This is a genomic window from Enterococcus columbae DSM 7374 = ATCC 51263 (assembly GCF_000406925.1).
Taxonomy (GTDB): domain Bacteria; phylum Bacillota; class Bacilli; order Lactobacillales; family Enterococcaceae; genus Enterococcus_E; species Enterococcus_E columbae.
Window position 1 is genome coordinate 623,395 of the sequence record NZ_KE136347.1, and the last position, 57,671, is coordinate 681,065.

At 31.3% G+C, this 57,671-nt stretch carries 52 protein-coding genes and 2 pseudogenes (1 of these 54 running past the window's edge); 14 read left to right on the plus strand and 40 right to left on the minus strand.

The features are described from left to right. Positions 1-290: 290 nt before the first annotated feature. Positions 291-437, plus strand: a complete 147-nt coding sequence (locus RK02_RS12310; RefSeq protein WP_016182760.1) for a hypothetical protein — start codon at positions 291-293, stop codon at positions 435-437. Positions 438-907: 470 nt separating this feature from the next. On the opposite strand, the gene RK02_RS02970 is transcribed toward RK02_RS12310, so the two are convergent. Beyond that, positions 908-1,675, minus strand: coding sequence for an ABC transporter permease (locus RK02_RS02970; protein ID WP_016182761.1), 768 nt, complete (start codon positions 1,673-1,675; stop codon positions 908-910). Position 1,676: 1 nt separating this feature from the next. Next, complete coding sequence (locus RK02_RS02975; RefSeq protein ID WP_016182762.1) at positions 1,677-2,585, minus strand: ABC transporter ATP-binding protein; 909 nt, start codon at positions 2,583-2,585, stop codon at positions 1,677-1,679. Between the two features lie 117 nt (positions 2,586-2,702). On the opposite strand from RK02_RS02975, the gene RK02_RS12555 reads away from it, so the two are divergent. After that, positions 2,703-2,906 (plus strand): LytTR family transcriptional regulator DNA-binding domain-containing protein, encoded by a 204-nt coding sequence (locus RK02_RS12555; RefSeq protein ID WP_425387163.1) that lies wholly within the window; start codon positions 2,703-2,705, stop codon positions 2,904-2,906. 770 nt (positions 2,907-3,676) lie between these two features. Here RK02_RS12555 and RK02_RS02980 read toward each other — a convergent pair. The 5 genes from RK02_RS02980 to RK02_RS03000 all read right to left on the minus strand — a co-directional run bounded on the left by RK02_RS02980 (position 3,677) and on the right by RK02_RS03000 (position 7,083). After that, positions 3,677-4,879, minus strand: coding sequence for an MFS transporter (locus tag RK02_RS02980; protein ID WP_016182763.1), 1,203 nt, complete (start codon positions 4,877-4,879; stop codon positions 3,677-3,679). A gap of 97 nt (positions 4,880-4,976) precedes the next feature. Further along, positions 4,977-5,309 (minus strand): hypothetical protein, encoded by a 333-nt coding sequence (locus RK02_RS02985; protein WP_016182764.1) that lies wholly within the window; start codon positions 5,307-5,309, stop codon positions 4,977-4,979. A 129-nt stretch (positions 5,310-5,438) separates the two neighbouring features. Further along, a complete protein-coding gene (locus RK02_RS02990) occupies positions 5,439-5,861 on the minus strand; it encodes a hypothetical protein (protein WP_016182765.1) in 423 nt (140 codons plus the stop codon). 633 nt (positions 5,862-6,494) lie between these two features. Beyond that, positions 6,495-6,719 (minus strand): helix-turn-helix domain-containing protein, encoded by a 225-nt coding sequence (locus RK02_RS02995; protein WP_016182766.1) that lies wholly within the window; start codon positions 6,717-6,719, stop codon positions 6,495-6,497. A gap of 4 nt (positions 6,720-6,723) precedes the next feature. Continuing rightward, positions 6,724-7,083: a sigma factor-like helix-turn-helix DNA-binding protein gene (locus RK02_RS03000; protein ID WP_016182767.1), complete on the minus strand. Its 360-nt coding sequence runs from the start codon at positions 7,081-7,083 to the stop codon at positions 6,724-6,726. Between the two features lie 383 nt (positions 7,084-7,466). On the opposite strand from RK02_RS03000, the gene RK02_RS03005 reads away from it, so the two are divergent. The 5 genes from RK02_RS03005 (at position 7,467) to RK02_RS03020 (ending at position 10,781) form a co-directional block, all read left to right on the plus strand. Then, entirely contained in the window at positions 7,467-7,808 is a 342-nt protein-coding gene (locus tag RK02_RS03005; RefSeq protein ID WP_016182768.1) for a helix-turn-helix domain-containing protein, read from the plus strand. Positions 7,809-7,933: 125 nt separating this feature from the next. Beyond that, a complete protein-coding gene (locus RK02_RS03010) occupies positions 7,934-8,656 on the plus strand; it encodes a LytR/AlgR family response regulator transcription factor (protein WP_016182769.1) in 723 nt (240 codons plus the stop codon). A gap of 698 nt (positions 8,657-9,354) precedes the next feature. Continuing rightward, positions 9,355-10,026: a GHKL domain-containing protein gene (locus RK02_RS12455; RefSeq protein WP_245555684.1), complete on the plus strand. Its 672-nt coding sequence runs from the start codon at positions 9,355-9,357 to the stop codon at positions 10,024-10,026. A gap of 16 nt (positions 10,027-10,042) precedes the next feature. Beyond that, positions 10,043-10,189, plus strand: coding sequence for a cyclic lactone autoinducer peptide (locus tag RK02_RS12050; protein ID WP_016182771.1), 147 nt, complete (start codon positions 10,043-10,045; stop codon positions 10,187-10,189). 1 nt (position 10,190) lies between these two features. Further along, a complete protein-coding gene (locus RK02_RS03020; RefSeq protein WP_016182772.1) occupies positions 10,191-10,781 on the plus strand; it encodes an accessory gene regulator B family protein in 591 nt (196 codons plus the stop codon). A 736-nt stretch (positions 10,782-11,517) separates the two neighbouring features. On the opposite strand, the gene RK02_RS03025 is transcribed toward RK02_RS03020, so the two are convergent. From RK02_RS03025 to RK02_RS03040, 4 genes are all read right to left on the minus strand, one after another. After that, positions 11,518-11,847, minus strand: a complete 330-nt coding sequence (locus tag RK02_RS03025) for a hypothetical protein (RefSeq protein ID WP_016182773.1) — start codon at positions 11,845-11,847, stop codon at positions 11,518-11,520. Positions 11,848-12,032: 185 nt separating this feature from the next. After that, positions 12,033-12,905 (minus strand): radical SAM protein, encoded by an 873-nt coding sequence (locus tag RK02_RS03030; protein WP_016182774.1) that lies wholly within the window; start codon positions 12,903-12,905, stop codon positions 12,033-12,035. Beyond that, complete coding sequence (locus RK02_RS03035) at positions 12,905-13,198, minus strand: hypothetical protein (RefSeq protein WP_016182775.1); 294 nt, start codon at positions 13,196-13,198, stop codon at positions 12,905-12,907. The genes RK02_RS03030 and RK02_RS03035 overlap by 1 nt, the downstream gene beginning before the upstream one ends. A gap of 33 nt (positions 13,199-13,231) precedes the next feature. Further along, on the minus strand, positions 13,232-13,456 hold the full coding sequence (locus RK02_RS03040; RefSeq protein ID WP_016182776.1) for a hypothetical protein: 225 nt from the start codon (positions 13,454-13,456) through the stop codon (positions 13,232-13,234). Between the two features lie 782 nt (positions 13,457-14,238). Between RK02_RS03040 and RK02_RS12560 the strand changes: the two are divergent. The 3 genes and pseudogenes from RK02_RS12560 to RK02_RS12055 all read left to right on the plus strand — a co-directional run. After that, positions 14,239-15,029 (plus strand): annotated as a pseudogene (locus RK02_RS12560) (ABC transporter transmembrane domain-containing protein); the annotation flags it as partial. Continuing rightward, positions 15,030-15,821 carry an ATP-binding cassette domain-containing protein gene (locus tag RK02_RS03050; RefSeq protein ID WP_016182778.1) on the plus strand — a complete coding sequence of 264 codons (792 nt, stop codon included), beginning with the start codon at positions 15,030-15,032 and terminating at the stop codon, positions 15,819-15,821. It abuts the pseudogene before it with no gap. A 976-nt stretch (positions 15,822-16,797) separates the two neighbouring features. After that, positions 16,798-16,901 (plus strand): annotated as a pseudogene (locus RK02_RS12055) (IS66 family transposase); the annotation flags it as partial. Positions 16,902-17,633: 732 nt separating this feature from the next. Here the strand turns inward: RK02_RS12055 and RK02_RS03055 are convergent. Beyond that, on the minus strand, positions 17,634-18,047 hold the full coding sequence (locus RK02_RS03055; protein ID WP_016182779.1) for a hypothetical protein: 414 nt from the start codon (positions 18,045-18,047) through the stop codon (positions 17,634-17,636). Positions 18,048-18,173: 126 nt separating this feature from the next. Between RK02_RS03055 and RK02_RS03060 the strand changes: the two genes are divergently transcribed. The 3 genes from RK02_RS03060 (at position 18,174) to RK02_RS03075 (ending at position 20,880) form a co-directional block, all read left to right on the plus strand. Then, positions 18,174-18,947, plus strand: a complete 774-nt coding sequence (locus RK02_RS03060) for a hypothetical protein (RefSeq protein WP_016182780.1) — start codon at positions 18,174-18,176, stop codon at positions 18,945-18,947. Continuing rightward, a complete protein-coding gene (locus tag RK02_RS03065) occupies positions 18,937-19,593 on the plus strand; it encodes a hypothetical protein (protein ID WP_016182781.1) in 657 nt (218 codons plus the stop codon). Before RK02_RS03060 ends, RK02_RS03065 begins: the two co-directional genes overlap by 11 nt. A 651-nt stretch (positions 19,594-20,244) precedes the next feature. Next, positions 20,245-20,880, plus strand: coding sequence for an ABC transporter ATP-binding protein (locus tag RK02_RS03075; protein ID WP_016182783.1), 636 nt, complete (start codon positions 20,245-20,247; stop codon positions 20,878-20,880). 60 nt (positions 20,881-20,940) lie between these two features. Here the strand turns inward: RK02_RS03075 and RK02_RS03080 are convergent, their stop codons facing one another. After that, positions 20,941-28,146, minus strand: coding sequence for an SNF2-related protein (locus RK02_RS03080; RefSeq protein WP_016182784.1), 7,206 nt, complete (start codon positions 28,144-28,146; stop codon positions 20,941-20,943). Between the two features lie 178 nt (positions 28,147-28,324). Between RK02_RS03080 and RK02_RS03085 the strand changes: the two genes are divergently transcribed. Then, positions 28,325-28,597, plus strand: coding sequence for a hypothetical protein (locus tag RK02_RS03085; RefSeq protein WP_016182785.1), 273 nt, complete (start codon positions 28,325-28,327; stop codon positions 28,595-28,597). A gap of 48 nt (positions 28,598-28,645) precedes the next feature. On the opposite strand, the gene RK02_RS03090 is transcribed toward RK02_RS03085, so the two are convergent. From RK02_RS03090 to RK02_RS03220, 27 genes are all read right to left on the minus strand, one after another. After that, positions 28,646-29,050, minus strand: a complete 405-nt coding sequence (locus RK02_RS03090) for a hypothetical protein (protein WP_016182786.1) — start codon at positions 29,048-29,050, stop codon at positions 28,646-28,648. Then, positions 29,043-30,713 carry an LPD1 domain-containing protein gene (locus RK02_RS03095; protein WP_016182787.1) on the minus strand — a complete coding sequence of 557 codons (1,671 nt, stop codon included), beginning with the start codon at positions 30,711-30,713 and terminating at the stop codon, positions 29,043-29,045. Before RK02_RS03095 ends, RK02_RS03090 begins: the two co-directional genes overlap by 8 nt. Before the next feature lie 43 nt (positions 30,714-30,756). Next, entirely contained in the window at positions 30,757-31,353 is a 597-nt protein-coding gene (locus tag RK02_RS03100; protein ID WP_016182788.1) for a hypothetical protein, read from the minus strand. Beyond that, a complete protein-coding gene (locus RK02_RS03105) occupies positions 31,350-32,393 on the minus strand; it encodes a peptidoglycan DD-metalloendopeptidase family protein (protein ID WP_016182789.1) in 1,044 nt (347 codons plus the stop codon). The genes RK02_RS03100 and RK02_RS03105 overlap by 4 nt, the downstream gene beginning before the upstream one ends. Beyond that, positions 32,390-33,484, minus strand: a complete 1,095-nt coding sequence (locus RK02_RS03110) for a DUF3991 domain-containing protein (protein WP_016182790.1) — start codon at positions 33,482-33,484, stop codon at positions 32,390-32,392. Before RK02_RS03110 ends, RK02_RS03105 begins: the two co-directional genes overlap by 4 nt. A gap of 72 nt (positions 33,485-33,556) precedes the next feature. Beyond that, complete coding sequence (gene mobP2, locus RK02_RS03115; RefSeq protein WP_016182791.1) at positions 33,557-35,239, minus strand: MobP2 family relaxase; 1,683 nt, start codon at positions 35,237-35,239, stop codon at positions 33,557-33,559. Beyond that, positions 35,236-35,607 carry a hypothetical protein gene (locus RK02_RS03120; protein WP_016182792.1) on the minus strand — a complete coding sequence of 124 codons (372 nt, stop codon included), beginning with the start codon at positions 35,605-35,607 and terminating at the stop codon, positions 35,236-35,238. Before RK02_RS03120 ends, mobP2 begins: the two co-directional genes overlap by 4 nt. After that, positions 35,579-35,866 carry a ribbon-helix-helix protein, CopG family gene (locus tag RK02_RS03125; protein WP_016182793.1) on the minus strand — a complete coding sequence of 96 codons (288 nt, stop codon included), beginning with the start codon at positions 35,864-35,866 and terminating at the stop codon, positions 35,579-35,581. Before RK02_RS03125 ends, RK02_RS03120 begins: the two co-directional genes overlap by 29 nt. Positions 35,867-36,106: 240 nt before the next feature. Then, a complete protein-coding gene (locus RK02_RS03130) occupies positions 36,107-37,000 on the minus strand; it encodes a hypothetical protein (protein WP_016182794.1) in 894 nt (297 codons plus the stop codon). 26 nt (positions 37,001-37,026) lie between these two features. Continuing rightward, positions 37,027-39,531 carry an ATP-binding protein gene (locus tag RK02_RS03135; protein WP_016182795.1) on the minus strand — a complete coding sequence of 835 codons (2,505 nt, stop codon included), beginning with the start codon at positions 39,529-39,531 and terminating at the stop codon, positions 37,027-37,029. Further along, complete coding sequence (locus tag RK02_RS03140) at positions 39,518-39,832, minus strand: DUF5592 family protein (RefSeq protein WP_016182796.1); 315 nt, start codon at positions 39,830-39,832, stop codon at positions 39,518-39,520. The genes RK02_RS03135 and RK02_RS03140 overlap by 14 nt, the downstream gene beginning before the upstream one ends. Continuing rightward, positions 39,832-41,721, minus strand: a complete 1,890-nt coding sequence (locus RK02_RS03145; RefSeq protein WP_016182797.1) for a pLS20_p028 family conjugation system transmembrane protein — start codon at positions 41,719-41,721, stop codon at positions 39,832-39,834. Before RK02_RS03145 ends, RK02_RS03140 begins: the two co-directional genes overlap by 1 nt. After that, positions 41,708-44,575 carry a type IV secretory system conjugative DNA transfer family protein gene (locus RK02_RS03150; RefSeq protein ID WP_016182798.1) on the minus strand — a complete coding sequence of 956 codons (2,868 nt, stop codon included), beginning with the start codon at positions 44,573-44,575 and terminating at the stop codon, positions 41,708-41,710. The genes RK02_RS03145 and RK02_RS03150 overlap by 14 nt, the downstream gene beginning before the upstream one ends. A 16-nt stretch (positions 44,576-44,591) precedes the next feature. Then, complete coding sequence (locus RK02_RS03155) at positions 44,592-44,996, minus strand: hypothetical protein (RefSeq protein WP_016182799.1); 405 nt, start codon at positions 44,994-44,996, stop codon at positions 44,592-44,594. After that, the gene (locus RK02_RS03160) at positions 44,993-45,412 is read right to left on the minus strand and encodes a hypothetical protein (protein WP_016182800.1); all 420 of its coding nucleotides are present in this window, start codon (positions 45,410-45,412) and stop codon (positions 44,993-44,995) included. Before RK02_RS03160 ends, RK02_RS03155 begins: the two co-directional genes overlap by 4 nt. Before the next feature lie 87 nt (positions 45,413-45,499). Next, positions 45,500-46,255 (minus strand): nucleotidyl transferase AbiEii/AbiGii toxin family protein, encoded by a 756-nt coding sequence (locus RK02_RS03165; protein WP_018451698.1) that lies wholly within the window; start codon positions 46,253-46,255, stop codon positions 45,500-45,502. 82 nt (positions 46,256-46,337) lie between these two features. Next, the gene (locus tag RK02_RS03170; protein WP_016182802.1) at positions 46,338-46,931 is read right to left on the minus strand and encodes a type IV toxin-antitoxin system AbiEi family antitoxin domain-containing protein; all 594 of its coding nucleotides are present in this window, start codon (positions 46,929-46,931) and stop codon (positions 46,338-46,340) included. 300 nt (positions 46,932-47,231) lie between these two features. After that, a complete protein-coding gene (locus tag RK02_RS03175; protein ID WP_016182803.1) occupies positions 47,232-48,386 on the minus strand; it encodes an immunoglobulin-like domain-containing protein in 1,155 nt (384 codons plus the stop codon). After that, positions 48,370-49,389, minus strand: coding sequence for a hypothetical protein (locus RK02_RS03180; RefSeq protein WP_016182804.1), 1,020 nt, complete (start codon positions 49,387-49,389; stop codon positions 48,370-48,372). The genes RK02_RS03175 and RK02_RS03180 overlap by 17 nt, the downstream gene beginning before the upstream one ends. Before the next feature lie 16 nt (positions 49,390-49,405). Continuing rightward, positions 49,406-49,690, minus strand: coding sequence for a hypothetical protein (locus tag RK02_RS03185; protein ID WP_018451699.1), 285 nt, complete (start codon positions 49,688-49,690; stop codon positions 49,406-49,408). After that, entirely contained in the window at positions 49,683-49,922 is a 240-nt protein-coding gene (locus RK02_RS03190; protein WP_016182806.1) for a hypothetical protein, read from the minus strand. The genes RK02_RS03185 and RK02_RS03190 overlap by 8 nt, the downstream gene beginning before the upstream one ends. Beyond that, entirely contained in the window at positions 49,912-50,601 is a 690-nt protein-coding gene (locus RK02_RS03195; protein WP_016182807.1) for a hypothetical protein, read from the minus strand. The genes RK02_RS03190 and RK02_RS03195 overlap by 11 nt, the downstream gene beginning before the upstream one ends. After that, complete coding sequence (locus RK02_RS03200; RefSeq protein WP_016182808.1) at positions 50,594-51,508, minus strand: class A sortase; 915 nt, start codon at positions 51,506-51,508, stop codon at positions 50,594-50,596. Before RK02_RS03200 ends, RK02_RS03195 begins: the two co-directional genes overlap by 8 nt. 67 nt (positions 51,509-51,575) lie before the next feature. After that, a complete protein-coding gene (locus tag RK02_RS03205; RefSeq protein WP_016182809.1) occupies positions 51,576-54,758 on the minus strand; it encodes a SpaA isopeptide-forming pilin-related protein in 3,183 nt (1,060 codons plus the stop codon). Between the two features lie 154 nt (positions 54,759-54,912). Then, positions 54,913-56,166 (minus strand): transcriptional adapter, encoded by a 1,254-nt coding sequence (locus RK02_RS03210; RefSeq protein WP_016182810.1) that lies wholly within the window; start codon positions 56,164-56,166, stop codon positions 54,913-54,915. Positions 56,167-56,182: 16 nt separating this feature from the next. Continuing rightward, positions 56,183-57,310, minus strand: coding sequence for a replication initiator protein A (locus tag RK02_RS03215; protein ID WP_016182811.1), 1,128 nt, complete (start codon positions 57,308-57,310; stop codon positions 56,183-56,185). A 211-nt stretch (positions 57,311-57,521) separates the two neighbouring features. Beyond that, positions 57,522-57,671, minus strand: the end of a protein-coding gene (locus tag RK02_RS03220) for a helix-turn-helix domain-containing protein (RefSeq protein ID WP_016182812.1). 762 nt of this gene lie beyond the right edge of the window; 150 of the gene's 912 nt are visible here — the last part of the coding sequence; its start codon lies beyond the right edge, outside the window — the gene reads right to left on this strand; it ends in the stop codon at positions 57,522-57,524.

Here is a 57,671-nt window from a genome sequence, read left to right on the forward strand (position 1 = left end):
TTAAATAGATAATATACTATGAAATTTAGAAAACTTTTTAACATCTAAATTCAATAATGATATGTTTGTTATTTTGGTATAACCAAAATGAAATTTTTAATATAAAAAGTGTGAAAATTAAACTATTAGGATATACATGCAACTAAATCTGCAATTAGGGAAACATCATTCTAATACTATTGATTTCTTTATATATTAAACATTATATAGTAAAACTACGGAGCAAATAATAAGATGCAACAAACAACTGTATATATGCCATATAATACAATTTGAAGGGAGCTATATAGATGTTAAAAATAGCAGCCTATGATGACAACCGTGAATTTACAAATTATTTTGAGGAGATCATTGAAGAGATTTATCCAAACAATCAATTCAGTACTGTTGTATTTAACAATTCGATTAGATTGGTAAGTATAAATGAAGGAAAATAATTATGATATCTTTTTTTAGATATTGAGATGCCCGAAACGAGCAGATTTTGCTATTTTTTCATTGATAGCTAAAAAGAGATTTATAAAAACAATACAAGAACGAGGGATATATTTTCTATCCTCTCTCCTGTTTGAATACAGTATAACTGGAGGACTAGAGAGATGCTATACACCTCTTTATTGTACACTTACTTACTAACTGATGGGGTTAGCGTAGTAATCAAAAAACCACCTGCATAGCGGGTGGAATAATAATAAAAAATACTTGCAAAAATCTATTCAATTTTATTCAAGAATTATCTTTCACCAAGCAATTCATTCCGTTATCTTTTGAATACAAAATATAATGTAGTATAATGATATTTCGTACAACAATTTTGTTTATGAGAGCAATCATAAAAACCTATAATAAATAACAAAATAAAAAACGTTTATTACCTAACATTTACTTTTTCAAAAATAATTTAAAACTAAACTTGTATTTCTTTTTTGTTAAATATAATTGAGCTAATGGCAAGCACAATTATACAATACAAACATAGAATTGCTATTTGAAGAAAATAAGAACTAAGACTATATGAAAAACCATAATAATTTTGTTTAAAAGGATTGGCTAACGTTGTTAAACCAAAGGGGCTAAAAGCCAAAATGTTTTCTACTTTAGTATTTGCATATAAACTACCATTCATTACTTGATTTAAGATAAATAAAATGACAACACTTGCAGTTGAAACATACATTGATTGAAAGATGACTGAAATTAGCAATATTAAACAAAGAATATAAATTGTTTGTAAAAAGTTATTTGTTAGATTAACAATAAATTCTGGAAGATAATGAATAAAATACGTGTATTCAAATTCGTTCAATGTGAAGGTTAGAATAAAACTGATAATACAAATTAAAATTTCTGCAATTATAGTATATAAAACAATTGTAAAAAATTTTGATAATAGAAATTGTATTTTGCTAATGGGTCTAACCAAAATAGCTCTAATTGTTTTTTGTTGATATTCTTTAAAATAATTAATAACAAAAATTATAGGAATTAAGGTACGGAATAACAATGAAAAATTAGTCACTATCTCATTAAGTTTAGGCATAAAACTATGTGGATAGGCATAGAGAGATAAAAATATTGTCAGAAAAATATCCAAAGCTAATAAAAATAATAAGGTTCCTAAAGGCAATCTAGATAATTTCATTTTTTTCCATTCATTTTTAAAAACAATCTTCATTTTATTTTCCCCCCTGTACCATTTTTAGAAATATTTCTTCTAATTCATCTACCTGACTATGAATAGCACTTATGCGAATGTTTTGTTGATAAAGTGACTCCGTAATGCGCTGTTCAACCTGTTCATCACCATAGATAATAAAGCTATCTCCGTTTTGTTTAAAAGATAACTGTAATCGGCTAAGTAACCTACTAGTAGCTTTTTCATCAGCTGTTCTCAAGTGAATACTGCGTTTACCTAATAACATAAATTGATTCATCGTATCATTAAATTTCACTTGACCTTGATGTAAAATCACGATATGAGTTGCTAATTTTTCTACTTCACTCAGGGTATGACTGGAAAGTAGGATTGTCACTCCTTTTTTAGCTAGTTGTTGAATGATTTGTCGAAATTCATGAATGGCTTGTGGATCTAATCCATTTAAAGGCTCGTCTAATAATAAAATTTTAGGTTCGTGAATCAAAGCTTGCGCTAATGCAAGACGTTGTTTCATTCCTAGAGAATAGTTTTTAACTTGTTTATTCACTGCATCTTTTAAGCCAACTTTTTCAAGCATATTTAATAATTTTTCTTTTGTTACTTCTATCGGATACATACTAGATAAGATTTCTAAATTTTGATAACCAGTAAGATATTCATAAAGAGCTGGATTTTCAATCATCATACCAATATCTTTCAAATAATCACGTTGTTTACAAGTAATAATTTTATCATTTACATAAAATTCTCCACTGCTAGGATATAGCAAATTTAAGATAATTTTCATACAAGTAGATTTTCCAGCACCGTTTAGACCAATTAACCCAACAATATCACCAGCATGCATTGCAAAACTAACATCTTTTAAAATTTCTATTTTTTTGTAGCGTTTACTTATTTTATCAAGCTTTAAAATTGGTTTATTCATTTATTTCATCCTTTCTTGACTCATTATAATATAAATTTTGTTCAACAAGTTCTAAATAGCCGTCACAAAATTTTAAATGTTCTCGATTGTGCAAAATACAAATTATAGTACATTGGCATTTTAAACGTACTTCAAAAACTAGATAATTCATTCATTCAAATTCACAAGTCATACATTATAAATGTTAAATATATAGAAATTGCACATCATGAATTTGTCCAATGTAAATTATCTTCTATATATGACTCAAACAATATAGATATTCCTTATGGCAGAAAATTTAAAGAGACTGCAAGGAATACCATATTTGAATTATTATAAAGGAACATATTTCTTCGACTTTTTATGTAGGTTAATATATTACTTTGTATGATATCTTTTCTTTCCAGTTTACTTAAAATTTTTTTGTTTCATTGAACATGAAATCTTTCAAATTTTATAGCTTGTTATTGGACGTTTACGGATTTACTGTCTTGGTTTTACTTTTACCTTCAGGACTTCAATTTGTTATGCAAGCACATCCACCATTTAGCCTTGTCCCCAGTTTATGTTCCTAGCCCCATTGACTTTGCTACACGATTTCTCCTCTAGGTATTGCTGATGTTGGCTTGTGGTTCACTACACTAGGCGGTAAATATCCGTGTTTAGACTTATACTAGGATGTAAATTGCCGTAGAGTGAAAATCTTTCTCTAAGAAATTTAGTCGAAAAACTATATAATAGAAATGAAATTTCAATTTTAAAGATTTTGTAAAACCAGTTGGAACGGTTGATTTAATAACAATTGTGCATGTTTTGTTGCTTATTAAATATCATAGACTACGTTTTCAATAATACTAGTATCCATTACATCATAATGTATATCAGTAAGCAAATCAAGTATGATTACTCCAGAATTTTTGCATACAGAAGCTCCGTCCGTATTTTTTAATTCTTTATGAATAGCTTTTTTCAAGTAGCTAATGGCTCTTATTTATCATCTATCCTTTTGATTCATCAAAATCTACTAATATCACATTATTATAACGTGAAAGTGCTATTGAGAGAGATAGTCCTATACATACCCAATACCAACAATAGTTACTCTCTTTTTAAACTCCGTTCACATTTTTGTTTGAAAGGTACATCGCTAAAACGCTTAAAATGATAAACGAGATAATCCCTGTACCTAAATAGATAATTGAATAACTTGTTTTATCGAACAAATATCCTAATAATGGATATAAAGCGAGCGAAAAGAAACCAACCAACGTATTAAAAATAGAAAAAACAGTTGCTCTCATACTATCTTCCAAAAGAATATTTAACTTCTCACTTATATATGGATACACTAGGTCAACTAAAATATTAATCATAAAGAATCCTACTACTGATAATATTTTTTCTGATGATGAAAGGAAGAAAATTCCCATCAAAAAACAAGCGACTGATAATGTAAAGAAAATTCTAAAATGAGCATTACCTAAAAATCTTGATATATACGCTCCCAAAACCCCAGCCAATGTTACACCAGCTATCAAAACAGAAATAATCTCTTCTTTAAATCCTATTTCTAAAAATGCTCCTTGTATAAAGGTAATCATAAAATTAGCATATAACATCAAAAATGTTAAAAATAATACCAAATAAATTACAACCTTGGAACAACTCAAAAAATCTATTATTTCGTGAAATTGTTCTCTGATGTTAAATTGTATTTTATTAGCCTTTTTTCCTTCTATATTTCTGTTATCTATTTTAATAATCATTAGACCTGCTAAAATATAAAAAATACATTGTAATAAAAATACAGCTGAAAAATAATTACTAAAAATAATGCCTCCAGACGCAGTTGCAATAGCAAGAACTATCAATCCAATAATTTCTGCATTCCCCAAAACTTCAATAAATTTCTTTTCTTTCTTTTCTATTTTTAAAGTTTCAAAGATAAGTGACTCATCCGTACCACTAATTAAAGCACTTCCCAAAGAATCTAAAGAGAAGAGAAGGAGAAGGGAAATATAATTATCCATACTCATTAGAGGTAATAAAAATAACAAAAAAGAAGAGATGCTACATAAAAAAGCTCCTACTGAAACAACCGTACTTTTTCTAAAGCGATCCGCAATTATACCCGACGGAATTTCAGATATTAGTTTAACTAGATTATACACTGTTTGTATTGTCCCAAACTCAAGCAAATTTAACCCTAGCTGCATGCAATATAAAAGTAAAACTCCTCGCGAAAATCGTCCATTCATAAAAAATCTGTATAGATAAAACCTCCAAGTCTTATCTTTAAATTTAATAAACATAATCAACATTCCTTTAATTTCAGTTAGTACAGTTAGCTACTGTCAAAGCCTCAATAATAATCTTGGAATCAGCCACAATAAATCTTTAAAAATATCTCTATGAATAATCTAGTAAAGCAGTATTTCTTCTATCTTTATTGCAGATTACTTCTAAATCTTCTGACGTATATAGAGACGATAACGGTATCCGAACTGCTTCTTTTGAGATACCAGAATCAATTATTGCCACCTTTACATCTTTTGTAAACTGAGCCTGAGGATTAATTTTGGGATAATATAAAGATGTTCCCCATCCAGCTTGTTGGTGATTGATTTGAAATCCTGTAAATTGCCCAATTGGATTAGAAGTTAGTCCTTCTCTATATACTAATGCAAATAGAAAAGTAGTTAGTATTAAAAAATTACCTAGTAAAAATAAGATTTTTTTCATAGTTATAGCTACCTCCTAATAACAAAAACCAAGAGGTTCTCGAAAGGATAGACAACCTCTTGCAATAAATTACTTACTTGTGTGTATGCCAATATGGACTATGTCCGATTTTCGGAAAACAATTTCTATTTAAATCTGCACGACATTAACGCCATTCAGTTTTTTTATAATTGATTCATATACACATTGTGCTACAACTGATATTGCCATGTTACAATCAGAGGTAATAAAATTTTTTGGTCCCCATCCACTATCATCTAATAAATTACTGTTTCCTTGTTCTAAAGCATTTTTTATCATCACTTTAATCAAAGCAACTTCACTTGGTTTAGCATTAGGAAATTCATTATCTGGTATTTTCAAAATTTCCTCATAACTATATAATTTCTCTTTTTGAGAAGCATCATCAATCATCTCTTCAACCTTTACTTGACTTTCCATCATTTCACTAATTACATTTGTATTCATATCACTATGATTTTCTTCTGCAAAAATCACATTTGTGCAGAACATTGACAAAACAAATATGCCCAAATAAAATATTTGTTTCATTTTTTATTCTCTTTCATATGTATTTTTTTTGAGTATTTTTAAGTAAGAAGTACACCGGACTCACCCGCGTTCTATTAAATATTACTAACTTTTATTTTCCCAAAAACATTGTCTTAAAAATCTACTTTGATTGTATTCTACTTAATATTCAGCAGCAAAAACAGCGATTACAATTTTATTTTAAATAAAGCCTTTCAAAAGAAACATTCTCTGGTTATTTATACTGATAACAACAAACGAAAAAAATTGAACCTATAGTATTCTTTCATTAAATACTATATTTGATAATCATTGAGCGCTTTATATTAACTCTTTTTTATTAAATTTAAAATACCATAATTTATTCTCAAAAATTGTTCTATGTCACAAACAACAATTTTCATGTAATAAAATCCTTATGTGTATAAAATTTTATGAATAGATACTTTGTTATACTGTATTTTTTATAATTAACTCATTAAAAACTATATTAATATACTTTTGATGAAAAATAAAAATTATTTAAACAAATTACGGTAAGAACCCATTATTTTCCTTATACGATAAAGTTATTCTTTTTTTCACATTTTGAATCACTTAATTAAATAATATTCCAGCTAAATACTATTATTCAGCCGGAAACATAATGGCATACTATCTTCTTATTTTAAATCTCAAAATAGCTTCAATTAATTCTACCTCTATAGATTCCTTCATGTATGAATCTAGCTGATATGAATTGGTTCCTGATACTTTACGTGTACTATAGGTATTTATTAACATACTATATTGTCTAATAATCATATCAATTGAATCCTTATCACCTGATATTGCTAATTCAATAGTAGATATTGGTAAATTCATCACATTATTTTTCATAGTTTTATCCCCTATTTTCCAACCGATATCTTAGCTTCTTTAATGCCTTGTTCTTTAAAATAGAAATATTTTGAGAAGTCATACCCATTTTCTTTGCAATATCTGCACACGTCATCCCATATATGTAATATGCAAATAATATTTCTATAGAACGTTTATCTAATTTCAACAATTCCTCTAACAGATATTCACCTTCAAAGTCAAAAACAGCAAAATTTTGAGTATAATTTTGTAATAAATCAATTGGTAATTCATGTTCAACTCTCTTTTTATGACCTACAATCATCTTACAGGCAGTTCGTTTAATTACTTTTTTGCAATACGAATCAAACTGATACTTAATTATTTTTTCATATTCTTCCATGTATTTTCTCCTCATTCAATACATTTTCATTGAAAGAGTTCGAACAATTCACCCCTCCTTTACAGGTCTTTCATCCTTTCAACAACTAAATGCAGTGACAAGAAGATTTTGAGAGCGTTTTTTTAATTTTCACGAAAAAAAAAGCACTTATCTCCTAAATCACGGAAAGATAACTGCTTTTAAAATAGATAATATATTATGAAATTTAGAAAACTTTTCAACATCTAAATTCAATAATGATATGTTCGTTATTAAGGTACAACCAAAATAATTTTTTTAAATAAAAAGTGATTAAATTAAACTATTACGATATAATATTTTTATACTTTATTAATATCTAGAAAGTAGTTAAACTCAATTTAATAGATTGAGGAGTTTTAAACATGGATATTAATTACAAATCGATAGGAAAGAGAATCAAAATCGCTAGAATATCAAAGGATGTCTCTCAAGAAAAATTAGCAGAATCAGCAGGCATTAGCACTGTGCATTTAAGCAATATAGAAAATGGTCATTCAAGACTAAGTATTAAAACCCTGATTAATATAATTAATACTTTAGAGATAACTGCTGATGATGTCTTAGCCGAAAATATCTCTGCTACAAGAAGACAGGACCTGTATGAAATGTCTCTTCTCTTTGAAGACTGTACTGATAAAGAAATACATTTATTATCAAGTATCCTGCATGCAACTAAATCTGCAATTAGAGAAACAACATTCTAACATTATTGATTTCCGATTCCTTATACGTTGAACATTATATAGGAAATCTACTATGTAAATAATAAAATGCAATAAACAACCGTGTATGTGTCATGTAATGCATTTTATATGAAGGAGCAATATAGATGTTAAAAATAGCAGTATGTGATGACAACCAAGAATTTACAAATTATTTTGAGGAGATCATTGAAGAGATTTATCCAAACAATCAATTCAGTATTGATGTATTTAACAGTCCGATTAGATTGGTAAATGTAATGAAGAATAATAATTATGATATCTTTTTTCTAGATGTCGAAATGCCTGAAATGAATGGTGTTGACTTAGCCAAACAAATTAGAGATTTCGATGTCAAATCCTTTATAATCTATTTAACTAGCTATTCTCAATATATGAAGGAGGTATTCAAAGTTAATACATTTGATTACTTACTAAAGCCGATTAACAAACAGGAATTGGTAAGCACTCTAGAACGAATTATTAAAATAGTTAATGCTAGCTTTACCTATTTTAAATACCGTAAAGGAGGTAATCTTTACCAAGTTCCCTTCAGTAATATCATTTACTTAGAAAAAAATGGTAGATATACTATTTTGCATGGCAGCTCTATTGAAGAAAAATTTATTATGACAACCGATGAATTAATTAGTCAGTTGGATGAGTCTTTTATCCAAGTTCATAAATCTTTTATAATAAATTCCAGATATATTGAGATATTAAGAAAAAATATTGTTGAATGCCGATTAACTGATATATACTCTCAGAGTTACATCCAACTTCCATTAGGTAGAAAATACAAAGAACAAGCTCGTGACAAAGTATTTAAACTTTTAGAAAACCAAACGTGATTTAACTGTACTCATGACTTTCTATGAACGAAACTATGTACTCAATTTATTGAAAGGATTAATGTATTGTGACAGTTTTATTTTCATTTATATCCAGTGCAGTAGATATAGTTCTCTTTTCTATAATTTCTAACAAAAGTTTAATAAAAAAAATTAAGAAACATAATTTTATATTTTCTTGTCTAATATTAATTATAGGAAATATAAATGTACTAACCAATCTTTTATCAAATGCTTATCTTATACCATTTGTAAACTTCATTTGTATGACTATTTTTTTACTGACATTGAGTGTATATCTTAATAACTCATTCCGAGATACAGTTGTACTTACAATACTATTTATGTTCTGCAGCTTGTTTAGCGAACTTATATCAGGCGGCATTCTATCTTTTGTACTGTCTGTTGATTTATTAAATCTAAATTTTTATTCACATCTATTACTGATATTAATTAATTTTCTAATTAAATTTATCGTTATATTAATCATTATAACTATTATTAACAATATCCAGATGTGGAACATCACTGAAATATTAATATTATTGAGTAGTACTACATTTTCTATAGTAATATTAATTGTGTATTCATATTTACTATTTATAAAAAATTCTAGTTTTTCTTCTACTTATCATTTTGTATTTTTTTCTGTAATAGTTATTCTCTTAAATTTAAGTACAATTAGTCAGTTTTATATTTTGAAACTATTACAGAACCAAAGAACAGAAAAAGAAAATATTGAGCATGAAATCAATACCTATAAAACGGTCATAAATGATAGTATAGAATCACAAACAGTATTTGAATCTATTCTTCATGATTTCAAAAATAGTATTATCTTAATCGATAAATATGTAAGAAACTCAGAAAAAACTAAAGCTCTGGAGTATATACAACAGTTTCAGTCAGAAATTACCTATATTCATGAAAAACAACTTCATATTTATACGACAAACGAAGATTTAAATTACCTTCTCATAGCAAAAAAATTTTATGCTAACAGCCAAAACATCTCAATGAATATAGACTGCTTTCTAACGGATAATTCTTTAATCTCAACAGATATAATCGTTGTAATTATCGGAAATCTAATCGATAATGCAATTAATGCATGTATCAATGATGATTTTACCTCTGAAAAATATATTAGGTTAAAAATTAAACAAGTAGATGATAATCTTCATATTATTGTTCAGAACTCTATTCCATCAGAAGTTACTGAAGAGAATTTAATAGACGGGATAGGTATAAAAAATATTAAAAAAATTGTAAATAAAAATAACGGTTTTTACAAAAGAATCCTCAGAGATTGCGATTATACAGTCAAAATCATTCTTTGGGGAAAAAACAATAAACTTTCTAATATTTAAGATAGGAGAACATATAATGAATAGCTTTATCAAGAAAAACATTCTAAAACAACTAAAAAAACTAGCAAAAATCACAGCGTCATCTTCAGTTAATTTTTCATGTGCCCTTTTTTTTGGACAAGAGAAAATTCCTGAAGAAGTTAAAAAATTAAGAAAATTCTAATATGAAAATACTAGAATTTTTTACTCAAAAACTTATCAGAAAATTAATAAAATATCAGTTAATTTCAGATCAAGATGTTAACCTGTATAGCTATGGTATCAATCTATTATTAAGTTATTTACTTAATTTGTTTACGATTTTATTAATAGGACTATTGGAGAATAAATTTATTGAGACAATCTTTTTTACCGCTATATTTGTTTTCATTAGAAGTTACTCTGGTGGACTTCATTTTTCAAAATTTATATATTGTTATATAGGAACTGTTATAGTAATTAGCTTATTTATTCAAATATATAAATTTTCAATACCCATAACAATTTTGAATACTATTTTCTTTTTAATTTCTTTTATTCTTTTTATAATTAATCCAATGGATAATAAAAATCGAAAATTTGATAGTATTGAAAAAAAAGTATTTTCCAAAAAATCAAAAAGAAATATTATATTAGTATCTATATTTTATCTATTGTGCTTACACCTAACATTTTTTCAAGTTACCTATATAATTTTTTTAGCTAGTCTTTTTAATCTAATTAATATTTTGCTAGCCAAAAGTATAAGCAAGTATAATATAAAAATCTTTCTATAAATATCTATCAGTATTGATTGTAAAAAGTATTTGATAAGATAATATGAGTATAAAAAAGCCTGAATACTATGAATTATTTCAAATAGAGTAATATTCAGGCTTTTTAAGTATTATTATACATAATACACTTTACAAAATATACAGATTTTCTATAAGCGTTAGATAGCTTAACGTTCTTTCATCCTCCTTTGAATTTAGGTGGTATTAAGCTATCAAAAATTTAAAGGAGGTTTTTGCATATTTCAATCACAAATTGTACCTGTAAATCTTAGTAACAATTAGAAAAATCAAAAAGTTGATCTTACGCAAAAAAACTGTAGGCATATATTAAAACTTTATCAGAAACAAAGATACGGTTATTTCAAGGTGTATCGCTACAATTAGCACAAATATTTTTAGAGAAGCTATAATATGCTCGTTGATTTTACTAGAGTCAAAAATGTCTTTATCGTATGCGGAGAATCATTGATGGATTAGCTAGTATCGTAAGCGTTAAATAGCTTATTTACCATGAGTAGAAACCATCCAAGCAAATAGTAAATAAGTAAAAAAAATCTCCGAAGTCAATTTGAAGACTTCAGAGATTGTCAATATACCTCGTTATTGAGCATTTACCTTCATTGAAATATCCAATTCAATATAAAACTTTTATTTTTGAATTACTTTACTAAAATACATTTTGATTAGTCGCCTTCTCTCCTACTAATTAACATACCACTTACTTATTGGAATTAAACTATATTTCTAAAATAAAACAAACAAAAATAATGATTAATGCTATTTGTAGCCCAATCCACACACATTTTCCTAAGAAGTTATACGGATTGATTGTAAAACCAACACCCATTACTTTAGGAACAAAAAGTGGTCCTTTTTCTCCTATTTCCTTGTAATACTTTTTAGTAATAAAATATCCTATAGAAGTTATTAATAATGTTAATGCTATTCCTGTAGCACCAAATAGTTTAGTAAAAAACATATTTTTTAAATAAGTCGAGATGAATAACATTACTATGTCTAAAACCAAAGCTATCACAAAAACAATTGTATACTTTTCAATTTTCATCAGAATGTATCCGCTCCTTTGTGGCAAAAAACTACGCCAACATTGTATTCAATTTAATTTTATTAGTAAATCTTGTATTAATACTTTCTTCGAGCTTACTGTAATTCTCTTTTATGCATTTTTGAATTTTTTTATTTTGAAATAAATAAGCACAAGATTGACAATGATGTGCAAACTGTGGAATTTCAATAGTAGGATCCCAAACTTTCACTTGTTTTAATATATTGATTGGACCATCTATAAACAACCATTTTTTCATGAAATCTTTTTTTTTGATTATCAAAAGCAGTAACCAGATTAATATCATCAAGACTTCCTAAATGCATTTCAGGAAGATAATTTAGTGTTAACCCACAGCAGGCAATATACTGACCGTCTGGATGTAATCCAACAAAATTAAATAAATTATTACATCCATGTTCAACTTCAGTTTGCTCGATACAATCAAAATCATATTTTGTATCTTTATGAAAAGATACCCAAGCAGCACTAATAACAGTAAGCAAACCGTCCACATTTTCTTCTTTCATTTTTAAAAATAAAGGATGCTTATACAAATCTTCAGTGCTGAATTTCATTGACTTGTTAGATTCTACTGATATAACAGTACTAATTCCTAATCTTACACTCTCTAACGCAGCTATCATAACTCGATCAAATGGGACAAATTCTTGATGATTATCTCCTGTAGATATATTCAATTCAGCTAAACCAGCTTCTTTCAGTTTTTTTAGCTTAACATGAGCTATTTCATCACTTGTTGCCCAATAACCATTACTTACAATCCTCGAATACAATCCTTTATTTTTTGCATATTGTAAACATTGATACAGTCTATCTTTTAAAAGAAATGCTTCACCTCCCGTCCATACCATATATTTTACTGTACCTAAAGCTGAGATTTCATCAATAAACTTAAATATTTTCTCATCACTTAAAATCAAATCTCCCTTTGGTGAACAATTAAAGCAACACTCTCTACAAGCCGCACTACACTTATTTGTCAAAATAACAGCTGTTGAATGTGGATAAAACTTTTCTACATATTCATTCATCATTAAAGAACTACCTTCTCACCATTTTCTAAACTAGTAAAAACGTCTAATATCTCATTTGAAAAATCAACTCCGCCTAACTTGTTGGCAATCCTTACACAACTCTTGAATGTTTCATTACGAAGCATATCTAATGGTCTTAGTTTTACTTCATCAGATTCTTTTAATAAAAGATATACAGCTGCTGCAACTACAGCTTCAGCAGCTGCTGCAACCAATGTGACCGCAATAGCTCCGCCGGCAACCACTGCATTAATATCGGTATATACATTACTATTTGACTTAAACCACCCCATTCTAATATTACTCTTTGGTGAATTGTTTTGTAATTAAATTATATCGTTTTGAATTAGATAAACAATAAAATCTTTTTTATTACCTTCCAAACATATATCTCTAAAATGACTATCTTGCATTAATTCTAAAAACTTTGCATTAACATCATCTATACTAGACTGAAAGTTGCTATCAGTATTAATTGCCGCTTCGATATATAGACTATCTTTTTCAGTTCGATTTTCAAATAAACTTTCTCTCACTTCAATCTTATTCATGATTTATAATCTCCTTACTTTTAACTTTTTACACATTTTTTATACTTTGAATTGAACAAAATCACTAATACATACTCACACAAGAATTCTACAAATAAAAAATATTTTTTGATAATTAACATTCTATACTCAGCAAATGATTCATTAAACTAATATTAAATTTTTCAATATATGTCTAGTAATAAAATCTAAAACATTTCCATATATCATCTCCTACCTTCATATAAATTTTTTATATGCAGAAGTTTTTTCTTGTATCTCATTTCTCTTTCTCCTTCCAATTTTGATTCATTTCAAATGTATACTAACGATCTTTTTGGCTCCAAATAAAAGAGAGATTTCTTTATATTTTGAACCTAATAAAACTTTACAACATATATACTCTGAATTTTTTAATATGTCATCAACAACACTTACATTGTTAAAAAAAGCACATTTTTTATCATTTCTTTATTTATAATTCATAAACAATACAATATTTGAAAATAAAACATCAATTCTAGAAACAAATTTCCTAATCATTTAATGGATAAAACAATATAGTAATATAGATGAGATGAGATTAAATTTATGTAAACAAATGAAATGGAAATCTCTACAAACTTCTATTTATTTTATATACACAAATTAAATATTCAAAAAATTACTTTATTCACAAATAAAATTATTAAAGATATTTATAACCAAACTACGTAACATAAAATTTATTGATTAATAAGTGAATAAGTAATAGAATATATTTGTCATTTATACTCAGCAAATGACAAAAGAGGAAATTAACAATGAAAATAGATATCCAAAAATTATGTAAAAAAAATAAGTACACATTAATTCTATTAGCCATATCAATCATTATACAAACACTTATTAGTTCAATTTTTCCTTATCTAACAAAATTTATAATTGACGATATTTTGATAAAAAAAACTCTACACACATTGAATAAGCTAAGTATATTGATTGTATTTTTAATTATTCTCAACCTAAGTTTTAATGTGCTCATTAGTTATCTATGTTCCAAATGGACACAAGACGTTATTTTTAGTTTAAGACAAGAGATTAGTCAGTTTTTCTTTAATAGAATAGACACTCCTAAAAAAAATGGGTTATTTATCAATAGTATATTATCAGATTGTGAATTAGTCGGAAGTCAGTTATTGAATATTCTATTGAATGGTTTACCAAATATTTTATTGACTGTAATTTATTTGATAATTTTACTTTCACTCAATAAATTTCTTGTATTAATCACTTTTTTTCTTTTCCCTTATTTTTTATTATTTCATTTGTTACATCAAAAAAAATATTCACTCTCTCAAAGACTTTACAGTCACAAAAAGACACTTTATTAGAATATCTAAATGCTCACGTCAGAAATAAACTTCTTATTTATCTATATGAACTAATTATCGAAGAACAAAAAAAATTTAATGAGCAGATTAAGATTATAAAAAAAAATACTATACACGCCAATACTATTTTATCCTTCTTAGGTACTCTATCAGGAGTAATCACTATTATTATTCCTTTGTCAACATTATTGATTGGAAGTTACTTAGTCATAAATGATAAAATGAGTATTGGAACGCTAATCACTTTTAATAGTTATACAACTTTGATATTTTCACCACTTAGTAAAATATTGACTATCCCTACAAATATTTCTCAATTAAATGCTTCTATTGAGAGAATAGAAACAAACGTTTTACCAACCTCTTTTGTTCACAATGGTACATTCGCAAAAGAAAAGCTTGAAGACGATCAAATAATTTCGATACACAATTATCTACCTTTTGTTGAAAATACTGCACTATTCACTCGTCCTCTGTCAGTTTGCTTTAAAAAGGGATATATATATCGTATAATTGGAAGAAATGGTATTGGAAAGTCATTATTCCTACAAAGTATTATTCAATATTATACAAATTATAGTGGTAATATACTCGTTTCTAAAGATTCTTCTATTTCATATGTTCCTCAAGAAAACTTTTTATTTGATGGAACAATAAAAGATAATTTAACCAAAGGTTTATCTAATTACGATGAACAAGATTTATACAATTTTATGAACCTATTTAATTGTAAATTAAAACTGAATCAAGAAGTCCATTCCTATTCTCTGAAATTAAGTAGTGGTGAATTACAAAAAATTAAATTAATCAGAGCCTTATTAAGTAAGCCTGATATTATTCTATTAGATGAAGTATTTGCCAACATGGATCAAACTACAATACAAACATTGATAGATTATTTGTTAGCAAATAATCTTACCACTATTTTTATATATCACGGAGAATTAAGTAGCGAAATAGATAATTTGAATTTTCAAATCATAAACTTAAACAAATATACAGATGGGGAATAACATTTTATTAAAACAACATTTGTATTATAAATTTTCTCACATGATTGAATTATTAAATAAAATTAACTAACTTCCGTTATTTCGATTGAGTTAATACAGGAATATATTTAAAAAAAGGACGCAAGCGTCAATAACAAGATATATAGATTGTCTTTAGTCCTCCAAATCCTACTGTATTCAAACAGAAGATTGGAGGATTTTTTTGATGAAACAACCTATTTTCCCCTAAAGTTGCCCAAACATAGCACTCAACACTTCAAGCAACAAACCACATTAGAAAGCAACAAAAATTGTGCACATTGCTCTATGTGAAATGCGTAAAATCACTACTAATCACATAAGAACGGATTTAATTTTAATTACACGTATGGTGCTTGCTATAGAACATAAAACAAGAAGTATACCATGTGATTGTTGTAAGAAAAACGGCGAAGGGAAAATCAAGAAATCAAAAGTACCTGATCTCTTATTGAACAACAGATGCTTCAAACGATTCTGCGTGATACCATCATTCATATTGACGAAACGACCTATCGTGTCATCCAAGCAGAAAATGAAAAAGTAAATTTCTGGATATTTTATAATGGAAACATGCACTTCATCCAGCTTTCTTCTATCATTTTTATCTTGACAGGGGTGAAAAAGCCATCTCTTCTATCGTTTAATCATTCACATGGACTGCACACACTGATGATTATGACTATTCCCCTAACAGAAAGTCCGTTATCTAGCCCGTGTTCGTAGATATTTCATAGAAGTAGATTGAAACAAGCTCAATGGAAAAGAAGCCCTCGCAACTGGATTTGTTAAAAAGTTGGGGATAATCTTTCATCTAGATGCTTCCTATGCCAAACTAGATGCCGAGCAACGAAAGCTGTTACGGATTCAAAAGTTAACGCCTAGATTAGAACAATGGTATCAAGCCTTGGAAAAATACCGAACGAGAAGGACAACTTTATATAGAATTTTTGAATATGGTAGACTTTTGAATTGACCAATAATATAGCAGACCGTGCGGTAAAAGAGATTGTCATAGGAAGGAAAAATTGGATATTTTCTGAATCAGAACAAGGGACTAGGCTAGGACAAATGTAGTCTATCATACTGCAGAATTGTCCGTGGAAATATTTAGAGTAGTTGCTTACGTAAATAAAGAAAGTAAAAACCACCATCCAAGAAGATTATGCACAATTACTACCATGAACAATAGATGACCAAAATATTGTAAAATTAGGCCATCTGTATCTCTATTTATCAAAAAAAGAAGCCTGAATGCTATTCAATTTGAAAAAATGATAGCACATCAGGCTATTTGGCGTACACTCACCCTCCTATATGACTCTTACTTATTCACTTGATTTAAAATAAAATCAACGTTGCATTGGAAAGACTTTTCGGTTATTCCCACAATGAGTTCAGATAAAGATGCTTGGCAATGCCATACTTAAATAGTATTTCCAGGAATATTTTAAAGAAATTTTTTTTAAAATTGCAATTCTTAAAAACTTTGATAGCTTTGAGTTGCTTGACTTACTGTCGGATAGAAGTGTTAAGCAATCAGGATAATACGCTTTTGATTGTTTGTTAACATTTAAGATAACACAAATAAACCTTTCTTTTCTACTTCTAAAAACGGATAAGTCAATTGATTGTAGATTTCATGTACTAAGTCAGATATTAGGCCAGACAATTGTTTGGCTTTTGAATTAATCAAATACTTCCTTTTATGACAAAGAGCCAAGATAATAGCCACCAGTTTAGTTGAAAGACTGGCGGCTAAAACTAATCACTATTCAAATTGTATAATAACATTTACACTGAGTCAGGACTCCAAACTCCTCCTGCCTCAACCTGAAAAAGATTAAAAGAATTAGATTCAATGGCTAAGCGAACATACACTTTACCATATTTTGCATATTTTTCATATGCATAATTCGATATCTTTTTACTTTGTCCAACTAACACATTTACCTTTGGAGAATCAACTTCCGTACCGTCTGACATCTGTACCCAAGATCTTATTCCACCTTTACCACAGTAATCTAATTTGATATAAGCAGAAGTTTTATCTTGTTTTTCACGATTTTCTGTGTAAAAGTTTCCTTGAGCTCTAGGCAAGATACCACCCCAGTCAGTGTCAGTATGATTATTAGCCAAAACAAATCCACCTAATCCCAAAAATATAATCGCGCTTACCACAAAAATTGACAACAACTTCTTCATCATATAAACCTCCTCCATATTTTGGTTTCGCTTACATCATACTGCAATTTTAAATTTTTTCAAGTATTTTAATTATTCTTTTATTGTGATATCATGGAACCAAGACATTTAGATGAAAGGTGTAATTTTATGAAATCTCGTACCGTATATTTTCGTTTTTTATTAATCTTTTTGTTTAGTTTGTTACTCAACTCAATACAGTATACAACGACTAATCCTTGGAAGATAATGGATATCCCTCAAAATTTCTTACATTATACTTTGCTATTTGATACCATTGGCAATGGCTCTCAGCTATATTTATTTTGCTTACCTCTACTTGCTTGTATAGGTGGATCTTATCTTTATTCTTATAATCATATCAGTCACTTTGATCAAATGTGCTATGCTCGAATTGGAATAAAGAAATATTTACGAAAAATTTATATAAGAACGTTTTTCTATTCAGGTATCAGTGGCGTATTACCTTTGTTACTCAGCATGTTATTTGCTATAATGATTAATCCGTATTTCCAAAAAATAAGTATTACTAGCAATTATCCCATCATTGATAATCATTCTTTTCTTGCCAATCTATACGATTCATCTCCAATTTTTGTCATTCTTTTCTTAGTCATCAGTTTATTTGTATATAGTGGTCTACTAGGTTTGCTAGGAATTGCTTGTGCTAGTATTTATAATAAAAAACATATTGATATTTTCTTACCCTTTGTACTATTGATTGTCTTTTATTTTATCGTTTCTTTACTTGGACAGCCTGAATTTGCGTGTAGCATTTTTTTTCACGTAGGAATCAGTGGCGGTTTCCCAAATACACTTATCGGTATGATTAGTAATTTCATTTTACTTTTTACTGTTGTACTAGCTATCCTAGTTAAAAAGGTGAATGCGGATGATTTATAAACGTTGGAAAAACTTGACTATCATTGTTCGAGTCTTCGTTCTACTGTTTACTTTGATTATCGCTGGGTACCATTGCTACTACTGGTCGCAACCACATAATGAGAACACTTACTTTTTTAATAGGATTTATCATTATTTTTGGATTCAATTACCCTATATTGTTTTTGGTGCATTATTGTTCCAAAAACACACTGCTTTCGATATAGCTCGTAAAGGTTTATATCATTTTTATTTAAAAAATATCATGACATTACTAAAGCTAGCCGTTCTCTATCCATTGTTACCTGTGATACCTTGTCTAGTATGGAATCATGAGCAGCCGCCTACACTTATTCTAGGTATCTACCTTGCTTGTGTAGCAAATTTACTACTATTAAATAGTTTGATTTTATGGATAGGCAAAATTATCAGAAGTTCCTTTTTAGGCAATAGCTTGTTAGTCATCACTCTTTTAAGCATTCAATTGATATTCAGAGCCAATAGTCCTACTTTTGATCAATTCATCAATTGGCTTAATCCTGAAGTCATTGATAATTTCTCACAGTTACTATCAGCTAGTTTACTAAATATCGGACTTTCGTTTGTTTTCTTAGCTTTCTACGTTTTCACTTGTATGAGGAGTGATTTTATTGATTCAACGATTTAACAAAGAATTTCATCATTTCATACAATTACTTAGTAAAAATTCGATTTATCGCCTCATGGTTGCTATATTTTTTATTATTGTGAACTATCTTTCCACAGTATATTTTGAGCGAATTCCTAGATCGTTACTAAGCTATATGCCTGTTTATAAAGCAGATATTAGTGCAATCCTCAATCAGCAAGTTTTTGAGATTTTACTCTTATTAATCGGTCTACTATTTCCAGTAAACCTCTTCCATACTTTTCTATTTGAAGATAATGCTTTTTTTCTGATTAGAAAGAACTATCGAGAGTACCATTTCATTGCTTGCCAAATACTACAATGGATTTATTGTATCATTTACCTTGCACTATGCGTCCTTTTACCGCTCATACTGAATGTTTCGACAGTTAGATTAGATGGTTGGTTTATCTACTCTGTGATGCTACTAGTATTATTATTTAATGTATGTCAACTTTGTTCGATGTTTCATACGCTCTATCTTGGCTATACAATTAGTCTTAGCTATTTGTTGCTATTAGCCATTTTTTCAAGACAGATATTAAATCACTTCTATATTACTCTAATCATACAAATCGGACTACTCACTCTCATAACCATTTATGCTTATCACAAATATCAAAATTACGAATTTATTTAGGAGGGATGGAAATGAGTTATATTGAATTAAATCACATATCAAAAACAATTAAAAGTAAACCCATTCTCAGTGATATTCACTTAAATTTAGAAAAGGGACATATTTATGGAATTATTGGTTCTAACGGTTCTGGAAAAAGTATGTTATTTCGTGCAATTTGTGGATTTATGAAATTAGACCAAGGAGAAGTTAAAATCAATGGTCAACAAGTCAAGTTTGGCGAAGAATTACCTGTATCTACTGGGCTTATTTTGGAAACGCCCGGCTTTATTCTCCATCAAACTGCCTTAGAAAATCTGCGATATTTGGCAGAAATGGATAATGCTTATAATGAAGATTTGATTTTTCAAGAATTAAAATATTTCGGACTGTATGAACATCGAAATGATAAAGTAAAAAATTATTCACTAGGAATGAAGCAAAAATTAGCAATCATTCAAGCCATAATGGAAGATCAAGAATTACTGCTACTAGATGAACCTACTAATGCTTTAGATAAAGAAAGTATTGAACGTTTTCAATCAAAAATGTTGCAATTAAAAGAGAAAGGAAAAACACTCCTGATAGCTACCCATGACGATCGAACATTACAAGGGATAACGAATGAACTCATTGAATTAAGTCAAGGAAAAATTGTCAAAAAATGATAAAATAAACTAACAACCACCGTTAAAATATGGAATACTGGTGGTTGTTAGTTTATTTTTCTACTGTGCCTTTTCTATTGCTTTATCAGTTTGTCCAAACTCTATCTGCATATTGATTTCTTGTTGCTTTTTCATTAATTCATCTAGCTTTTCTTGTTCTGGGAAGTCTTGTTGACTAATATGCTTTGCTTCTTCAAATTGCTTTTCAACCAATTCTAGCTGTTGTATTTGTTGATTCAGATTTTTTTCAATAGATTTAGCAAGATTCACCAATTTAGCAATATTTCCCGTACCATTTTGCACTTCAAAATAGGCAACATAAGACTCTTTGCCTTCTAAAATCAGCTGAGTATTAGAAAATATACCTTCACTATGATCAAATCCTTTACGTAATTTTACGGTCAATCCTCGATATTGACCTACTTCTACTTCCGGCTTATCTAAAGTCAACAATGATTCCAGTCTATTCATTTGTTCAAATGCTTCTGTATATCCTTTGACGCATTGATTATGAATAAGCATTTGAAATTCAGACTGTGGATGTTCCATAATTTTCTCATTATCTTCTTTCATAGCCGTAATGCTCTTTTTTAATTTTTCTATTTTTGCAGGAAAACTATCTAATTCATCCATTAATCGGCTACGATCATTAGACCAACGCATACGAATCATTTGTAACCTTGCTACCTCATTGTCAATACTCATTTTTTCTTGCAACATTGGATTATTAGTGGCTACTGCCTTTACTTCTGCTGCTGTCAAAATCTTATCATCAATATCATCCATCGAACGATTGATATTATTTCCAGTCATAACCTGTGTAATATAGGTTAATTTTTGCTCTTGTATTTGCCATAGATAACTGTCAAAAGTCCCTTTCGTTACATATCTAAAAATTGAGACGATACTATTTTCATTTCCTCTTCTTAATATTCTTCCCTCACGTTGCGTTAAATCACTTGGTTTCCATGGACAATCAATATGATGTGCTGCAATTAATTTATTTTGAATATTTGTACCGGTGCCCAATTTCTGTGTTGAACCTAAAATCACTCGAACAACACCATGACGCACTTTATCAAATAATTCATCTCGTTGTTTATCTGTTTTGGCATCATGCACAAAGGCAATTTGCTCTGCTGGTACACCCTTTTCAATTAACTGGTCTTTAATTTCATCATATACATTGAATACTCCAGCTTTGGGAGTTCCACTATCAGAAAAAATAATTTGTGCTGATGACTTATCTTGTGTTTTTTTCCAAATTTCAAATACTTTTGACGTACAAATACATAATTTACTGCTTGGATCTCGTTGGATAGCTGGATTAATTAACCTTGGATCAATAGCCATCAATTTCGCTTCACCAGTAAGTTTAAGCATATTATCCGTATCCGGAGAAACTTCTTTTGCACGAATCGCTTCTGCTCGTTGAACAAATTCATCCATCATTTGTTGCTGAAAATCGGTAGCTTCAGTAACTATCGTTTGTACTTTACCCGTTTCTAAATCAGGCACGGGTAAATCCAACATTTCTGCTGTTTGAATATCCGCAATTTCATAAAACATATTTAAAAGTTCTGGTAAATTATGGAACTTAGAAAAGCGATTTCTCATCCGATAGCCGCCACCTTCAGGAGTGATTTCTAATGATGAAACAACTTGGCCAAACGTTGATGCCCAATTATCAAATAGCATCAAGCCTTTTTCTTCCAATACATTAGGTTGTAAGTATCTTTGCATGGTATATAGTTCACTCATACTATTACTAATTGGCGTACCTGTGGCAAATACAACATTCTTGCCATCGTGCATTTCTTGAATATATCTCACTTTGGCTAACATATCGCTAGCACGTTGAGAATTTGAATTAGATACTCCAGCAACATTTTTCATTTTGGAATAAGCAAATAAATTTTTGTAGTTATGTGCTTCGTCGATAAATAAAAAATCTACCCCAGTATCTTCAAAATAGATAACTTTATCTCTTTTTTCATCATTATTTAGTTTCGATAAACGAATCATTAATTTTTGCCTGAATGCTTCAATCTGTTTAATTGTCCAACGCTCTGCATTTTCTTTTTTCATTTGCTCAATGGTTATTGTTAATTCATCAATTTCACGTTCAATCATTTCTTGCTGGCGTTCAAGAGTTAAACTGATACGTTCAAATTGAGACATACCTATAATAATAGCGTCATAATCTCCAGTAGCAATTTTAGCAACAAATTCTTGCCTTCGACTTTTTTCAAAATCTTTTTTCTCCGTGACCAAAACGTTAGCATTAGGATAAAAGGTTAATATTTCTTTCGCCCATTGCTCAGTTAAATGATTAGGAACGACATACATAGGCTTATTGATTATCCCCATTTGTTTTAAATACATACCAGCAGTTAACATTTCTGCTGTTTTTCCAGCCCCTACCTCATGAGCCAATAAAGCAGTTCGATAATAAATGATCCTAGCTACGGCATTTCTCTGGTGAGGGAATAAATCAATATCCGCATTCATCCCGTCAAAAATCAAATTAGAACCATCATATTTTCTAGGAACAGTCGTATTAAATAGTTGATTATAAATATCCAATAAATAGGCAGTTCGTTTACTATCCGCAAATAACCAGTGCTGAAATTCTAATTCAATCTCTGATTGTTTTTGTCTAGCATACATAGTTTCTTCTGGATTAATCACATAGCGAATTTTATCTCCATCAACAACTCTGTCATTAACTGTAGATTGCTGTAAATTCAAAGAATCTTCCAAAATATGTAGACCACTTCTTCTTGTCGTTCCATAAGTATGTTTGGCTAACGTCGTATAACTTAACCGTGATTTTCCATGAATGCGCCATACACCTGTTAAAGAAATATGCTCAACTTTAATGCTATTTTGTAAATATCTAGGCACATCGAACAACTCATGAAAAAATTCATTATAAATCTCAACTGGAATCCAAGAAGAACCGATTTGAAATTTTATATCTCCAGCAAATAATCTAGGAGGTTGGCATTGTTTTAATGCTTCAATATTTTTAGATAAACAGTCCTTTAGTTGTTCATTTTCACACATTGTAAAAATTGCTTCTGCTTGTTTAAGTTTTTTTGCAACATTTCCTGTTAGATACTCATCAGATACCTCCCAAGCCTCTAGATATTCTTCAGGAGCAAGTGTATATTCCGTTAATTTCATTGGATTTAAATATATTTGACTGTCTAATTCATTGATGATTTCAGCAATTGTTTTAGGATAAATTGAACAAATAAAATGAAAGTCCACACGCCCCCTTTTTCCCATTGATATGGTCAAAGCTTGTACTGCATCAGTTGCTTTGGATATTTCCAATATGGGACGTACAGTCGGTTTGAAAAAAATACTTGCTTTTTTTACACTGCCATCTTTTTCTACACGTTCAATGGAAGTAAGTAATGGGTATTTTTTATCTCTTTTTAGAATGGTATTTGCCGGCAAATGATTAATAGCGCCAAATTGCTTAACAAACGAATCATAAGTTGTATTTAGTTCTGATAGAGCTTCTCCAAATATCTGTTGATCAAAATTTTCATTCCTCTGTATTTCCAGAACGGTTTTAATTGCTTCTCTCAAAGGAATCATTTTCTGTATAATAGCTTTTTGTTTGGACGGAACTTCCTCATACTCTCCATTCATTTTGTAATAAAAAATTCGATTCCCACTTTCAAAATACGTAAATTCTTCTGTATCAATTGGGATAGTAATTTCTTCTTTTTTAGTTATCTCGCTAGTTAATACTGACTGATTTTCTGATACATAATATCTATCCGATGACTGTTTTGAGACTATATCAGCTAAAACGGTATCTAACTGTTGCATAAAAGTGTCTGTGTTTCCTACTACATCTATAGTCAAACCATGAAAGTTTTTAACTTTTACCTCTCCTAAAATATACTCCGGATGTTCAAGAAAATACTGATTAATATATAGTCCTGGAAAATCTGGATGAGGAACAGCTTCTAACCAACTAGGCATGCTTTCTTGATGAATCATTTCTTCGTACGTTTTTTTCTGAAAAATGAGAATATCTGACACCACTTCAGTGCCACTATTCTTAAACACATGATTAGGTAAACGTAATGCACCTACAAGATTCGCCCTTTTAGCAAGATATTCTCTTGCTTTTTTCGTTCGTTTATCCATAGTTCCCGTTGATGTGATAAATACGAGATAGCCTTTTGGCGCTAATAAATCAATGGATTTAGCCATAAAATAATCATGAATCTTAAAATTATACTGTTGGTATTTTTTATCTAATACCGTAATATCACTGAAAGGAAAATTTCCTATGACCAAATCTACTTTATTTGACAATTCCACATTTTCAAAACCAGTTTGCAATATTCTCGATTCTGGATATAAATACTTAGCCATTTTACTCGTAATTGTATCAATTTCTACTCCAATAAGGTTTGCTTGTGTCATTTTTTCTGGCAAATTTGCAAAGAAATTTCCTGTACCCATAGCAGGATCTAGAATGCTACCTTGACTAAAATCTCCCAAATGAGATAAATGTTCATAAATTTTCTTAATCACCTCACTTGGCGTATAAAAGGCTGTTAATACAGAGCTTTGTGCTGCACGGTATTCTTCTGGTGTTAATAGTTGAGCTAATTGCTGATGCAACGCTTGCCAGTCAGAATTGTCTACTTCAAAAATCTCTGGTATCCCACCCCATCCAGAATATTTTGCAAGAAGGACTTGTTCTTGCTCAGTAGCCGCTCTTTGCTCTTGTTCAAGTTGTTTTAGGCACTGAATTGCCTGTAAATTGGCTAAGGCTTTTTCTTTCTTACTACTAGCATAGGAAACTGTTTCTTTTGGATGATAATTAGAAGAAGTAACCACTAATTCATTTTTTGAGACTTTTCCATCTGATAACTCAAGTGAATCGTCAAAAGTTGCAAATAAATCTAACTGTTCATTATCTGAACGAGTATCTGTCGAAAGATTTTCCGTATCACTGAATTGATCGACCGCTATTTCGAGTTCGCTATCTTCAATTGATTCCTGCTCATTATCATCCATTGTTGGTAACAGCTCTTCATCAATTGATTCCACTACATTTTGTTTATTAGATTGTTTATCTAGCCAATTTTCATACGCTTCTAAAGAAAGGTAACTTTCCCTATCAATTAAAGTTTGAATTGTTTTTTCAACTATTGGCCATTTTAATAGTATTTCTTCACAATTTCGTTTAGATAATCGAATTCCTTTTGCATCATGCATTTCCATTGACGATTTATCATCAGAAATAGCGGGAGCCTTGCCACCGATACCAAATTCATTTTTCAAAAAAGCAACTCGCTTTTCTCTATTAGCAGTCGATTGAAAATAATGATAAATTCGATAATTTCCGGATTCAAAACCAGAACCTGAGAGCAGTAGCCAATCAATCTCATCTTGTGTAATAAAAGCAGTTGGACTATCTAGTTTTTCAATAGTTGAAGTAAACGAATGTAATGGACTACTTAGACTCTCCAATCGCCAAAAAATTGTCTCTAAATCACTTCTAAAACGTAGAACTTGTTCCCCGTCATAAAAGGCTTTTAAAAGATTTTTAAAAAGACTAGCAAATTCCTTTCTTTGATCCACATTCGTAAGTATATCAAGCACAATTTGTTTTGATTTTGAAAATATAGTTTCACTACAAAAAGCGGGAAAAGACGCAAAAAATCTACTTTTTGTATCATTAGCAAAATCAATGAACACAATCGCTTCTGCTAAACTTTCAATTTCTTCGTCAATAAAAGATTGCACTTCTTGTTTTGTTGCATAAAGACCTTGTACGATTAACCGATTGATAATCGGCAGTATCTCTTGCCAAGTTAATTGTAAGTCAGCTTGATACATGGTCGTTTGCGCCATTGAAATTTTTAAACCATTCTCATCAAACCAAGCTGCGTATTTTTGACCATTTAATTCAAAGCCATTGCCATGATGATAAATTTTCTTTAAAGACTTTAAAAAGTCTTTTTGATTTTCATCAACAAATGCAGCTGCCATTAGGACTTTCATTCGATGCTTCTCTGTATTTCCACCATGAATTAAAAAATATTCAATAACTTCCAAATCGATTAAGCCTAAATCAAGTCTCTCTTGCTCAGTTGACACAAAAGAGGATATTGAGTGGTCCTCAATATCCTCTTTATCATTTTCTATATTTCGTTCAGGGTGTCTAAGTTGACGTCTATTTTCATAATCGGAATCATTTGTATCAGATAATCCACTACTAGCTCTTCTGTCCTCTGATGGATCCAATAATTCCATTCGATGACTTTCTGAAACTCCTCTTCCGGTGGACATGGGTTCTTGGTTACTAATTCTTGACGAATGACTGTCGCTTGTTCCGTTGCTTGATTCTCTTTTTCCTCCAGAAACGATTGAATTGTCTGATTGCAAATCATCTCGAACAGAAGTGGCCGATTGTTCTCGTAAAGATACGTCCAAACCACTTGTGCGTAAATTCCTAGATTCTCTAAATTCGTCTGTCTCTGAGCTGTCCAATTTAGGTCGTCCATCGTTGTCATTTCTACTCCATATTTGTCCTTCATTTTTTGCTTCCTCCTTTAATTGTTTTTGGTATTGTTTCTCATACTTCATTGCTCTGACAAGAATCTCTTGAGATAATACTGTAACCAATTGGCCAATTGCAAACATATTTTGAAGGGAATCATTCGGAATCATGTCAATGATTGGTTGCGTATGTTCCCATTCAGTTCTATAAATAATTTTTGCCAAAATTGAATCAATAATAAAAAATTGATACTCCCGAAAAATATTATTGGTCTGCTTATCAATGACATGATTTACTGTTTTTTCCACGAAATCTTCTATACTTAGATTATCAACGCTACTCTCTGCTTTAAATATCTCTTGCAACAGTTGATTTAATACTTGGTGCTGATTTTGACCAGAAAAAGAGAATACTTCTAATTGCTTGCCATATGTCTGAGAAACATCAAAATAATGTTTAGAAATGATAGGTTGCGTCTTTCCTAACTGCCCTACTAATGTTGACTTTTCTCCTCTACGCACATAACGATAATATTTCTGCCAATCATCAAATGTGGCAACATAAGTAAATGACTGGTTCAAATAATACAATTGAGTGGTTTCTTCAAAAGAAGTCTTATACAATTGACTACTAAATTTTAGATACTTCTGCCAAGTTTCAACATCTCGAAACACAAATTGAACAGCTTCCTTCATCTGTGTAATTAAATCCACTTTACGCATCAAATCATCCTTTCAAATTAATAAGATTTGAAAGTTGGTACTTCTTGATTCTATACGCTTCATCCCATCGAATCATTCAATAGCATTATACCCAAATAATACATTATAAATCATGGATTGTAAACCATGATGATATTTTTGTACTTTTACTATAATATAGATGGTGGAGGTTAACAACATGGATCAAGAAACATTTAACCAACTTTTATTAGAAAATAAAGAACTCTTAAAACAATTTCTACAAGAAAATTTGCTTACACGAGATAACGCCTCTCAAATAACGAAGCAATCTACTCGAGCCTTTGAACAAAGTGTAAATACTCATATTATCCAACCATTTTATTCTGTAAAGAAAAATGGGAGACAAATTTTTAAACTTTATTTAAAGCAAGAAATGGAAACCTATGCGCAAAGCAAACGAAAGATAAATAAACAAGCTAAAGAGTCGTAACCTTATTTGATAAGCTGTTACTGCTCTTTAGCTTTTATTTTTAAAGATTTATATTTCCATTTCAAACTCATCATTTTCTAATCTATCTTCTCCCTTCTCCAATGCAATATCCGTATAAAGTTTTAATCGCCAGTAGGGGATACCATTGTCACTACTAATCCAATCTTCAAAAGAAGCATGAAGTAAATCTTGTTCTAATGTTTCAAAACAAAATTCTCTCTTGGTTTCTACTGTTACATAATCATTTTTCTGTTGAAAAATCTCTAGCTGTCTTTGAAAATCAATGCTTACTTGGATCTCGTAGGTGAATTCCTCCTCTTCTATTTCTGTGTAAGCAATTGGTAATGGTTTTGAAAAATCAATGGGATCCATTTTTTCTCCGTAATTATTCAAACAAAACATATCGTAGGCAGATTGTATTCGTGTTTTCCAATTCTCTAACTGATTATCCATGACTATCCTCCTCTCTTTCTGCTTGCATTTGCTCATGCAGATGGATTTTATTTTTCATATAACGTTGAATATTTTCTTTTAGTTGTGGAAACTGCTGATCAAAGTATTGTTCAATTTGGTCCAAAATATCTGTATCATACAACATATATTCTGCCTGATGGTGGTAAACACTAGCTCCATGATTTAAGTTTGTCTCTAGCCCATTTTGAAAAACATATAATTCAAATGCACGAGCAAAAACCTCCGTTGGTGTAGTATAATAAGCGGCTTTCTTAGTCAGATAATTATTTTTATCCAGATACTGAATTTCATTATTTACTGTTTGTCTATACTGATGAACAATCGAGCGAAAATCTTCTTGCATACTTAATTGAGTATCTGTATAGAAATAGTCTAAAAAATGAGCGTACTCATGTATGAACGACTGAATGCCTACTCCATTTGGCGAATATCTATCTTCATCAAAAGTATGATTATCACGAAAATCAATAGCTATCGTCTGATTTACTGGTGCAAACAATCCTAATGCCTTATAGTTTCCCAATTTTCTTAATCTCAAAATAGGTTGAACAGCTTCTTCTGATTTTGGTAATACATGCTGCAACGCTGATAATTCCTCTTCAAACAATGGAAACAGGGATAAATCTACTTCATTATCAATTTCAACAAACCGAAAATATTGATTCAACCGAGTAGTATCCATTATTGATTGCGTCTGTTGATTGATATGTTCTTTGGTTTGCCACGCTTTGGCTCTTACTTGTTTTTCAATATCTTTTTCATAATTAGCTTGTAAAATGATATCGTAATTTTCTTCAATATAGGTTTCAATAAAGGACAGTATTTTATCTTTTCTTCTCAATCTGCTTAGCATATCTGGCTCTATAATATACTCTCGCTCATCTGTGTTCACCTTGATTGGTGCACGTGTGAGATCTAACTGATAGTTACTATCCGGATATTCTGTTAATGGTCGATGGGAAGGACAACTATCTTGCGTTGGATCAACCCAATAACGCTCATCTTCTAATCTATCAAAATTTTCAATTTGCTCATCGGTTAACTGAAAAAACGGACTATATTTAAACAAATAGGGATACTTTTTACTGCCCTTGGTACCATTCATTAAATCTTTTAAATACTCATTTAATTCATTTCTTGTAAATTCAAGTTCTTGTGCATTGAACTCTCCCATAATATCTTGATAAAGTTTGCTATAGCCTAATGCACGATTCAAGTTTCCTATGATAAATCGTACATCTAAATTTCCTATCAAGTAATACATTTCTCCGTGTTTATTTCCACTTTTATTGGTCGCATCTAAAAATAGATATCGTTGATGATAGTCCTCTTTAAATTTTACTTGAAATGAATATGCATGATCCAAAGGAAAGATTAAAGTTTTCCCCACTTGTTGTTGAATCATAGAATCTTCTAACTGTTGAATAGCATAATACTTACTTTCACTATTATTTCCATATATACTCTCTATTAAGACTTGTACTGCAGCAATTTCATCCTCTTGTTGCCAATCACGATTTTTATAAATATAATCTGCAAGTTTTCTAAACTTCCTATGCAATGAATCATCAACCTTGAATACAAGATTTGCTGTTTTATTAATTCCAAAACGTTTTTTCATTAAACTAGTATAGGTTTTCATCTAATCACACCTTATAAGAAAAATTTTATTTGCTCATCAAAATTCACTTCACCCTATCTTCTCCATAAAGTCCAGAAATCATAATATGACTTAAATTACGAATTTTATAATGAAAATCGTTAGAAGATTCTACTAATAATTCAAGCTGTTGTGTTGAAGTTAATTTTGGTTGTAAAGCTTCTCCTGTATCTGATAAATAATGATAGGAAAAAGTAACTTCCACTATCACCTTTTTCTGATGTTTATCTATTGTCTGAACATAATGTGTTTCTTTCATGTATTCAAACTGTCCATAATGCTGCGTTTCAGCATTCAACTTTTGTCTATTTACCATGTCTTTTAATTTTTCATAAAAGCCTACCGTGCAATATTCCTTTAATCTATCCAAGTTATCTCCAATTGTTGAATAAGTCGTAAATTGTTTTGAAAAATTAGTAATAAACTCATCGAATAACTTCTCATGATTTGTCGCTGTTACGCTAGATGGCTTAGACTGTATGGCTGATTCTGACTTTTTAGTAGCTACGGTGGTTTCCGTTTTATTTCCTACTTGCGCAAACAGTGCGTTTGTCACAAAATATCCCATGACACCAGATAAGAACCCCAGAAGAATACTGAAAAGAATCAATTTTCTAGTCATTTTTTTGTTCCCTCCTCTAATAGTTTCAATGGATCTAACCAAGTACCATCATTAATAAAAGCGCTACTTTGTGCTTGTAGCCAATCTTTTCTAGTAATTCCCAAATGTAAATGATTCGTATTTCTAATCCCAATCACTTGACCACTTGTCACCCTATCACCAACCTTCACCTTAGCAAGATCACTACTTGTCGCAAATTCTTGATAGACAATGGCATACTCTCCTGTATGAATCACTATTACGAGTTGTCCTAACGCTAAAATATTAGGATTACCACAATAGATAACTGTCCCATCATGTACTGCATGCACTTCTCTACCTGGATGGTCAATAGAACCAAAATCTAAACCATCATGAAATCCACCTATTCTAGAATTAGAATGTCCAAATAGCTGTTCCGATGAAAACTGCCCCCTACCAACACTTGGAAATGGCCAACTCCATTTTCCAGATGAAACAGGGGTCGTATTTGAATCTTGCCACAACAGAGACATTTGTTCAGAACCACCAAAAGTAACTAAAAATTTCTTTATAGTTGGTACCCAATATTGATTCAAGCCATACGGATCATTAGAAGCTCCTACTGGGCAATAAACCGAACCTAAACTTTCCACTGTAGTTAATTGTCTTTCTACAACTAAGTTATGTAATGTTGCGCCAGTTGCTTCAATGCCTTGATCTAGAGTGTCAAAATGAATGATTTCATTGCCTCTCATTTGACCAGATGGATTATTATGTTTTTTGATTGCAGCACTCGTTCCCCATGCTGATTCATGCGCCATAATTGCCGCAAATAATACGGGACTAACCCTAGCCTTTTTCGCTTCTTCTATAATTTTGTCCGCCTTATTAGAAAATGCGTGACATTGATTTAAGATAACCGAACGAAAAATATCGATATTAAAGTCTGCACTAGTTGCTATGGTTTGAGAAGAAAGAACCGTATGTTGATAAAATGCTGATAAAACCGTCTGAATGATCAGAAAAGGGAATATTCCCAAAAAGAAAAACAACATACTTAACGCTAACAATTTTTTCATTGCAATCCCTCTTCCCTAACTGTTATTGTCGATAATCCTTTTCTTTCTTGTAATAAATCGTTATAATCTATCGCTAACGTTTCATTCACTTGAGATACCGGTAATTCAATTTTCAGTTTCTGTTGTATAAAGCTTTCCGAAAATGCTTGTTCCTGTAAAAATCGAGTGAAGCGCTCAATAAATTTTTGTCCTCCTTCATCATTATTGACGCATAATGTAATCGTAGGTATTGTGACTGCCTCCTTTTTTTGAGTCGCTAATAACCGATTTTGAAGCATGATTTTTTTATAATGTTCAAACACAACAGATTGTTTTAATCCTCCCATTGAAAGAAAATCAATATTCTGCCTTTGCTCTTGATGAAATAAGCAGTCTTTTTTAATAGTCAAATAGCTCAATACTTCTATTGGTGCTTCAAACACTTTCAATTCTGCTGTTTGAAATCTAGGAGATAATTGAATATAAAAACCAGTATCCGGCTGATTCAATTCATGCTGCATTAGAAAGTACGGTCTATTTGGATGGATTCTCTTTTCTTCTGGAATCAATCTAGAGCCTCTTAATTCAACACCTACGACATCATGTAACTGATTGGTTTCTCTATTCAAATATTTGAAAACAATATTTTGGTGATTATCTTGTCGAATTAACCCTGCTTTGATTAACTGTTCCACTAGTTGTGCATCTAGCTGACGCTTATTTACTAAGTAATCAAAAGCAGCATTCGTATTTATATCTTCTTTTACTTCACGTTTGTAATCAAACATTGGTTTTGCCAATTTGTCTTTTTCAAATCTTTCCTCCAATAAAATCTCTGCTCCAGAAGAAAGAATATCTGTTACAGCTTCATTAAAATTAAATTGATATACTTTCAGAGCTACTGTAATACAACTATTTGTCGCATAATTCGTCACTTCTTTATTGAAATACATCACTTTTTTACGATTGTCGTACACCCAAGAAGAATGCTCTGCATGTCGATAATAATTTCCTTGTTTTAAAAAATTCTCACCTTTAGAGAGCAAATATTCTAGTATATCTGTATTTCGTGCATGATTAATTTCTTCTTTGTTAAAATATTTGATTGCCAAATGCATCATCTCCTTTCTTGACCAAACAAAAAAAGAGAAACAATTCGCTTTGTAATAGCAATTGTTTCTCTCTTATTGTTGGGAGATTTTGTATTGTAATTGACGATAGGCCCTTTCATTTTGATATGCTTGCACATCATTATCTAAAGCACGTTTTAACTGATACATAGATTTTTTTAACGCTAATCGCTCCTGCCAAATATCCCCTCCTTGTTCTCTATTCATCTGTCTATGCTTAGATCGATAATAGGAGATTTTTTGATGCAGCTCATTCAGAGGCACTTTTAATTCTGATTGGTAATCACTCTGTTCATTTGTCATGAACGCCATCTTATGTGCTAATTGACGATATTTTTTGTACAAGTTATCTTCTTCTAATCTCTTTTGTTGAATATATGCACATTCCTTTTGATTTAACCGTTTAGCTGTTTTTCCCAAAGTAAGATGGTATCGATCAAATATGTTCTCTGCTTCTCTTTTATAATCATTTTTTACTTTTAATCGTTCTGTTTCAATATACTGATGATAGGCCTCTTCGATATTTTTATTCTTTACTTTCTGAGCAGATGTAGCAATCATTTGTAGAGCTTCTGCCATATGCTTTACTTTCTCCTCTCTTCTCAAAGCAAAAACTTTTTGATTGGATAATTGATTCACTGCATAGACTCTTTGTTTTTGCTGTTGAAACTGTTCCATTAGACTTGTATCTTCTATTTTTTTCAGAATCGTATTTCCTAAGCGTTGAAAAAGTATCTCTTCTTTATACCCCCTTTCATCATTTTCACCAAATGCTTTTGTTTCCTGCTGAACGATATATTCTTGAATAGCTAAATATTGTTCATACTCACTCTGCTGATAGTTCTTTAAATAAGCTAAAATGACCGCATCTAATTCTCTTCTAAAATCAAATCCTTGTTTTTCAGCATAACCATACTTTCGATACCCTTTTTGTCTAGGTAATTTAGCAACTAATTCTAATAAGCGTTCTTCAAATTCGGTAACCAACATAGATGACTCCATCTGCCTGAGCTCTTGAATGATTTGTTTGGAAAGTTTGTCTAAAGCTATACGGTATTCCTTCAATGCAAGCAAGTGATTACTAAAAGCAGATTTCATTGCCCTTAAAGTTTTTCTACTTCTCGTTCCTTTATATTCTTCTAACCACTGTTGTTTTTCTTGATCAAAAAATTTTTTCTTCTCACGAGTAGGTTCAGGTTCAACCGTTGCAACATGGACATGAATATTATCTGTATTGTAATGAATAGAAGCTAACCAAATGCCTGAATCGGAAAGTTGTTCCTTGTCAAACATGACCTTCATACCTAAACGAACGGCTTCATGAATTTTACGTTCATTTAATTGATGCGTGTCCGGATTTAAATAACCTTGTTCAATTAACCAGTCATTGTCAAAACTAAATACGTCTTGCCACATCACACTGCCGTTTTGACTAGCAACAATAAATTGTTCTTTCAACAAAGTTATCTCATCTTCTGGAATTTGATCATAGACTTCATTAAAAAGTCGACTTGTCTTTGATGGATTCTCCATATAATGAATATAACCTTCTAATCCATTTAGTTCTTCACTATACGTATCCATCGTTCCTTGTGTATTTTTAAAAGCAGAATAATTTTCATAAAACTTATTTCGAACAGCTTCTTGTCGATCCATATAGCGAATATAACTAGCAAACACACCACTTTTTGGTCTAGCAAATTTACTCGACAAAATGATTCCTGGACTTTTACTCATTGTTGTTCCTCAAACTGCTTCATAATTTTTTGATGTATTTGTTGCTGAACATATAATTCTGCATCTACTAACACTTCAGATTTTGCTTGTGTAGTCGAGTAAAAATGTTTCATTCCTTGATACTGTAATATAGTATTTAGAATTTGATAAATAATATGAATCTTCTTTTCCAATTCACGTAACAGCGTTCGTTCCTTTTTTTCTATCTCCTCTAACTTCACTAATAATTGTTCTACCGTTTCTCTATCTTTTTCGCTATCCATAATCAGTCGATTGATAATTTCTGCTTTTGAACCATTCAATCGCTTTTGATTTTTTTCAATAATCTCCAATGACTGTTTATTCAGTCGAATGCTCAAACGTGTCATCTTTTTCCATCTCCTTCTCTAAAACAACTGCTGATTTCGTCAACAGCATTAATGCCTGCGTATTCAAATCAAGGTGCTTTAAAATATCATAGATTAATGACTTCATCCGAATTTCTAATTCAAAGCTTTCATAACTTTGATAAGATTGCTGAATATATTGTCGAATCATTTCTGCACGTGATTTTCCTTGCTGCTTACAAAACTTATCAAATTTTTTTAACGCAATTTCATCAACATCTCTTACTTTTATTGTTGCCATTCTTACTATCTCCTTTTTACTTAATCATTAACAGCCAATATCCTTTGTCTAGTTGCAAGAGCATAAGACAAAAAGGGGGGCAAAATTGCCCCCAACCCGACAGTGTCGGGCTTTTAGTGGGGGGCCGAATAACAGTCGGTTTTGTCACATTGGTGCAAGTAAACACCAGTTTGATGACTAAAAAATAAGGAAAAAACACCAATTTGATGTCATAGATCATCAATTTGATGCACGTTGGTGTCATTTGTCACCTGCTTTTTTTCGTAAATCTTCTTTTTGTAACAACAGTTTTTCTATTTTTTGTTGAACTTCTTTATTCGCAATCTCTGCTTTTTGTATTTGTCCTTTTGCTTCTTCAATACGATTCATTTTAGATAAAATAAGTTGTTCCGTTGCTTGTACTTCCGAAGTAGTTTGGTATTTCTTTTCTTTATTGAGCACTTGAATTTGTTTTTCAATCTGCGCAATTTCTGATAAGAATTTACTAATCGTTTGTTGATTTTCTTTAACAAGTTGTTGTGCTTCTTTTATGGATAGTTGGATCATTTCTAGTTGATAGTCGGTTACGCTTTTTGAAATTAATGACCGGTTTTTTGGCACTTTAGCTTTTGCCATGAATAGTTTTGATTGAACCGTCCGCTCTGTTGCTGACTGATTTTTTTGACCAAATTCTTTAAAAATATCTTCCAATGAATGAATCGTTTTGTAGGAATCAGTTGCATAGGTAATACCAATATCTATGATAATATCCTGCCATGTTTGCGGAATTTGATATAGTTGAATAACATATTCATTGCTAGACAATTGAAGTAATTTAGTTTCAATACGTTGCCTTGTTTTTAACTCTCCAGCCACAATCTCTAATTTTCCATTATTAGGTATTGATTCAGAAGCTTTTAGTAATATCTCTGCATACTGACGTTGAGGATTATAGGAACGTTTCAATTGCACGAACTGAATTTGGTCAATTTGAACTTGATTAGCAACACCAATACCTGTATCTTTTTGATAGACATTACTACCAAATAAAAACGTCGGCACAACAAAAAGGAGTAACCCAATTACTGTTAGAAACAAACATACTTTGTAAAAAAGCGACACATGTGTTTGTATAAACTCTTTTATTTTTTCCAACAATCTCGCCTCATTTCTAACAATTATCAATAGCCTCCGGTAAAAATATCACGTTCTGTTTTGGATAAATCAATCTTAATTTGATAATTTCCTTTACCACGAATCGAAAGGATTGCTTCCCCCACTTTTAAAGTTGCAGCTCTTTGTAATTCACTTTCTTTCAATGTGTCCTGGAAACATTTTTGTAATTCTACTTTACTACTAGCATCTTGCTGCATAATAAATACATACGTGGAAAGCTTCAATAATTTACGAACTTTCTCTTTAAAATTATCAGAGCTGTGTTCAGAAAATAAATCAGAAATATCGTGCGTTGCAATCCCTAAACCGCCAAAAGCTTTACGTGCTTCACGTTCATATCTATCTAATAAATCTATTGCTGATTCATTTCCTTTGCGTGTAATATTGTGAAATTCATCAAAGATAATCAATGTCCGAATCGCTTCGTTTATTTCTCTTCGGCCAATTTCAACTAAATATTTTTCTCTCATACCTCTCATCATTGCCTGATTCCAAACCATAAATAATAGATTATATAATTGTGCATTAAAGATTCGATCATCTTGGTTTAATAAGCGACTTAAATCAAACGAAACCGATAAATACTGACTAAAATCAACACTAGTAAACTGATTAAACATTAAGCCATGCGCATGTACCATTTTTAAAGTCGTTTGCTCTAGTCTATCTAAACGTTGCCTTTCTAAATCAGACAACTCATTGGATTGGTAAAGCATTTTTTGAATGAAATGTAAAAAATCTTCTGCTTTTGGATAGTCCGTTGCTTCATATTGTGTGCAACAGATTTTACTTAATCCTTTTTCTTCAAACCATTGATTCAGAAATAAATCAGCATACCTATCTACTGCATTTGCCAATTCTACATCAATTGAACCATACAAGTTTTGATAGATAACCACCAATTTATTAAGCGTGATTTTCCAACTACTCTCTTCATCAATTGAACCATCCTCATTTAAAATAGTCGCAAAAATTTGAAAAGGATTCGCCGTTCCATCCTTTCCAGAAGCATCAATAGATAATCCCCCATATTGTTTCATAAATTTTTCGTTCTCATTGTTTGCCATAAAATAAATAGTATAATTATTGGCTAAATGATTGTGACTGCCTAATTTTTTTAATGCGGAGGATTTACCTGAACCCGGTTTTCCCAATAGCACAAAATTATATGAAAGACGTTGCGTGTCCTTATGAAAAATATCAAATACAAATAAACCACCTGTATTGGTTGTTCCAAAATAAAAGCCGGTTGGATCTAGTAATTGACTATGATTTAATGGATAACTTGCCCCTAAATCAGATGCCGTTAAATGTTTGCCTGCTCGCCTCTTTTGTTTTTTCTGTTCAGTTAAACTTAAAAAAAGTGATTGATATTCTAAATCTTCCTCCCCAATAAAGAAATCAGCTTTATAGCCACGTGAAAATAATCGGTCATCAATTGCTTGTGCTTGGGCATGAATTTCTTCTTTTGTTTGCCCAAATAAAAAATATCTAATTTTAACTTCTTTTACACTTTCATTGGATGACACCATATCTTCTAATAAATTGGATAATAATTCTTCTTCAATTGCTGACTGCATTCGTATTTCAACATTCGCTCCACGATGTTTATTTCCATTTTCTTCAGAAATAGCTTTGGTTAGTTTGCTACGTACTTTTCTATCTTCCAGATGATGAATATCTACTGTAGTAATTAAATTTGGATGTCTAAATACCACTTCTCCCCATAGTAATCGCTCTTTTTTTGCATAACGATGCAAATGATAAATTCCGATATAGCCTCGTCCATTTTGAATATATTTATCGTTTTTAAAACTCAACCCACTTTCTGGCATAATCTCACTCATGAAAACTTTATCTACCTTGTGATTGGCTAAACTACAAGTCTCACTAAATACTGGAACAGGCTGGCCAAGATTATACAATTGATACATAATTTGCTTTTTGAGTACAGGGGAAATTTCATGTATCGTTAAATAACTACTATTGGTACTCAATAACTCACTCTTTCCTCTTTGAAGTTCTTCCTTTGTTTTACCAAATACTTGAACATAGACAATATCCTCTTGTAAACGGTGATGCGCTTGTTGCAGTTCCCAAATTTTGTGTTTACGCTGTAGGTCTATAAACGAGTGTAGAGGAGTATTAGATAAGCTTGCTCTTTTTTGAATATGCTGAATTTGTCCATTAGTGTCAGCAGAATACCCCATAAAAATCAGCTTTATATCGACAGTTACCCTCCTAAAAAAATCAGTAAATGCATTCAATACTAGCTGCTGCACTTCTTTTGATTCATCAATGATTGGATAGTTTTCAAACATCAAATAGTCCATATAACCTGTTTTCGTAACCACACAATCTGCTTCTAAACGAATTGGCTCCATTAACTGAAAAACTGAATTTTTCAAGCTAGAATACTGTCCTTGCTTCCGATGAAAGATTTTTCGATACTTTCCCTTTTTTTCTTTTGGTTTCTTATTGCCTACTACCAATAATTCATCTGTAATCATCTATTTTCCTCCATTCATTTTCAAAAATACCATCTGGAAAATAAGTGTGTGTGTCTTTTTTTAGACAGTCCATTAGAACACCAATATTTTTACTCTGTGGTTTAAACGGTGAAGGACTTAGCCAAAAAATTGTCATGATAAATAGAAAGAGACGAAAAAATAACCGAATTGGTTCATAAATATAATCAGCAAGATTCCCCATTCCAAAAAATAAAATCAACAGTACAACAAAAGCGTCGGTTAATTGATATCTTCCTAGTAGTTTAATTTCATTAGAAATTTTGTTTGGTCTTGTAAACATTAGCTATCTCCTTCCTTATGATTTTTTGTTTCTTTTGCTAGCTGTTTTTTCAATTCTCGATACTTTCTATAATTTTTTCCAACATTATAGGTATCTGTCTTGCGTTCCAAATAGGTTTGCTTGGTGTATCGTCGCTGATCATCCATATCAAATCCTAATACTTTATTTTTTACGTAAGGTTTCAATGGATTGTTTTGCTTAAGAGCGTCCATTTTTTCATGATTTTTGAGATTCTCAATTGGATACTTATTCCTTGATTGTTGTTGTGAATGATACTTATCTTCATCAGCATTCATCTGCTGAATATCTTCTTGCGTAACGACAAAAGGAGAACGACTAGAACGGTTTCCTTGCGCTTGAATCTCATCTAAAGCCTGAACCATATTAGGAGAACGTAATTTATCACTTTCTTGATTCAACGGATTATCTCCATTTACCTCTGAATCATTAATTGAGGAAAAAGGCATACCCTCATTAGTGTAGGTTGCATGATCTGGCTGTATAGTAGGCTGATTTTGATTCATCAATTCGTCTACCGTTTCATTCTGATTCGGTTCATTCTTATCACTGATCAACTGATTATTTTGGATATTTTCTCTATCATTTTGATATTCTTTGTCACTATTTGAGAATTGGCTAGATTCTCTCTGATTAATTCCTTGACTTTTTTCTTTATCAGAAAAATAGCCTAATCCAAATGCTCCAACCTCTCCAATTGAATTTGCTGCACTTCTTACAACCTTCCCCGTTGCTTTTGACAATGCACCACCAAATTTTGTAGAAGCAGCTAAAGCACCAATACCTAATGCCCAAGTTGAACGTAATCCGGCATCTATTCCAGTTACTCTTTGAAATCCATTCGGACCATCAATTAATGCCCAGCTTGCACCTGCAAAAGCGATTATATAGGTCCAAAAATCAAAATGAAACGCTTGGATGATTTGTACAGCGACTAAATAAATTTGAAAAAGCACAGGAATATATACAATTAATGCTAGTGAACCAATTAACTCACCAAGCAATGATTTAACCCTTTGCATCGTAGCCATATCTGCGAAGCCGGCAGTTACTAATAAAACATAATCACCAAACATTTTATTAATAATAATCGCAAACTTGAACGAAGTAATTACTAATGCAATGATAGAAATTAATTGAACAAGAATAATTTGGAGAAAATTAATATGGTTTCGATAATAATTGGCTTTAAATACATCTTTCGCTAAGTAATCTGCTAAACCACTAGGCTGAGGTATCTCAACAGCTATCTCTTTCCCTTTGGTATCGGTACTCAATTGATAACCAAAAACTTCACCATTTTTGACAGATTCTGGTGAGGTAATCTTCTCATTCACATCAATTTGACGAATTTCTTTATAATGATTGAGATGTTCATTTGGTTTTAATTGCCAGCCTTCTTCTGCAACCGCAAGTAAATCTGTCGTATTATCCAAAATAATCTGTGTACCAGGTGTTTGTCCATCATTGATTAAATCTTTAAACAGAGATTGTGACATATGAGAAAGCTGCCCAAAAACAAAAGGTAACATCAATGTCATTAGTAAAATCATATATAGATTAGTTGGAATTTCTCCTGCATTTTTTACACGATTAAAGGCCAACAATACAAAAAAGCCAACTAAAGCAAGGACTAATAATCCCCATTTAATTGGCTCAAGCTTATTCACTATTTCTTGAAAAGCTGGATTGTCAAATATATTTAATAATTGAATTAAATTGACTAAAGTTTGACTTAATCCATTTAATATATCAGTAAAACAGGTAATCAACCACATACCTATCTTCCGAAAAGCGTCTGTTAAAAAGTTGCTTTGAGACAAAAAATCCACAAATTTCTTTAGCAAAGCTAATATTTCAGCTTCCGTCATGAGATACACCTACTTTCTTATCCATAATTTGTTTGAGACCTTCACAAATATCACGATATAAAGAAATTCTAGGCACAGTTGCCAAAAATTGTTGAAGCTTTTCAATATTTTGCGTATTCAGTTTTTGTTCAAAGAGTTCATAATGAATGAAATCATTTTTATAATGGTTTCTTGCGTAGACATAAAGCACATGGATATTCTTTTTTCCTACAAATTCTATTAATCGAGTTTGATAGTTTGTATGAATAAAAAATTGATGAAAGACGTGATCCACTGTTTGAATTTCTTTTTCAAAGCCTATAAGTACTTGTTCGTAAATTTTTTGAGGAGGTACTTGTCCTAGCCACTGCTTAAGCGATAAAACATTGCTATTTTGTATCAATGCATTGAATTCTTGCCATTCACGATTTTCTTCACTTTTATAATGGTCATAGACAATATTTTTCATTTTTGTGCATAATAATTCTGATACACATTGATTCACTTTTTGTAGAGCATATTCTGTTGGAAAGAGTTTATCGAACCGTTTATCGAGAGTAGTTGTTAATTGGTTACTTATTGTAGGAATCACGCTAGTTCGTCCACCGGTTCTTTTTCCTTTTTGAATACTCTTTACCTCATCAGTCGGACTTTGGTTACTTCTACTGCTTTCACTCTCTTCTTTGTCAAAGCTATCTTCTTTAATTCCATTTCTACGATTGGCTAAACGCTTATTTTTTAAACCAATTTCTTTAACATCCAGTAGATAAAGTAAATGATCTAGTTCTATCTGACTATGTTCAGCTTCATCATATAAACTCATAACATCATCCCACGAAATTTCCCTGTAAGGTAAATACTCATATGTTGGTTTCATGATACAGGCATCTCTATTGTAGACGGGATAGGGATTAATGACCTTTCCTTTTAAATCATGTGTTTTCATACTTCGAATCACTACTGTCCGTCCAAAAGGCAACCTAGCCAATTCATCATCAGTTATTAATGCAATTCGTTCTGTACTTTCCGTAAAGGTTTTATTAGCATCAAAATGCCGTCCTTGTCTTGAAAGAGATAAATTTGCACGTAGACCTAAATCTTTTTGAATAGCTTCTCTTGTGTCCTTTGATTTAGTTTTCACACAAATGATATTCCCACAATTGGCACGAATCGTTTCAGCATCTTGCTCCCCATATTTTTTGAGCTGTTCAAAATTCTGGACCACAAAATAATGCTTGATTCCTACTTTCAATCCATCCGTCACTTTTGTCGCTTGATTCGGTATACGAACCATGTTTCCAAATTCCTCATCAATATAATTGACAACTCTAGGTAGTTTTCTTGTGGCTGTTCTTAATCCTACCTTATGTAATTCTTTAAAGGACTGGTCAATGAAATTGGCACACAAGGCGTGATTGGACTTATCTTGGTCACTGACAACAATAAAAATAGCCATTGGTTGTTTACCAAAGGCTAAATCTAAATAATTAATGGTACTAATCGCTGTTAACTTGGCATTTCCTGGTCGACGAAAAGCTTTCATTTTGGTTAATAAATGTGAAACAACATTCCCAATCGTTACCTTTGCCGGTGCAGAGGCTAATATATCCTGATAAGCGATTCGTGCAGGATGTCCTTCTGGCAATGTTAAGAAATAAACATCTAAAACTGATTTATCTTTATATTTCTGGAAAAGGCGCTTACGTTCTATTAAACTTTTTTCTATTCGTTTCAAACATTCATGATTTTCATTGTCAATTCTATTGGCATTCATTTCAGCAATTAAATTCAGCACAGTATAAATGGTAATGTACTTTGTTTGTTGAATGAGTAGACTCTCTTCAATTAAGGCAATTGTTGCTGCTGTAAATAAAGCAGAAGCACAATCTTGCCAAAATGGTTCTCTTGCATTTTCATCATCAAAATAGCTAAAACATAAAGTAGCCATTTCTGCCAACGCTTGGTCTAATCCATGATTCCGTATATTTTCTGTATCTCCTAATAAATATTGTCTGTAATAATAGGTTACTAAGTTCAATGGATTGATTGAATCAGAATAGTAGGTATCAATCAAATTGAACAATTTGACAATATATCCTCTTTCTTCAAGCAATAGTTTCCATTTTAAATATAACTCCATTGAAGGATCATGAATAATCATTGATTGTTTTTTATCCATATGATTCGTGCGACTTAATCCATCAATTGCTTTTTCAATACCAAATATCCCCTTACCTGAACGAGTTTCACCAACTAACAAACTATTAGTCATCTCAGTTGAAAGATATTCTCTAGAATGACCAGTTAATTTTTCCTTGAGTGTACGTTTCGCTGTACCAATAACAATACCTGATGAACCATTAAATGTATCCAAACAATCTGTGGGCATTACTTCATATTGTTGATCAAGCTCATGTGTTAGCGACCATCTACTAGTAGCATCAGTTAAATATTCTTCAATCGGTTTATACGATTGTCGCCAAATATAAAAGCGAATACTAACGAACAACATTAAGATGAAATATAGTATCCAATAAACTTTGGCAGATACAAAGGTGCTATTTGTAAAATATGAAAAAGAAAACCAGTTAATACTTGAGGTGAAATTGCCAGTCAAAATTTGTTGAAAGTAATGTAGTACCTGTTCAAAAATATGAATCAGATAATTTAGTAATCCATATACTACGATAAAGCTTACCAACCATAAAGGAAGTAAAAACCTTCGTAATCCTAAATATCTACTCCATTGTTTGAAATTAGCTTTATCTGGATCTCGCCAAGTTTCTAAGTGCAATCGACTATTTTGAAACCATGCAATCACCTTGTCTATTTTTTTAAGTATCGGTTGATAATCATGTAAAATTTTCTCATTCATTCAATCCCTTCTTTCATCAATTGTCTGATTGCATTATCTGCATCATTTGTAGTGGCATTTTAGAATGTCCATCTTCTTCCTCTTTTACTTGCTCCACTTCTTCTTGTAATTCTTTTGCTGCTTCCTCTACCACCAAAGTAGCGAATTGGGCATATTCTTTACTCATCAAATGAGCAGTATCTCCTTCTTCAATAGAATGAATCCAATCATGCAATTCCTGTTGCCAGTAGTTGATTTTTTGTTCGTTGAGTATCTCTTGATAGGATTCAATACGGTACTGTATTTTTTCTTCCTTTGATAATCGGTTATCAAATTCTTTTAATTGTTTCAGTTCTGAAGGAAGAATGTTTAAATGGAGTAAACATTTTTTATAAATTTCTTTGATACTCAGGCGTTCTTTTTTTAATTGAATGACATTCATATTCTTTCTACCTCCTTATCTGTTTCAATTTGTTGCTTCCATTCTTCAAAGGAATCAGTCATATCACACTGAGCCATAAATTTTTTTAATTGATGTTCATTGTCTATACAATTCAGTAATGCTACAACCTCGTCACATATATCAAAATAATCATGCCAATTTTCTCCATAGCAAAGTATCCCTAGTGATTGACAATCATATTCTTGATTGTAATGATAGACATGTAAAGACCAAATCTCCTGACTAGAAGTATGCTCTAACATATTTGAATCATCTACTCTCAGTTCTAAATGAACATCTTCAGTTATCGGATAGTAGTGAACATACCCTTGATGTTCTCGCCATTCTAGTAAACTCTCATCACTTAGTTCTTCATTGATTCGCTTTGCTAGTTGTTGTTGTAAAATCTGTTTCATATAATGCTCTCCTTAAAAAATAAATAACTAAAAAGAAAAATCTATTTTTAGAAATTCCTTTTTAGTTATATTCAAGCTATTCTACTGTCATTCTTCCACACATAAATCCATCATCTGCACCACTGCGTCACAAACCTCATCATAGCTAATAGCGGCAGCATACTCGAAATCTTTCTGATATGTTTTCCACTGCTTAACCATCACATCACTCTTTCTGACAACATCAATAATATTCCGATAATTTTTCAAAACTTCTGTTGAGCCACGTTTCTTGGATGTTGCATCAAGTGCCGCTTTCAAAGACTCTATTTCGATATTTTTATACTGAAGTTTGGAAAGAATATAAACATCGTAATAATCTCTCATTCTAGTATTCTGATCACCTCTCGAAACAATAGTCTCCAATTTTTCTGCCAAAATCGTTTCCAGATTATAAGCAAGTACGGAGATTTCTCTATCTTCCAATAGCAGCTTAAATCTATATACAATCTCTCTTGGTGTAATCTTATCTCCTGTTGTAATGTCCAACTTTAACGGAACTGCCATAGGGGGAAAATTTGCTGATAATGAAATACGATAACCTGTATACTCATCTTTTTCTCGAATCTCACTTAATTTCTTAAATTCAAATGTTACATCGTCCTGCAAATCAATATTGCAGATATCGAGAAACATCTTCTTGATACTTTCTTCATTTACTGGCCAATCCTTAACCGTGACATCCATATCCTTTGTAGCACGAGTGTCCAATCCAACCATTGCAGCAATCAGGAAACCTCCTTTTAATATGAAAGTTTGCTGATAGTTTGAAACAGAGATTCTCTCAAGCAGTCTTTCCAACATAAAATTCTGCATCACCAGCTGTGCTGAGATGTGTTTGTCTTTTGTTATTTTTTTATCACAGCCTTCAACTGCATTGCATTTTTCATATCAATACCTCCAGATATCTTCTCACCTTTTCTTCAATATGAAACTTCTTCGCATACTCTGACAAAAGAGGAATATTCTTGTCTCTTCTAGCTACATATTGCTTAAATGCTTCTGTAATAACTCCCGTATCAACACCACTTCGTTTACGCAAAATATCGCACAATGTTCGTTCCATATTATAGACTGAGATTATGTGTCCTCCAGGTGATTTCATTTGAATAATTCCTTCTCCGTACCATTCCAATTTTACTCTGGAGCAATTTACCCCTTCGTTTTTTACATTTGTTAAATTATAATTGTGAGGAAATGTCATATCATATCGATTGGGTGTTCTGTCTGTTAAATCCCATAAAAAAAGTGCCGTTTCATTTGAAAAAATACCTTTTTTGAACCTTGCCTGTAAATTCACAAATTCATCTTCCCATACTTCTGGCAGAATATATACTCCTCTTGCTGTTTTTTCCAACTTGCCATCGTCCACAAGTTTTTTCAAATTTCCGCGCAATATTCCTTTTTCAGAAAGAGCAGATGCTGTTACAACACCGTTATTCCTTTTTGCAATCTCCATGATTTTATCTGATATACTCATTCCATCACCTTCTTAACAAAATTGACTTTCACGCCCTTTATTTTAATTATTAAGGGCGTAAAAGTCAATGCACTTTTATGAATACTTAGTAAAAAATCTCTCTGAATAGATTAATACTCATAGAAGTCTTTCATTATTTTTATAAAAGCTGCTTTCAAATAAACCACTACAATCTTATCTATGGAATGAACTTATCGAAATAGTATACTTTTTTCAAAAAAAATGTCTTTTTTAATGTTTCCTCTTCTGCCAAAAAAATAGTAACTCCCATTTTAAAATACTTATACCTTTCAGCCTATCTTATTTAACAGAAGTATCGTCCTCCTTTAAAATATCCATTTGCTCTCCTAAAGACCACTCCGATTGAGAAAGTTGCAATTTGGACGCTTCATTTGTTACCTTCACATTCAAGCGATACTGCTCAGCTTGCAATCCTTGTTTATCCGCCACAGAATAGGTTACCGTATATTGCCCTACCTTCTCTGAATCGAAATCTGTCTCATATTGGATAGAGTTCGATATATCTCCATCTTCTTCATCTTTTGCTTCAACTAAATTTTTAAAATCAATGCTTGAGTGAATAGGAACTTCTAAATCATTGCTCGTTAACTTAGGAAGCAAATGAGGGCGCATATTATAATAAACATAAAGAGTGGTACTAAATATTTGACCCTCATCATTATTAGCTTCAATCGTTAACTGATTTTCTCCGGAATGCCATTCATATGGATTCACCTTTAAGTGGTAGTTACTTCCTACATTCGGAACCATTTCTACATAATCCAAAGGGTTAAATTTTTCTCCTTCATTGATAAATATTGAATTAGTCACCGTGCGTAATATTGGGGCCTCACTAATGGAAGTAGGATAAATCGGTTGTATCTCATAAGTTTCTGTTAGCTCCATTTCTGATGTAGGTACAATCAAAAAAGGTTCATGGATTGATGCTGTTTCTTCCGTAGACACAGGAATCAATACATTATTTTCCGTTTTTTGTTTATTCGTATCCAACGATGTCATTTCTTCGCTATTTATTGATTGATTATTCTCTTGATTTTTGGGTGCTACATTTTCTTTCAAATGATTAGCTATTGTACGTAGTTCATCAACATCCCTATTTTCAACCATAGAAAAAGTAGAAGATTGGGTGGGCACTTGTGGCGTATCCTTTTCATACCAAGATAAAATTTTTTGAAATTGTTGCTCAGTTGAAGTTTCAGATTCATCCTGTTTTTTACTCATTTCAATCTCACTCGGTGAAGAAGAAGACTTATTTTTATCAGCAGGTTCTACCCTTTTCTTTTTTGATTTAGCCGGTTTCACTTTATCAACAATAGTTTCTCTTTTGGGCTTATGCAATTGCTGGAATGTCTCGTAAGTCAAACCACCTACTGCAAAGAGACATACAAAACCAACGACAAATTGGGAAAAAATTTTTTTATTTGTCCATTTCATGTAAATACTCCTTTCCAATCGCTGCTAATTGTTGTTTCCATAAATTCATATTTGTATTATCTTTCTTTTCTTCATAATAATTGATCATTTCCTGACATATCTTAGCTGCATTGATCCATTCATGTAATGCTGCATCATTTACTTTTGCTTGAATTTGCTCTGCTTGTTGAATCTGCCCATTTTGTAATTGATAAATTGCTCGTCTAACCCAACCTTTCTGAATTTCTTTATTAAGTGATTTACTAGAAAGATGTTTTGCTACAATTTCTGCTTCCTCCATTCGATCTAGCCGAATATAAGCAAAGGCTAATTTAATTTGCCTTGATGTATCTAATTCAATAGAACGAAAACTGATAACCTTTTGCCAATTTTTTTGATAAAATGCTAAATCAAAATCACCTTGTATCGTTGGATATTTTTTCTGAAGCTTTTTCAAATTTTCAACATCCTGATTTTCTGAGATAAGCCATTCAATTTGTTCTAATTTATCAGGATACAACGACGCAGCTTGTAGATACGCATTCTTTTTTAGCAACTCCTGGTAACTAGGTTTTCCTTCATTCGCATTCCTGTTGATGACAAAATAGCTTGCGTAGCCTATCAAAAATACAACAACGAAGCACAAAGCAGAAATACAATAGCTCTTTTTTAGATGAATTATATTTTTTTGCCAACTAAATTTGTTTTTTTTAGCATGATTGAGCCTTTTCAATTCATCAAAAAAACTGCGATCTAACTGTTTTAAAAATCTCCTCCCTTTACGTGGAGAAATGGCTTGATTTTCAATTGCTTGTTCAAGCTTATCAATCAAAGTGTAGTGTGCGCCAATTTGTCCAACACCACGGTAAATTCCCTCATAAAGTATCTTTTTTCCTTTTTTTATTTGATAGGTAATCGATTGATTGTCTGTTAGTTGTTTTGTCCACTCATCAAAAGCTGGATAAGACATAGATTCTTCAGGTAATGCAGATACATTACCTGAAAGAATTTTTACACGAATCATAAGACCACACCCTATTTTATTGTCCTAAACTTTGTAACCATGCAACAATTTGAGAGACCAATGTAATGCCGATTACACTAATTCCTACCCGCCACATTACTTTTTTAGCTGCTTGAGAAATTTCTACACTTGGTAGCATATTGGCTAGTAATGCTCCACCAAAAATAGCAATTGCTACTGCGCCGCTTACATTCCGAACAAATTCAGCAATATTATTAGAAGATTGTGTCACCGATTCTTTAATATCTGCAAAAACAGGAATTGGTAGCAAAAGAATCGTTAACATAAAAAAACTAATCATTATATATTTTATTTTCTTCTTTTGTATTTGATGGAAAAATTTGTTCATTCGTCCCTCTCTCCTTCTTTTCGACATTTTTATACTTATTGAGTGCTTTCATAATAAAACTAATATTCTCTGAAACAATCTCATTATGAAATTTATCCAATTCCTCATCATAGTCTTTCCCTAGAACGGTTAATATTTGTTCTGCCAATGCTCTTGTTTCACGCTGTTTTGCATTAAGTGCCATGCTCTTTCAACTCCTCTACTTCTATTTTTTCATCTTTGCTATTTGATTGTTGTAAGGCTGTATCCTCCAAAAAATAAACTTGCTTTAAAAACTCATATTCTCTAAAATCATTCTGCGAAGGCAGTTGACTCATTCCTATACCTGTTTTTAGCTGGATGGTATCTAAAAACAGATGCCAATGACTATTTTCATCTAAAGAATTTTTTACAACTGGAAAGACAACAGAATATTCATTCCATCGAGCAATATACTGGGTATTTTCAAATTGATAATTTGCATTATCTAAAAAGTAATAATATAACTCTTCTGAATCATCCTTATACGTCTGATACTGTATCTTGGAATCAGGATAATGTACTTCAAAATGAGTCTCATCAAACGTAATCGATACCTCATCTAGAATATTTCCTTTCAAAATAGTCGGTGGAAGTCCAGAATAATTGTCATAGAGCCAGCAACAGGTTAAATCATTCGCTATTTCAATATAATCTTGTTCTACATTATCTATACACATGACAATAGAAAAACTACTACTTATCCAATTTAAAGGTGCAAGATAAGTACCATCATTCGTCATAACATTATCTACTCCAACATATATTTCTGAATTCTCAGGTTGAAAATAGAATTGATTATTAGTACAAATTTCTATAATTTTCCTTAATGAATAACTATTCATCTGAGCAACCCCTCCCTACTAAAAAGGAAACTATCAGACCACCAAAGAAAATTGCGACAACATATTGTGTTTGGATTGTGTATAGTTGGAAACAACGAATACATAAATTTTGAAATAAAGAATGCTTCGATAATTTAAATTGGGCAGAAGTTTCTTTATTTTTTTGATCAGACAATATTGTCCTGTTGGTAGATACCTTATCTTCAGCTGATTGATATTGTTGTGCATTTACCACAATTCCTAAATTTCGAATAATTTCTTGGTCCTCCATTTCAACTGGTATCATTCTTTTTAATGTAGCTTGTACCACCAACCGATTATCTGTATTTATCCCTCCTTCACACCTAATTAAAGTTAAAATAGAGGCTGTTGATGTATCTAAATACTCGCTTTGATATTTAGATACCACTTGATTAAATGTCGAAATATACTCATAAACATTCACAAAATCAGTTAAATAAATTCTTTCGTTTAACCCAAGCAAGTTGATTCTATTGAAGGCTCCTCCTCCCTCTACTAAATTATGTGCAAGTAAAATATAGTTTCCTTCTCCCATTTTCTGACTTTCTCTGTAAGTACCTGCAGCAACCGTCAAATTTGCATTCTCCATACCAGCTAAAATTGGTGTATAGATATTTAGAGAAGGAATATACAAGCTCCCTATACCAAAATCATGAAAAAGCTCTTGTTCATTTAACTTTGCCTGAACCCATTCCTTTGGCTCAACTGATTGTACTTGATCTGAATCAAAATTAGCCGTTTTTTTAGGCAAAATCGCTTGGTTATGAACTGTTTGAGTAAAATACGAAGGTGTTTTTAATATAAAATAACCATTGATTGCTAATACACCACCTATTAGAAAAAGAAAGAACCACAAAACGGGAATTTGTTTTATCAAAAATTTCATACAATTTCCCTCCCCATAGTAAAAAGGGAGTAGCTAAATTTTTTAGTTACTCCCTCTAACTTGATATTTATTTGTTCAATTTTTTGCGTAACACTGCATATCCTAAACTACCCAATCCTAATGAAACCATTAACCAAAGAACTGCATGCCCATTTACCAGTTTTCCAGACATTTGAGGAATTACTCTAGTTTGAACATAGTTAGTTTTAACGTCAGTTGGTTTATTAGGTGTCGTTGGTTGTTTTGGAGTGACTGCTGTTAATGTTTGTTTTTCATTAGTTAAATCTACATGTTTCGCATAGATTTCTTTATGTTCTTTGTCTTTATACGCAATATGAGTGGCTACAATTTTTTCTCCATCTTTTAGCATATTCGCTTTATACTCAAAAATAGCCTCAAAGCTAAAATTCACTTCTTTTGCTACATGTTCAGAAGTATCTGTTCCTAATAAGGTCGATTGTCCATCTTTTGAAATTTTGAAAAATTGAGTTACATAGTAGAAAGTTTTACCAATATCAGATTTTGCTACTGAAACCTTCACTTTATCAACTAATTGTTGATTCTTCGTTGGATCAAACGTCTTATCTCCATTTTTAGTGACAAATAATGTTTCAATCGTTGGTACAAAAGGATTTACTGGTTTAATCGTTTGTTCCTTATTGGTCAAATCTGTATGTTCTGCAACTTTTGGTCCATCTTTTTCAAATAATTCTTCTGTGAATACATAAGAAATCGTTTCGTCATCATTTGAGGTATCAACCATTTGCTGAATAACTTGCTCCATTTTTTCAGCTTTCGCTTCAAAATCTTGTTTGCCTTCCCATACTACAGTTGCATGTTGGTAATCATCTTTGACTACTCGCCACAATTTAATAGCGTTCGTATATTTTTGTCCTACTTCTAATTGACTCATTGTGACTGTATCTTGCATATTGGTTTGTTTTGATGGTTCAAAGGTTTTATTTCCGTCCACTGTAGCTTTTGTACGAATGATTGGTAGTTCTTTTACAGAATTAGTTAGAAATAGCTTGCTTAAATAGACAATATTTGAACCTTGATTGATTTTAGATTCAGGCACATTTAAAATTTTAATCGCTTCTTTTTGTCCTTTTTCAGTTACTTTGAAAGTATAAATACGTTTTTCTGAATCAAAACTAGAATTGATGATTAATTCCTTAATTGACTGATAACCTTTTGGTGTATTTACCTCTTTCAATACATAATCTCCATAAGGAATCGAGTCAAATTTCCAGTAACCATCATAACCATTTTCATCCGTATGTGTAGTGACGCTTCTAACCGCACCTTTTGTTGGCTGAATAGGTGTCAATGAAAAAGTAATGTCATTATAGCCAGATTTACTATTTCCAGACTTCGATTCAAGATACTTAAATCCGTCAATACTGAATTTAATCACTTTTTCTTTAGATTCTTGTTTGGTTAAAATATTTTGTGTATATTGATCTTTATAACTTAGTACTACCTCATGCTTTTTACTATCAATTTGATATCCTTCTGGTGCTTTGACTTCTTGCCAATAATATGTTCCTAAAGCTAAATGTTCAATTCCAGCTTCTTGATTATCATCATCTATGCGTACAACAATTGAATCACCATCTAATTTCGTCCCTGTTACTAATCTAGGACCATAACGTTCTGACCATTTAACTGGCGTACCATCTTCATGATATAACGCATATTCAGCACCTTTAAATGTCGCTCTACCTTGTGTTTGACTTCCTGTTTCCATATCAAACTTTTTCAAAACTGTTGTTCCAGTTACTTCTTGATTTTTCCCTTCAGCACCTTTAACCACTACCGCAGTCGTTTGATTCGCATATTCAATTTTTACAACGACAGGTTTGAATGTATTAACAAATCCAGTACTGGCAGTTTTTTCTACAACAACATAAGTTCCTAATGGTAAATCTCTGGTTGTTTCTGCATGTCCATGCTCATCGGTAGTAATGGTTTGAATAATTTTCCCATCTTGATTCTCTTTTCTGATTTCAAAAACATTTCCTGCTAGCGAATATAATTGATTCCATAAATTAGTACCTGATTCAACGCCTGTTTTCTCTACAATAATCTGTCCTTTTTCCTTCATATTTTTTTGAATTAATGTAATCGTTTGGCCGGCAACAACATCTCCTTCTACGACATCAGCCTCTCCAACTGCACTTCCTAAAACATATGGTTTAGGGACATTTACCTCTGTGGCTTTCACATGAACACCATGCATAATTTCACCAATAGAAGCAATACCATTTGCATCCGTTACTACGGTTTTAGTTTCAGGTGCATTTTGTCCACTAAATTCAACAATAAATTTTGTATCTGGAACAGCAACGCCAGTCTCTTTATCTATTTTTTTAATTTGTGCTTCTCCAGTTGTTTTTACATCAAAATTTACGACATAATTTGCTGGATCTTTAACGCTTGGTAAATATACTGTTTGTGAACCAGTTTTTGCTAAAGCGATAGGCGTACCTTGCATATAAGAACGTTTAAAAGCAATTGTTCCTTTTTGAACCATTGGATCTGTTGGCGTAACAGCCACGCTATGTCCATCTGGTGAAACAACCCAATTTACTTTTGCTGTATTCCCTACCATTGTTTCAAAACTATTTAAATCAACCGATGAAGATAAAGTAGTTGTTTCACCAAATTTCAGATTCACTCTTTGCTGATTAAATTCCGGTAAACGTTTATACGCAGCAATTCCATCATACAGTCGTTGTTTTTTTGCTTGAAAATCCGGAATACCACTAATTGCATCTACACGAATTCCATATTGAGGTAACAATTCCCAAATTACGGCTTGTGTGGTAATACGGTCTGCTCCAGATGGGGAAGCTCCAAAGCCAAAATGTGTGTTCCAGATTACCGAGGCTATTTGCACATCCTGTGGTAATTGACTAATATCTACCGCTTCATATCCAGGATTATTTGTGTTAAAAAACGGTACACCAGGGGCAATACAAAAAACAATTTTATCTCCTGAACCACTATCAGGAGATACAGCCATAGCTGCCGTTTCATCTGACCATGCCTGCCCATTTTTTGTTCCACTTAATGTATAAATATTATTCGTATCATAATAAACATTTCCTGTTTCCCCTACCTGCATACTAAGTTGATCTGCATGAACAATTTTAGAGTTATTGCCTGCAAACAAGCCAATTAAACTCAATAAGCCACCTATCATAAATAGTTGCCAGATTTTAGATAATTTCTTTTTACCATTCATTTTAATCTATCACCTTTCATTTGATATAAAAAAAAGCAACCTACCATTAGGCTGCTCAAACTTGGTTACGAATACGATTTATTCCTCCCCTCTATTCAAATTTTCTATATAAAAAAGACACCTAAGTAATACCTACTCAAGTGTCTGAATTTTTTTATCCAATATAGGTGGATACACCATAACTTGATGAAGTGATATTTTTCATCAATAGAGAATCAGCGTAATTATCAAGCCAAGATGTCGCTTCTGCTTCAGTATTAAAAACCTTTTGTCCGGTCAGCAAGTTATATTGTGCATCTGCCGGATTAGAGGCAGTATACCAAACCGTGTATTTCACAGTTGGTTGTGGTTGTGGCTGTGGTGTAGGCTGAGATGGTTGTGTATTTGTCGAACCATTTTGTGTTGATGATTGGCTATTTGACGCTTGATTCGAAGATTGATTGGCTGATTCTGTTGGGCTAGACTGCTGAGTATTTGTGCCTGATTGAGTTGTGTTTCCATCATTTGATTTTAAAACATAACTACCATCAGACTGTTTCTCAACAGTTCCACCTGTTTCTTTAGCTTTGGTTTCCAATTCCTGTTTGATTTTCTCTTGTTTCTCATCCTTTTCTTTTTTTAATTTTGCTTCTACAGGACTTAATCGATTGTTCAACTGACTAACTATCTTTTGATTTTTTATACGAGAGAGCAAATCTTTGGCATGAGTAAGATTATCTATGGTCGCTTTATCATTTGGTTTACTATTAGTGAACATTTCTTCGATAGACTGTTTCGTTTCGGTAACTAATTTCAATTGCTCTTCAGCCAGATTCAGTCCTTCTTGTATCACATGGTCAAATGGATTGTTTTTATCGAATACATATTTCTTTTTCAGCATTTGAATTGATTTTGGTTCTAAACTATCAATAATAACAACATTTTTATTAATCGTATCACCATACAAATACTTTTCATTAAACAATTGATTGAGATGATTTTGAGCATAAAATTTTCTTTTTATACTTTTGAAGTTTTTCAAAAATTCATGCTTTGGTTTTTCAATCGCTTGTTTCAATGGTTGTAAAGGAGTGGTCGTTTTTTCGCCTAACAAATGCCACGAATCATTAATCTCACTCATTTTATCTTGATAAACTTTGAGATTACTCTCCAATTCATTCAAATCCTTTTCAGCAAATTCTTTGGCAAGAAATACCTGATTATTATCTATATATGCCTGATCAAATTCCTTTTGAATTTTCTCAACTAAACTACTTTCAAATGCTAGCTGTTCTTCCAGTGTCTTTCTTTTTTCTTCTTGCATTCTATGGTTCATGAATAAGTAGAAACTTCCCCCAAAAATAAACACCCCAAGAAAGCATAGCACTAAGCTTTTTTTACTTTTAAACTGATTTAACCACATTTTCATTCAAATCTCCCCTTATCTACTTTGTCCAATCATGCAAGGATACGGAATCTTCTTTCGGTAAGTATAAAAAATTTAGAAATGCTTGTTTATCTAATTCCTTTTCTGCTTTTGCAATTTGAATCTCTCTGCCTTCTGATAATCTAATTGTACCATACAAATATTCTAATTGATTATGATTCAATTCAAAGGCACAAGCTCGCCAAAAATTTAACAAGGTCTTAAATACAAAGCCATCTTTGTTTGAGAAACTTTTGCCTTGATTCAATAAAATTTTATTTTTGGCAAAAATTCTTTGAATAGTATGAAATAAATCTTGATTAAAATCTTCACCTACTATCTCAATCAAATCACTAACTACTTTTCTGCCTTTTAGATAGTCCATCCATTCTCTACAAACTAATTTTTTTGTTTGATAAATCATGTCTACAATCTTTTTCGCAGCCAAATAATCAGAAGAACACTTGGCTATATAATTTAAACAGGTTTTATCAAGAAAAGTATTTTCACTTAGCAGTAAAAATGATTCTTGCCAATTGATACTAGTATCTAATTTAGTATCTATATGTGTAGTATTACTTAATTCATTCTTACTTATGTCTAAAATTTGAACTTCTTGAAGTTCATTTTTTGGAAGTCCAAAATTTAGACTTCCTTGTCTGTCAAGGGCTTCAGACTTATCATCTGACAAAACAATTGAATTCCCTAATTCATCATAAAACTCAATAATTTGATGACTGGCATCGACTAATTGTAAATATAGCTTGTTGGGTTTATTTAACCCCTGTCGCACTTCTCTCAATAAACCTAGTTTATTTAATTCCTTCTTGATTTTGATGACAGTCCCTCTTGACTTATCTAGTAAATCCATTAAATCTTCCACCGTATAGATTAAAAAGATTGAACCATCTTCATCGACAAAATCTTTTTTACCTAGTTCATACGATTTGATACTTAATTGACAACGATTATAAAGTGCTGCATACGCAAGCTTAGCATCATTTGATAATTCTTTCGCATAATCACTGGTGTATTTAATTTTTAGTATCTTGCCCCCATCTACTTTCTTTTCTGTCCTAGTCATAAAAATTTGAGGAATTTGAAAGAAATTTTGTGTAGCAATTTGGTTTATTTTTATATCTGCCATGATTGTCTCAACTCCAAAAAAAATCAGTTAATAGACACCTATTCTTAATCTATCAACTGAATTTAATATTATGTGTTTTACTCCCATAACTATTTAAACAGATACTTTTTAATTTATATTTATGAAAATTACGTTAATTTAAGATAATTATTTTCATATTATAGGTAAACACTCACAGTATTAAAAGAACAAAAAATATGATACCCTTACATCAAATACCATATACCAAAAATTCTAAAGAAACTTTTCCTATGAACGCATACTGAATGATTCGCTCTGTATTAGGAATGTCATGTCCATTTTCATATCTATCCATTGTCCATTTACTAATAGGGGGAGAAAAAAACTTGCCAAAATCCTC

Coding starts and splice junctions, on each gene's coding strand:
- RK02_RS03180 (WP_016182804.1), bottom strand. CDS start 49,389: ATGATTCGTGTAAAAATTCTTTCAGGTAATGTATCTGCATTACCTGAA.
- RK02_RS03105 (WP_016182789.1), bottom strand. CDS start 32,393: ATGAAAAAATTGTTAGCGTTAAGTATGTTGTTTTTCTTTTTGGGAATA.
- RK02_RS03145 (WP_016182797.1), bottom strand. CDS start 41,721: ATGACGGAAGCTGAAATATTAGCTTTGCTAAAGAAATTTGTGGATTTT.
- RK02_RS03090 (WP_016182786.1), bottom strand. CDS start 29,050: ATGGATAATCAGTTAGAGAATTGGAAAACACGAATACAATCTGCCTAC.
- RK02_RS03005 (WP_016182768.1), top strand. CDS start 7,467: ATGGATATTAATTACAAATCGATAGGAAAGAGAATCAAAATCGCTAGA.
- RK02_RS03075 (WP_016182783.1), top strand. CDS start 20,245: ATGAGTTATATTGAATTAAATCACATATCAAAAACAATTAAAAGTAAA.
- RK02_RS03050 (WP_016182778.1), top strand. CDS start 15,030: ATGAGTATTGGAACGCTAATCACTTTTAATAGTTATACAACTTTGATA.
- RK02_RS12310 (WP_016182760.1), top strand. CDS start 291: ATGTTAAAAATAGCAGCCTATGATGACAACCGTGAATTTACAAATTAT.
- RK02_RS03150 (WP_016182798.1), bottom strand. CDS start 44,575: ATGAATGAGAAAATTTTACATGATTATCAACCGATACTTAAAAAAATA.
- RK02_RS03140 (WP_016182796.1), bottom strand. CDS start 39,832: ATGTTTACAAGACCAAACAAAATTTCTAATGAAATTAAACTACTAGGA.
- RK02_RS03010 (WP_016182769.1), top strand. CDS start 7,934: ATGTTAAAAATAGCAGTATGTGATGACAACCAAGAATTTACAAATTAT.
- RK02_RS03095 (WP_016182787.1), bottom strand. CDS start 30,713: ATGAAAACCTATACTAGTTTAATGAAAAAACGTTTTGGAATTAATAAA.
- RK02_RS03200 (WP_016182808.1), bottom strand. CDS start 51,508: ATGAAATTTTTGATAAAACAAATTCCCGTTTTGTGGTTCTTTCTTTTT.
- RK02_RS02980 (WP_016182763.1), bottom strand. CDS start 4,879: ATGTTTATTAAATTTAAAGATAAGACTTGGAGGTTTTATCTATACAGA.
- RK02_RS03190 (WP_016182806.1), bottom strand. CDS start 49,922: ATGGCACTTAATGCAAAACAGCGTGAAACAAGAGCATTGGCAGAACAA.
- RK02_RS03215 (WP_016182811.1), bottom strand. CDS start 57,310: ATGGCAGATATAAAAATAAACCAAATTGCTACACAAAATTTCTTTCAA.
- RK02_RS02985 (WP_016182764.1), bottom strand. CDS start 5,309: ATGAAAAAAATCTTATTTTTACTAGGTAATTTTTTAATACTAACTACT.
- RK02_RS03210 (WP_016182810.1), bottom strand. CDS start 56,166: ATGAAAATGTGGTTAAATCAGTTTAAAAGTAAAAAAAGCTTAGTGCTA.
- RK02_RS03040 (WP_016182776.1), bottom strand. CDS start 13,456: ATGAATAAGATTGAAGTGAGAGAAAGTTTATTTGAAAATCGAACTGAA.
- RK02_RS03085 (WP_016182785.1), top strand. CDS start 28,325: ATGGATCAAGAAACATTTAACCAACTTTTATTAGAAAATAAAGAACTC.
- RK02_RS02995 (WP_016182766.1), bottom strand. CDS start 6,719: ATGAAAAATAATGTGATGAATTTACCAATATCTACTATTGAATTAGCA.
- RK02_RS03020 (WP_016182772.1), top strand. CDS start 10,191: ATGAAAATACTAGAATTTTTTACTCAAAAACTTATCAGAAAATTAATA.
- RK02_RS03120 (WP_016182792.1), bottom strand. CDS start 35,607: ATGACACGTTTGAGCATTCGACTGAATAAACAGTCATTGGAGATTATT.
- RK02_RS03060 (WP_016182780.1), top strand. CDS start 18,174: ATGAAATCTCGTACCGTATATTTTCGTTTTTTATTAATCTTTTTGTTT.
- mobP2 (WP_016182791.1), bottom strand. CDS start 35,239: ATGAGTAAAAGTCCAGGAATCATTTTGTCGAGTAAATTTGCTAGACCA.
- RK02_RS03175 (WP_016182803.1), bottom strand. CDS start 48,386: ATGAAATGGACAAATAAAAAAATTTTTTCCCAATTTGTCGTTGGTTTT.
- RK02_RS02990 (WP_016182765.1), bottom strand. CDS start 5,861: ATGAAACAAATATTTTATTTGGGCATATTTGTTTTGTCAATGTTCTGC.
- RK02_RS02975 (WP_016182762.1), bottom strand. CDS start 2,585: ATGAATAAACCAATTTTAAAGCTTGATAAAATAAGTAAACGCTACAAA.
- RK02_RS03160 (WP_016182800.1), bottom strand. CDS start 45,412: ATGAAACAGATTTTACAACAACAACTAGCAAAGCGAATCAATGAAGAA.
- RK02_RS03195 (WP_016182807.1), bottom strand. CDS start 50,601: ATGAATAGTTATTCATTAAGGAAAATTATAGAAATTTGTACTAATAAT.
- RK02_RS03205 (WP_016182809.1), bottom strand. CDS start 54,758: ATGAATGGTAAAAAGAAATTATCTAAAATCTGGCAACTATTTATGATA.
- RK02_RS03165 (WP_018451698.1), bottom strand. CDS start 46,255: ATGTTGGAAAGACTGCTTGAGAGAATCTCTGTTTCAAACTATCAGCAA.
- RK02_RS03155 (WP_016182799.1), bottom strand. CDS start 44,996: ATGAATGTCATTCAATTAAAAAAAGAACGCCTGAGTATCAAAGAAATT.
- RK02_RS03035 (WP_016182775.1), bottom strand. CDS start 13,198: ATGGGGTGGTTTAAGTCAAATAGTAATGTATATACCGATATTAATGCA.
- RK02_RS03025 (WP_016182773.1), bottom strand. CDS start 11,847: ATGAAAATTGAAAAGTATACAATTGTTTTTGTGATAGCTTTGGTTTTA.
- RK02_RS03170 (WP_016182802.1), bottom strand. CDS start 46,931: ATGAGTATATCAGATAAAATCATGGAGATTGCAAAAAGGAATAACGGT.
- RK02_RS03030 (WP_016182774.1), bottom strand. CDS start 12,905: ATGATGAATGAATATGTAGAAAAGTTTTATCCACATTCAACAGCTGTT.
- RK02_RS03065 (WP_016182781.1), top strand. CDS start 18,937: ATGATTTATAAACGTTGGAAAAACTTGACTATCATTGTTCGAGTCTTC.
- RK02_RS03185 (WP_018451699.1), bottom strand. CDS start 49,690: ATGATTAGTTTTTTTATGTTAACGATTCTTTTGCTACCAATTCCTGTT.
- RK02_RS12050 (WP_016182771.1), top strand. CDS start 10,043: ATGAATAGCTTTATCAAGAAAAACATTCTAAAACAACTAAAAAAACTA.
- RK02_RS03055 (WP_016182779.1), bottom strand. CDS start 18,047: ATGATGAAGAAGTTGTTGTCAATTTTTGTGGTAAGCGCGATTATATTT.
- RK02_RS03080 (WP_016182784.1), bottom strand. CDS start 28,146: ATGCGTAAAGTGGATTTAATTACACAGATGAAGGAAGCTGTTCAATTT.
- RK02_RS03000 (WP_016182767.1), bottom strand. CDS start 7,083: ATGGAAGAATATGAAAAAATAATTAAGTATCAGTTTGATTCGTATTGC.
- RK02_RS03135 (WP_016182795.1), bottom strand. CDS start 39,531: ATGATTACAGATGAATTATTGGTAGTAGGCAATAAGAAACCAAAAGAA.
- RK02_RS02970 (WP_016182761.1), bottom strand. CDS start 1,675: ATGAAGATTGTTTTTAAAAATGAATGGAAAAAAATGAAATTATCTAGA.
- RK02_RS03125 (WP_016182793.1), bottom strand. CDS start 35,866: ATGGCAACAATAAAAGTAAGAGATGTTGATGAAATTGCGTTAAAAAAA.
- RK02_RS03100 (WP_016182788.1), bottom strand. CDS start 31,353: ATGACTAGAAAATTGATTCTTTTCAGTATTCTTCTGGGGTTCTTATCT.